Genomic DNA, 56,513 nt, shown 5'->3' on the forward strand with positions numbered 1-56,513 from the left:
CGGCGTTCGGCGTTCGGCGTTCGGCGTTCGGCGTTCGGCGTTCGGCGTTCGGCGTTCGGCGTTCGGCGTTCGGCGTTCGGCGTTCGGCGTTCGGCGTTCGGCGGAGGATGCACGGATCGAACGTGCGCGGGCTTTTCAGGCCCGACCACGGCTTGAGTCAAGCCGGTGCCTTACCACTCGGCCAATCCTCCGGGTGGGCGGCCCACGCGACAGAGATGCGCGTGCTCGAAGCGGCCGCCCCGGGCAGTTCCCGTACGGTGCGGGCTCGACGGAGCAGTAGGGATTACTCCGGAGTCCGCCGCGGGCTGCCCTGAAGGGAGCTGGACGTACTGCCGTGCATGGGCATCGCCCCGCTCCTCTCCCAGCACATGGACGCCGGGCGTTCCCGGCGATGCGGACACCCTCACTGTGCCCGTCGGGCGGACGGGACGCCACCGAATTAACCGGCGGGCGGCGCCGCTGTCGTTGTCAGCGGCGCCGCCATCCGCGTCGGCCGGGCTTGTTGAGGAGCCGGCCCCGCGAGCCCGCGTCCCCTGTGCCCGGGGTGCCCGGACGGTTGTGCACTCCCCGTCAGGAGCGGAGGGTGCTCACTCCTCGCCGGCGAGCGTCAGCGAGCGCAGCTTCTGGCCCGCGTACCAGGTGGCCAGCACGGTGACGGCGGCGAGCAGCACGGTCGCCGTCGTCAGGCCGACGTCCGAGGTGACCAGGTCACCGCCGGAGACCTTCTGCGCCACGGCCAGCGACCACTGCTGGACGCTCAACGTGCGCGCGCCGGGCACCAGGGAGCCGAACAGCGCCTCCCAGACCAGCGCGTACACCAGCCCGAACACCACCGCGTGCCGCGAGACCGTGCCCAGCAGCAGGAAGAGCGCCGCGTACGCGATGGAGGCGACCAGCGCGGCCACCGTGTAGGCGACGGCGACCTGCTGGCCGTTGCCGTTCAGGATGAAGCCGGCAAGGAGGGTCGGGACCGCCGAGAACACCATGGTGACGGCGATGGCGACGATCAGCTTCGTGTAGATGATGGTGGGCCGCCTGATCGGCTTGGACAGCAGGTACACCACCGAGCCGTCGTCGATCTCGGGCCCGATCGCGCCGGTGCCCGCGATGACGCCGATGATCGGCACCATGGTGGCCAGCGCCAGCCCACCCAGTACGTCGGCGGCGGTCTGGTCGTCGGCCCCGGCGAGGCCGCGCACCGCCAGCGAGATCGCGATCAGCAGCAGGGGCAGCGCGCCCAGGATGAGGGCCCGGCGTCGGCCGAGCAGGGCCCGGTAGGTGAGCCGGGCGACTGTGGGGTCGTACATCAGGGGCCTCCTACGCCGCGACGAGATACGAGAAGACGGACTCGAGGGACTCGTCGGACGGCGAGACCGTGAGCAGCCGGATGCCGTGCTCTCGCGCGACCTTCGGCAGCAGGGACGTGAAGCGGCCGAAGTCGACGGCCTGAATGCGCAGGGCACCCTCCGCCACGTCCACCTCGATGCCGGACGTCGACGGGTCGGCGATCAGCGCGGCCGCGAGGGCGCGGTCGTCGCTGGAACGCACCAGATAGCGGTGCGGACGGTCGGTCATCAGGCGGCGGATCTTGCGGAAGTCACCACTGGCCGCGTGCCGGCCGGCGACGACGACCTCGATGTGCCAGGCGAGCTGCTCGACCTCTTCGAGGATGTGGGACGAGAACAGCACGGTGCGGCCCTCGTCGCCCATGCGCCGCAGCAGGTCCATCAGCTGCATGCGCTGGCGCGGGTCCATGCCGTTGAAGGGCTCGTCCAGCAGGAGCAGCGACGGCTCGTGGACCAGTGCGGAGGCCATCTTCACGCGCTGCCGCATGCCCTTGGAGTACGTGGCGATCTTCCGGTCCTGCGCGTACTCCATCTCGACCGTGGCCAGCGCCCGCTGGGCGGCCTTGTCGCCCAGGCCGTGCAGCTCCGCGTTGGCGACGACGAACTCGCGGCCGGTCAGGAAGTCGTACATCGCCTCGCGCTCGGGGACGATGCCGATGTGCTTGTAGATGGCCTCGTTGCGCCACACCCGCTGTCCGTCGAGGGTGACGGAGCCGGTGGAGGGGGCGAGGAAGCCGCCCATCATGTTGATGAGGGTGGACTTCCCGGCGCCGTTGGGGCCGAGCAGGCCGGTGACGCCGGGGCCGATGGTCATGGTGATGTCGTTGACGGCGACCACGTTGCCGAACCAGCGGGAGACGTGGTCGATACTGAGCGTGGTCACATTCCCACCTTCTTGTAGCGGCGCACCAGCAGGCCGTAGCTGGCGGCGATCAGGCCGAGGGTGAACACGACGTAGACGACGCCCTCGACGTTGCCCGGTCCCACCCCGCCGGGGAAGGCGGAGGTGGCGCCCAGGAAGGCGGACTGCACACCGTCGATGAGGGTGATGGGCGAGAACAGGCCGATCCAGGCGATGGCGTCGCCGCCGCTCTGGACCTCCGCGATCGCCTGGAGGGTGGAGACCGCGCCGTAGGAGATGGTGAGTACGGCGATCACGGCCGCGATGCCGAAGCCGCGGCGCGGGGTGACCGACGCGATGACCAGGCCGATGCCGGCGAAGAGCAGTGAGAGCAGTGCCACGGAGACGAGTCCCTGTGCGAATCCCTTGGTCTGGTCGGTGAAGTCGAGCTTGGCGAGCAGCGCGCCGACGTACAGCACCAGCAGGGGGGCGCCGGTGAGGACGAACAGGGCCGAGGCGAGCGCGGCGAACTTGGCGCGCACGTAGTCGGCGGTCTCGATGGGCCGTGAGAAGTACAGGGGTACGGTCTTGAAGCGCAGGTCGCGCGAGACGGAGTGGGGCGCCTGCGAGGCGACGTACAGGCTGATGACGGCCTGCATGACGATCGCGTAGCGCGTGTAGTCCAGGGGGAGGTCGTTGGCCTTGGTGGCGACCGCGACGGCCACCATGATGGCGGCGGGCACGCACATCACGACGAACAGCAGCATCGGCAGGACCTTGGACTTCACCGAGCGGCCGAGGCCGTAGGAGCCGCGCAGGGACTGCGAGTACAGCGACAGGCGCGCGTAGCCGCGGCCCAGTCGGGGACCGTCGTAGGAGCGGTAGCCGATGTTGTGGATACGGGTGTCACCCGGTGCAGTGGCTGGTGTCTGCATGGACTGCTCAGTTGCCATGGCCGACCGCCTCCTTCCGCTGCTCGTCGCTGTTCTCTTCGCTGTTGGTGAAGACCTCGGAGATGTGGTGCCGGCGCTGTTCCATGCGCACCAGGCCGAGACCGAGGTCCGCGATGACGTCGCGGACCAGGTCGTACGTCTCCTCACCCTGCGCGGTGAGCAGCAGGACGTGTCCGGCGCCCGGCAGTCCGCTGCCGTCCTCGACGCTCACCCCGCGCGCGTGGAGCGCGTCGCGCGCCGCGCGGGTGCCGTCCGGGTGCTCGTCGGTGTCGGTGACCTCGATGGCGAGGGTCGTGGTGTTCTGGGTGAAGTCGGTGGTGGAGCTGGAGCGCAGCAGTTTGCCGCCGTCGATGACGACGACGTGGTCGCAGGTGCGCTCGAGTTCGCCCAGCAGGTGGGAGGTGACCAGGACGGAGATGCCGAAGTCGGTGTGGATCCGGCGGATCAGGCCGAGCATCTCGTCGCGGCCCACCGGGTCGAGGCCGTTGGTCGGCTCGTCCAGGAAGACCAGCTGGGGGTCGTGCACCAGGGCCTGCGCGAGTTTCACGCGCTGTTTCATACCGGTCGAGTAGCCGCCGATGGGGCGGTAGCGCTCCTCGTACAGGCCGACATGGCGCAGGGTGTCCGCGGTGCGCTCCCGCGCGGCGGTGGGCGGCAGGCCGGACATGCGCGCCATGTGGACGACGAACTCGGTGGCCGAGACGTCCGGTGGCAGGCAGTCGTGTTCCGGCATGTAGCCGACCCGCTCACGGATGGCGGGGCCGTTGGTGACGACGTCGAGTCCGAGCACTTCGGCTCGGCCCTCGGTGGCGGGGGACAGACCCAGAAGGATCTTGATCAGTGTGGACTTGCCGGCTCCATTGGATCCGACGAGTCCGGTCACACCGGGCCCGACATCCACGGAGAGCCGGTCAAGAGCGGTCACCCTGGGGAACCGCTTGCTCAGGCTTTCGGTCGCGATCACAGTCACGTCCATGACGGTAGTGACCCGTACCACTCGGGTCGTCAGCCCGGAGAGCCGTCTTGAGGTCCCCCTGGAGTCGTACGAGCCCGTAAGGGAAGCCCTGCCTGAGGGTTATGCACAGGGGTCGGGGCGCTGTTGACGAGTACTCTCACGACTGCCACATTCGCCGGTGTGACGCGAATGAGTGGTGCGCGGGAGCGCCGGGTGCGTACGGACGGGGTAGAGCTGTGTGTGGCCGAGCTGGGGGATCCCGGGCGGCCGACGGTCGTCCTGGTGCACGGCTATCCCGACAGCAAGGAGGTGTGGGCCGAGGTCGCGACCCGGCTCGCGGAACGTTTCCACGTCGTGGCGTACGACGTCCGGGGCCATGGCCGGTCCACGGCGCCGCGTCCGCTGCGCGGCGGGTTCACCCTGGAGAAGCTGACCGACGACTTCCTGGCCGTCGTGGACGCGGTGAGCCCGGACCGGCCGGTGCATCTGGTGGGGCACGACTGGGGCTCGGTGCAGTCCTGGGAGTTCGTGACGGTGGGGCGCGCCAAGGGACGGATCGCCTCCTTCACCTCGATCTCGGGGCCCTCGCTCGACCATTTCGGGCACTGGATCGACCGCCGGGTGAAGCGACCGACCCCGCGCCGGGTCGCCCAGCTGCTGGGGCAGGGCGCCAAGTCCTGGTACATCTACCTGCTGCACACGCCCGTACTGCCGGAACTGGCCTGGCGCGGGCCGCTCGGCAGGGCCTGGCCGCGCATGCTCGAACGCCTCGAGAAGGTGCCCGGCGACGGCTACCCGACCCCGTCCCTGCCATCGGACGCGGCACACGGCGCCTGGCTCTACCGGGACAACGTGCGCCGTCGGCTGCGCAACCCACGCGCCGACGCCTACGCACACGCGCCCGTGCAGCTCATCACTCCGCTGGAGGACGCGTTCCTCTCGGAGCGGCTCTACGAGGATCTGGAGCAGTGGGTGCCGCGACTGACCCGGCGGACACTGCCGGCGAAGCACTGGGTGCCGCGCAGCCGCCCGGACCAGCTGGTGACGTGGGTCGCCGACTTCGTGACGTCCGTGGAGGCGGGCCGGGCGGGGGTGTCGGCTCCGGGCAGGTACGCCCACCGGTTCGGCGGGCAGCTGGTCCTGGTCACGGGAGCGGGCAGCGGCATCGGCCGGGCCACCGCGCTCGCCTTCGCCGCATCCGGCGCGCGCGTGCTGGCGGTCGACCGGGACGCGGACGCCGCGGCCCGCACCGCCGGGGAGGCCCTTCGTCGCGGTGCGGTGGCGGCCTGGGCGGAGACGGTGGACGTGTCCGACGAGCAGGCCATGGAGAAGCTGGCGGAACGGGTCACCACCGAGCACGGAGTGGTGGACGTCCTGGTGAACAACGCGGGCATCGGCCTGGGCGGCTCCTTCTTCGACACCACCACGCAGGACTGGAAGAAGGTTCTCGACGTCAACCTGTGGGGTGTGATCCACGGCTGCCGGCTCTTCGGGGGACGGATGACCGCCCGCGGGCAGGGCGGCCACATCGTGAACGTCGCCTCGGCTGCCGCCTTCCAGCCGTCCAGGGCACTGCCCGCCTACGGCACCTCCAAGGCGGCGGTGCTGATGCTGAGCGAGTGTCTGCGCGCGGAGCTGGCAGGGCAGGGTATCGGCGTGACGGCGGTATGCCCCGGGTTCGTCAACACCGCCATCACGTCCACCGCACACTTCGCCGGCGTGGATGCCGCGGAGGAGCAGCGCCTGCGGAAGCGGACGGCACGCCTGTACGGAATGCGCAACTACCCGCCGGAGAAGGTCGCCGCCGCGATCCTGCGGGCGGTGGTGCGCGACGAGGCGGTGGTGCCGGTCACGCCGGAGGCGCGCACAGCGTATGCGCTGTCGCGGTGGATGCCGGGCGCGCTGCGCAGGATCGCTCGGGTGAAGCCGCCGGTGTGAGCGCGCCGGTGTGCCCGTCGCCAGCCGCGGGCGGTTGTCCACAGAGAGCTCCCTTCCCCTGTGGATAAGCGCACTTGTCTGTGGATCAAACCTGCGGAGCAAAATCGATCGCGTGATACGCGTCTCGCCCGGCAGTCTGAACGGATGGACGAAAGACGCACCGTCACGGTGTCCAAGTACCTCTCCAAGCACCTGCGTCATCAGCCCGGGAGGATCGGGCTCACGCTCGACGAGGGCGGCTGGGTCGAGATCGGGGCGCTGATCGCCGCGGCGTCCGCGCACGGTTTCCGCTTCACCCGGGACGAACTGGACCACGTCGTGGCCACCAACGACAAGCGTCGGTTCGCCGTGGAGGGCACTCGGATCCGCGCCAGCCAGGGCCACAGCGTCGACGTCGACCTCGGCCTGCCGGCGGCCACTCCGCCGCCGTACCTCTACCACGGCACGGTCGCCCGGAACCTGGAAGCGATCCGCGCCGAAGGGCTGCGGCCCATGAACCGGCACGCCGTGCACCTCTCCGCCGACCGTGAGACGGCGACCCGTGTCGGCGCCCGCCGGGGATGTCCGGTCGTGCTGTCCGTGGACACGGGTGCGATGCACCGCGACGGCCATGTCTTCCACGTCAGCGCGAACGGCGTGTGGCTGACACAGGCCGTACCGAGCCGGTATCTGCGTTTCCCCGGCAGCCGCTGAGGCCGCATGATCGGCGGTGTGGACCACCTCCCCAGCACCGAGGCCGCCGTCACCGCCCTCCGAGCACTCGCTGAGACCTACGAACGCGAGATCGAGGTCACCCATGACGTCGGCGCGGACCAGACCTCGCGGCGCACCGCGGCGGGTGTCGGCGTCACCACCGACCCCGACGGCTCCCTCCCTCATGAGGCCCACGTCGAGTTCGGCGGCCGGCCCCGGGTGAGCGTGCGGATCTACCCCGAGGACGACGCACTGATCGACGTCGAGGGCGTGGAATGCCCCGACATCCTCCGCGACGACGTACCGGCCTTCCTGCGCGCCCTGTTCGACGGACTGGCCTACGTCCGGGGACGGCGTTTCCCGCCGGGCTGCTTCCTCATCGTGCCGCTGCCGGGAGGCCGGACGCACAAGGAGTTCATTCCCATGATCGTGCTCACTCCCTGGCTGCGCTCACGGGTGCGGTGACGCGCGTGGGCCGGGGTTTCACGTGAAACCTGCGGCGACACATAGGCTCGGTGACATGAGCCTGCGCCTGAGCACCGTGATCCTCCCCTATCGCCGTTGGCACGAGGGCAGCCGTTCGGCCTGGGCACGCGCCGAGGAACTCGGCTTCCACACGGGATACACGTACGACCATCTGTCCTGGCGCAGCTTCCGGGACGGCCCGTGGTTCGGCGCCGTCCCCACCCTCACCGCCGCCGCGGCGGTCACCGAGCGGATGCGGCTGGGGACCCTCGTGACCTCGCCGAACTTCCGGCATCCGGTCACCCTCGCCAAGGAACTCGTCACCCTCGACGACATCTCCGGCGGGCGTGTCACCCTGGGAATCGGCGCGGGTGGCACCGGCTTCGACGCCACCGCGCTGGGTCAGGAGCCGTGGACCCCACGTGAGCGCGCCGAGCGCTTCGCCGAGTTCGTACCGCTGCTCGACCGGCTGCTCAGTGAGGACTCGGTGTCGTACGAGGGCGACTTCTACGCGGCGCACGAGGCGCGCAATATCCCGGGCTGTGTCCAGCGGCCCCGGCTGCCGTTCGCGGTGGCGGCGACCGGGCCGCGCGGGCTCCGGCTCGCGGCCCGTCACGGACAGGCGTGGGTGACCACGGGCGACCCCAGGCTGTACGAGAACGGCACGCCCGAACAGTCGGTTCAGGCCATTCGCGGCCAGGCGGAGAAGCTGGCCGACGCCTGCGCCGAGCTCGGCCGGGACGTGACCGAACTGGACAAGATCCTGCTGACCGGCTTCACCCCGGACCGGGGCCGTCCGCTGGAGTCCCTGGACGCCTTCGTCGACTTCGCGGGCCGCCATGCCGCGCTGGGGTTCAGCGAAATCGTGGTCCACTGGCCCATCCCGGGCTCGGACTTCGCCGCGGACCAGAAGGTCTTCGAACGGATCGCCATGGATGCCCCGGCGCAGCTGCGCTGACCCCTTGTGTCGTGAGGGTGCGGGACAAGCCGCTGGTGACGGCGCTTACCACTCAGATGTGCGGAGTCCCGCACGATCGTGCGGGCATATGCGGGACAATGACCCGGTGACCTCAGCGACCCGACAGCCCGAGACCCCGGCAGCCGCCACCCCACCGCGGCTCATCGCCACCGACCTCGACGGCACCCTGCTGCGTGACGACAAGTCGGTGTCCCCGCGCACCGTCGCCGCGCTGGCCGCCGCCGAGGCGGCGGGCATCGAGGTCTTCTTCGTCACCGGCCGCCCGGCCCGCTGGATGGACGTGGTCAGCGACCACGTCCACGGCCACGGCCTCGCCATCTGCGGCAACGGCGCGGCCGTCGTCGACCTGCACGGCGGCCCCGGCGCACACCGTTTCGTCAAGGTGCGCGAACTGCCCCGCAAGAACGCGCTGGACGCGGTACAGCTGCTGCGCGATGCCGCCCCCGGCACCGTGTACGCCCTCGAGCAGACCTACGGCTTCAACCAGGAGCCCGCCTACCCCAAGTTGCACATGGAGATCCCGGACACGCTCGCTCCTGCCGAGGACCTGCTCCACCCGGACTCCCACACCGCCGGCGAACCGGTGCTCAAGATCCTCGCCTTCCACCCCGAGCTCGACCCCGACGCCTTCCTCACCCTGGCCCGGCTCGCCATCGGCGACCGCGCCAAAGTCACCCGCTCCAGCCCCAGCGCCCTGCTGGAGATCAGCGGGCCCGAGGTGTCCAAGGCCAGCACGCTCGCCCTGTGCTGTGCCGAGCGCGGGATCTCGCACGAGGAGGTCGTCGCGTTCGGTGACATGCCGAACGACGTCGAGATGCTCACCTGGGCCGGCCGCTCCTACGCCATGGGCAACGCCCACCCGGACGTGCTCGCCGCAGCCCGGGGCCGCACGGTCGCCAACAACGACGACGGGGTGGCCGTGGTGATCGAGCGACTGCTGGACGGGCGGCAGTAGCCGCTCAGAGCGTCACCCCGTGCCGGGCCAGCCATGGCACGGGGCTCACCGCCGACCCCATCTCCGGCGTGACCCGCACCTCGAAGTGCAGATGGGGCCCCGTGGAGTTGCCGCTGGTGCCGGACTGACCGATCCACTGCCCGGGCGCGACCCGCTCGCCCTGGTCCACGGCGACGGCGGCGAGATGGGCGTACTGGGTGTAGTACCCGCCCGCGTGCTGGATCACGATCTCGATGCCGAAGGCCCCACCGCAGGACACCTTCGCCACCTTGCCGGCGCCCACGGCACGTACCGGCGTGCCGATCGGCACCGCGAAGTCCTGCCCGGTGTGCCGGTTCGCCCACCGCGCGCCACCGCTGCCGTAGGACGCGGACAATTCGTATGTCTCCACCGGCGCCACCCAGCCGGTGGTGAACCGCGTCTCCGGCTGGTCCAGCCGGACCGCGCCGCGGCAGGCGCCGGCCGCGACCGAGGCGTCCGCCTGCCCCTGAAGCTTCCACCGCGCCGATTCGAGCTTCGCCCCGATGCCCTCTTTCAGGGCGGCGAGTTCCGCGTTCCGCCTCTCCAGCTTCTTCCACGCCGCCGCGGCCCTGGCCTCGTCCCGGGCGAGCCGGGCCTCGGCCCGCTCACTCTTGTCGATCGCCTTGTCCAGCGACACCTCCGCCTGCCACACCGCCCGCCGGCCGCGCATCATCTCCTCGGGGTCGTCCGCGAGCAGCATGTGCGCGGTGAGCGGCAGCCCGCCGCCGTCCCGGTACTGGGAGCTGGCGATCCGACCCAGGTCCTCGTGCAGACCGGCCATCTGCCGCCGCTCCCGGTCGAGCCGCTTCTCCAGCCGGTGTGCCCTGGCCCGCTGCTTGTCCGCCTCACGGCGGCCGGCCTCGTACCGCTCGGTCGCGGTGGCCGCTTCTTCGTACAGTCGCGCCACCTCCGCACTGACCCCGGAGGCGGAGCCGTGGCCGGGGGCATGGGAACCGTCGCCGTCGGCGGGCCGGGCGGCAAGCACGGCGAGCGCGCACAGCGGCACGGCGACGAGCAGCGGATGGCGGCGGGTGAAGCGCATGACTGCGATCCTGGCCCCCACCCCGGCGCCCGGTCCTGTTCATGTCGTACACACGGGGGAGCACTCCCCCCGGACGGCCCATTGATACGGCTGAACAGAGGTCGCCGCGGTCAGGCTTGACGCCCTGTCACGCGCGGTGGGCCCCGCCGCCGTGGAACTAACGGGCCGCCACCAAGAGCTCCGTCTCCTCCTCCCGCCGGGCCATCGCGCGCAACGGACCGTTCACAGCGGTGAGTTCCGCGTACCGCCCACGCTGCACCACCCGTCCCGCGTCCAGCACGACGACCTCGTCCACCGCGTCCAGACCGGCCAGCCGATGGGTGATGAGCAGCGTCGTACGGCCTTCGGTGGCGGCCAGCAGATCGGCGGTGAGCGCGTCCGCGGTCGCCAGGTCGAGGTGTTCCGCCGGTTCGTCCAGCACCAGTACGGGGAAGTCCGCGAGCAGCGCCCGGGCGAGCGCCAGTCGCTGCCGCTGCCCGCCGGACAGCCGCGCACCGTGCTCACCGACGAGCGTGTCGAGCCCGTCGGGCAGGCTGTCGGCCCAGTCCAGCAACCGGGCCCGGCCGAGCGCGTCGTGCAGGTCGTCCTCGGTCGCGTCCTTCCTGGCGAGCAGCAGGTTCTCCCGTATCGAGCTGTTGAAGAGGTGCGCGTCCTGCGCGCACAGTCCGACCAGCCGCCGTACGTCGTCGCCGTCCAGGGCGCAGGCGTCCACACCGGCCAGCGTGTACGAGCCCGCGCCGGGGTCCAGGAACCGCAGCAGCACCTGGGCGAGGGTCGTCTTGCCCGATCCGGAGGGACCGATCACCGCGATGCGGCGGCCCCGTTCCAGGGTGAGGTCCAGCCCGGTGAGCGCGTCGCGGTCCTGTCCGGCGTGCCGGGCGGTCAGTCCCCTGGCCACGAGCGGGAACGGCGAGACGGGCGCCTGCCGGGGCGACTGCGGCTCCCGTACGGGCGCCGGGGCGTCCAGCACCTCGTACACGCGCTCGGCGCTGCGGCGCACCCTCTGCCGGTACTGCGCGGCGAGCGGCATCCCGAGGACGGCCTCGAACGCCGCCAGCGGGGTGAGGATCACAACGGCCAGCGCCACTCCGTCGAGCCGGCCGGTGGCCACGGCCTCGGCGCCGACCAGCGCGGCGGCCGCGACGGTCAGACCCGAGATCAGCGCGGTGAGCCCGTCGCCGAGTGCGGTGGCGGTTGCGGTACGCGAGGCGATCCGGGTGAGTGCGCCGTCGGCCCGGCGCGCCTCGGCGGTCCGTGCGGGCAGGGCACCGGCGACGGTGAGCTCGGCGGTGCCGGTGAGCAGATCGGCTACCCGGGTCGCGAGGACGCCCCGGGCCGGTGCCAGCCTGCGTTCCGCGCGGCGGCCCACGGCACCGGTCAGCAGGGGTACACCGGCGCCCGCCGCCAGCAGCCCGGCCACGAGCACGGCCCCGGCCTCGGGCAGCAGCCAGGCCGTGAAGCCGACGGACAGGGCGGAGACGGCGACCGCCGCGCCGGCCGGCAGCAGCCAGCGCAGCCAGTAGTCCTGAAGCGCGTCCACGTCCGAGACCAGCCGGGAGAGGAGGTCGCCCCGGCGGGCGCCGCGCAGTCCGGCGGGAGCCAGCCGTTCCAGCCGCCGGTACACCGCGACCCGGGTGTCGGCCAGCATGCGCAGCACGGCGTCGTGCGACACGAGCCGCTCGGCGTAGCGGAACACGGCCCGTCCGATACCGAAGGCCCGGGTCGCCGTCACGGCCACCATCAGGTACAGCACGGGAGGCTGCTGGGAGGCCCGGGAGATGAGCCACCCGGAGGTCGCCATGAGTCCGACGGCACTGCCCAGGGCGAGGGTGCCGAGCAGCAGTGCGAGGGTCATCCTTCCCCGCCGGGCGCCGGACAGGGCACGGACGCGGGCGAGTACCCCGCCCGGGAGAGGTCCCGTGTCGGCGGGCCCGTCGGGCCCGCTGTCCGGTACGGGGCGGGCGTCGACGGCCGACGCGGGACCTGCCGCCCGGGCCACGGAGTCCCGGTGGCCGTCGGCCGAGGCCGGTTCCGCGAGCCGTACCACCCGGTCCGCGACAGCCAGCAGCGCCGGCCGATGCACCACGAGCAGCACCGTGCGGCCGGCTGTCAGCCGCCGTACCGCCGCCACGATCCCGGCCTCGGTGGCACCGTCCAGCGCGGCCGTCGGCTCGTCGAGCAGGAGGACGGGCCGGTCCGCGAGGAACGCCCGGGCCAGGGCGAGCCGCTGCCGCTGCCCGGCCGACAGTCCCGCCCCGTCCTCGCCCAGCACGGTGCCGATGCCCGCCGGCAGCCCGTCCACGAACTCCAGCGCCCCGGCGTCCCGCAGGGCGCGCCGCACGGCCTCGTCGTCCGCGTCGGGGCGGGCCAGCCGTATGTTCTCCGCGATCGTCCCGGCGTACAGATGCGGCCGCTGGGGCACCCACGCGACGCGGCTGTGCCACTCGGTGAGGTCGAGTCCGGCGAGATCGGCTCCCCCGATCCGCACCCGCCCCCCGGTGGGCCGGACGAAGCCCAACAGCACGTTCAACAGGGTGGACTTGCCCGCCCCGCTCGGTCCGACGAGCGCGATCGTTTCGCCGGGTGCGACGGTGAAGGACACCTCCGTCACGGCGTCCGTGGACCGGCCGTCGAAGCGGACCGTCACGTCCTCGAAGGAGAGGGGGCCCGTCGGCACCGCGCCCGTTCCGCGGGCGGGCACGGGCGTCTCCAGCACGGAGAAGATCTCCTCGGCCGCCCCGAGGCCCTCCGCGGCCGCATGGTACTGGGCACCGGCCTGGCGCAGCGGCAGATAGGCCTCCGGCGCCAGGATCAGGATGAGCAGGCCGGTGTAGAGGTCCATCTCGCCGTACACGAGTCGCATACCGATCGTCACGGCGACCAGCGCCACCGAGAGCGTGGCGAGCAGTTCCAGCGCGAAGGAGGAAATGAAGGCGATCCGCAGTGTCCGCATGGTCGCCCGCCGGTACTCGGCGGTGATCTGCCGGATCGACTCCGCCTGGGCCTTGGCCCGTCCGAACACCTTCAGCGTCGGCAGCCCGGCGACGACATCCAGGAAGTGACCGGACAGCCGGGACAGCACGAGCCACTGACGGTCCATCCGGGACTGGGTGGCCCAGCCGATCAGCACCATGAAGACCGGGATGAGCGGCAGGGTGCCGACGATGATCGCCGCCGAGACCCACTCCTCGGTGACGATCCGCGCCAGCACCGCCACCGGTACGACCACCGCGAGCCCCAGCTGGGGGAGGTAGCGGGAGAAGTAGCCGTCGAGGGCGTCGACACCCCGGGTCGCCAGGGCGACCAGCGACCCGGTGCGCTGTCCGCCCAGCCATCCGGGGCCGAGTGCCGCCGCCCGTTCCAGCAGCCGGACCCGCAGTTCCGACTTCACCGCGGCACTCGCCCGGTGCGCGGCCAGTTCGGTGAGCCAGCCGACCAGCCCGCGGCCGGCCGCCACTACGGCGAGCAGCAGCAGGGGAGTGCCGAGGTCACCGGCGGACAGACCGTCCTCGAAAGCACCCACCACGATCTCCGCGATGAGCATGGCCTGGGCGATGACCAGCACCGCGCCGACGGCACCCAGGCCGACGACCGCCGCCAGGAAGCCGCGGGTGGCACGGGCGTACCGGAGTAGTCGCGGGTCGATCGGTTTCACGTGAAACACACCTCAGTGCACGGGATCGGCGATGTGCTGGGTACCGATCCGCTTGCGGAACACCCAGTACGTCCAGCCCTGGTAGAGCAGCACCACCGGCGTGGCGATGACCGCGAGCCAGGTCATGATCTTCAGGGTGTAAGGGCTGGAGGAGGCGTTGATGACGGTGAGGCTCCAGTCCGCGTCGAGCGTGGACGGCATGACGTTGGGGAACAGCGTCAGGAAGAGCATCGCCACGGCGGCCACGATGGTGACACCGGACAGGGCGAACGACCATCCTTCACGTCCCGCCTGGTTCGCCAGCAGGGCGGCGACCAGCGCGGCGACTGCCACGGCCATGGCGGCCAGGCTGGTGCCGTCACCGTTGTCGGCCTGCGTCCAGAGCAGGAAGGCCAGCGCCAGTACGGCGGTGACGAGACCCACGCGCAGGGCGAGCTTCCGCGCCCGCTCCCGGATCCCACCGACCGTTTTGAGGGCCGTGAACACCGCTCCGTGGAAGGTGAACAGCGTCAGAGTGACCAGACCGCCCAGCAGCGCGTACGGGTTCAGCAGGTCCCAGAAGTCACCCACGTACTCGAACTCGGCGTCGATCTTCACGCCGCGCACGATGTTGCCGAAGGCCACGCCCCACAGGAACGCCGGGATCAGCGAGGTCCAGAAGATCGCTGCCTCCCAGTTGCGCTGCCAGTTCTCCTCCGGTCGCTTGGCCCGGTACTCGAAGGCGACACCGCGGATGATCAGGCAGACCAGGATGAGCAACAGGGGCAGGTAGAAGCCGGAGAAGAGGGTGGCGTACCACTCGGGGAAGGCGGCGAAGGTCGCGCCGCCGGCCGTGAGCAGCCACACCTCGTTGCCGTCCCAGACGGGGCCGACGGTGTTGATCAGCACCCGCTTCTCGGCGCGGTCCCGGGCGAGCAGCCGGGTGAGGATGCCCACTCCGAAGTCGAAACCCTCCAGGAAGAAGTAGCCGATCCACAGGACGGCGATGAGGACGAACCAGACGTTGTGCAGTTCCATGACGATGCGGCTCCCTCGGCCTAGTACGAGAAGGCCATCGGCTTGTCGGCGTCACGGAGGTCGCCGCCGAGCTTCGTGGGCGGGTTGACGTCGGCCTCGCTGAGCTCGGGCGGGCCGGCCTTGACGTACTTGACGAGCAGCCTGACCTCGATGACGGCCAGGACGGCGTAGAGCAGGGTGAAGACGGACATCGAGGCGATGACCTCGGCCTGGGTCACGCCGGGGGAGACGGCATCCTCGGTGCGCATCACGCCGTAGACCACCCAGGGCTGCCGGCCCATCTCGGTGAAGATCCAGCCCCAGGCGTTGGCGATCAGCGGGAACGCCATGGTCCACACCGCCAGGAGCCAGTACAGCCGGGTGAGCCGGGAGCCGAGCGGCTTCTTCAGCAGGACCAGGTGCGGTACCTCGTCCTCCCCGGTGCGGTGGGCGGCCGGGAGCAGGAACTTGTTCCGGGTGAGCCAGAGCCCGAGGACACCGAGCGCGAAGGACACCATGCCGAAGCCGATCATCCAGCGGAAACCCCAGTAGGCGACCGGCACGATGGGCTTGTAGTCACCGGGACCGAACTTCTCCTGCAGGGCCGCGTTGGTGTCGTTGATGCCGGGCACGTACGACTCGAAGTCGCTGTGGGCGAGGAAGGACAGCAGACCGGGGATCTCCAGGGCGACCTTGTTGTGCCCCTCGTCGACGTCCCCGTAGGCGAACACCGAGAAGGGCGCTGGTTCCTCGCCGTCCCAGAGGGCCTCGGCGGCGGCCATCTTCATCGGCTGCTGCTCGTACATGACCTTGCCGAGAGTGTCGCCGCTGACCGCGGTGAACAGGCCGCCGACCGCCAGGGTGACCAGGCCGAGGCGGAGAGAGGTCCGCATCACCGGTAGGTGCTTCTTGCGCATCAGATGGAAGGCGGCGATGCCCACCATGAAGGCGCCACCGGTCAGGAAGGCCGCCGAGAAGCTGTGGAAGACCTGGTTGAGCGTGGTGTTCTGGGTGAGCACCAGCCAGAAGTCGGTGAGCTCGGCGCGCCCCTTCTCCTCATTGATCCGGTAGCCGACCGGGTGCTGCATCCAGGAGTTGGCGGCGAGGATGAAGTACGCCGACAGCAGGGTGCCGATCGAGACCATCCAGATGCAGGCCAGGTGGATCTTCTTGGGCAGCTTGTCCCAGCCGAAGATCCACAGACCGATGAAGGTGGACTCGAAGAAGAAGGCGATCAGGGCCTCGAACGCGAGCGGCGCCCCGAACACGTCACCGACGAACCGCGAGTAGTCGGACCAGTTCATGCCGAACTGGAACTCCTGCACGATGCCGGTGACCACGCCCATGGCGATATTGATCAGGAAGAGCTTGCCCCAGAACTTCGTCGCTTTGAGGTACTTCTCCTTGTCCGTCCGGACCCAGGCGGTCTGCAGCCCGGCAACGAGGGCGGCCAGCGAGATCGTCAGGGGAACGAAGAGGAAGTGGTAGACGGTGGTGATACCGAACTGCCATCGCGCCAGGGTCTCCGGCGCCAAAGCCAGATCCACGTCGTCGCTCCTTACTCAGCGGTGGTCACAGCGACCGCTTGATCCCGTTCGTCCCGTCACATCTCGGGGAAAACGGGAGCGCTTGTGAACGCGTTCACATTCACAAGCAATTATGACCTACCGCTTTTCGGACCAGGAAGGGGGGTCCTCTGTGACGTCGGCCCCACCGGTGGGCCCCCGGCACACACGGCGGCGGCCGGCGGATGACCGCCGGCCGCCTGGACGCGTGCACGGGCCGGAGCCCTCCTGTGCCGGTCAGAGCTCCCTGCTGAAGTCCTCCGTCACCTTCAGGAAGATGTCGTTCGCCTCGGTCTCCCCGATCGTGACCCGCACGCCCTCCCCGGCGAACGGCCGGACGACCACACCCGCCTGCTCGCACGCCTGAGCGAACGGCACCGTGCGCTCCCCCAGCCGCAGCCACACGAAGTTGGCCTGCGTCTCGGGCACCGTCCAGCCCTGGGCCCGCAACGCCTCCATCACCCGGTTGCGCTCACAGACCAGCGAGCCGACTCGCCCTATCAGCTCGTCCTCGGCCCGCAGCGAGGCGATCGCCGCGTCCTGCGCGATCTGGCTCACCCCGAACGGCAGCGCCGTCTTGCGCAGCGCCGCGGCCACCGGCTCGTGGGCGATGGCGAAACCCACCCGCAGCCCCGCCAGGCCGTACGCCTTGGAGAAGGTGCGCAGGACGCAGACGTTGGGCCGCTCCCGGTAGATCTCGACGCCGTCCGGCACCTCGGGGTCCCGGATGAACTCGCGGTAGGCCTCGTCGAGCACCACCAGGACATCGCCGGGCACCCGGTCGAGGAAACGCTCCAGCTCGGCCCGTCGCACCACCGTGCCGGTGGGGTTGTTCGGGTTGCAGACGAAGATGAGCCGGGTCCGGTCGGTGATCGCGTCGGCCATCGCGTCCAGATCGTGCACCTCACCCGGGGTCAGCGGCACCTGGACCGACGTGGCACCGCTGATCTGCGTGATGATCGGGTACGCCTCGAAGGACCGCCAGGCGTACATCACCTCGTCGCCGGGGCCGGAGGTGGCCTGCAGCAGCTGCTGGGCGACGCCGACCGAACCGGTGCCGGTGGTCAGATGGGACTTCGGGACGCCGAAGCGCTCGGACAGCTCGGCCATCAGGGCCGTACAGGCCATGTCCGGGTAGCGGTTGAAGGAGGCGGCCGATGCCGCCACGGCCTCCATCACACCCGGCAGCGGCGGATAGGGGTTCTCGTTGGAGGACAGCTTGTACGCCACAGGGCCGCCGACCGTCGCCGGTTTGCCCGGTTTGTACGCAGGGATCCCCTCCAGCTCGGCGCGCAGCTTGGGGCTCGTCTCGCTCACCGCAGTCCTCCTCGTGAAGACCGGCGGTGCATGACCGCCGCCGACATCCAATACTGCTCACCTTATGAGGAGGCGGGGCCGCTGCGTACAGGGGTGGCGCAGGCACCGGCGACCGGGATACGCGTCCACCTCATTGGTCACGGCAGCAACAGGGGCAACATCGCTCGAAGGGGTACGAAGGGCGCGCGGGCCGGGGCGCGCCGCACATATATCTACGCGCCGGTGGTTCGCGCCGTGGCGCGCATCCCCCGTGCAGGTGAGTTGAGACCTCTTCGCAACATCGCACCCTCGGCAGGCCGACATGCGCCGACACGTCAGTTCCTGCCATTGGAACGTTCAACACCCTTCATTTCCCAGTGACTTACGCATAAACGATCATGCAGAAACGTGCCTGTCAATGCGTGCATATGCGTCCGCCCTACCCCACCGCATGAGCCCTACTATCGGCTCGCCATGACAGCAGCAGGGAAGCACCAGGTGAGCCGCGCGGAAACCTCACGCCGAGGCAGCCGGCCGGGTCGAGCGGGCATCAGAGACGTGGCCGCCGCCGCCGGAGTCTCCATCACGACCGTCTCCGACGCCCTCAACGGCAAGGGCCGGCTCCCGGACGCCACCCGGCGCCACGTCCGCGAGGTGGCCGACAGACTGGGGTACCGCCCCTCGGCCGCCGCCCGTACGCTCCGCACCGGGAAGTCCGGACTCATCGGCCTGACCGTGACGACGTACGGGGATGAACCTTTCACCTTCACCGAGTTCGCGTACTTCGCCGAAATGGCGCGCGCCGCCACCTCCGCCGCGCTCGACCGCGGCTACGCCCTCGTCATCCTGCCCGCGACCTCCCGCCACGACGTGTGGTCCAACGTCGCCCTGGACGGCACGGTCGTCATCGACCCCTCCGACCAGGACCCGGTGGTCAGCGAGCTGGTCCGGCAGGGCTTACCGGTCGTCTCCGACGGCCGCCCGGCCGGCTCACTGCCGGTCACGGCCTGGGTCGACAACGACCACGAGGCCGCAGTCCTCGGCATCCTCGACCATCTCGCCGACGCGGGCGCCCGCCGGATCGGCCTGCTCACCGGCACGACCACCGACACCTACACCCATCTGTCGACCTCCGCCTATCTGCACTGGTGCGAGCGCGTGGGCCAGGACCCGGTGTACGAGGCCTACCCGGCGCACGATCCGTGCGCGGGCGCCGTCGCCGCCGACCGGCTGCTCGCCCGCCCCGACCGGCCCGACGCCGTGTACGGCCTGTTCGACCCGAACGGCACCGACCTGCTCGCCGCCGCCCGCCGCTACGGCCTGCGCGTACCGGACGACCTGTTGCTCGTCTGCTGCAGCGAGTCCACCGTCTACGCCAGCACCGAACCGCCCGTCACCACACTCTCCCTGAAACCGCGTCGCATCGGCACGGCGGTGGTCCAGTTGCTCATCGACGCCATCGAAGGGGCCGGCACGGACCGCCCGGTGGAACAGGTCATACCGACCGAGCTGATCGTGCGCACCTCCTCGCAGCGCCGGCCGCCCCGTACGACGGTCAGCCCGCCGCGGTCGCCGAAGGGGACGTGAGACCGGGTCGCCGGGCAGAGGTACGGCGAGCCCGGGTGTGGAGCCCCCGCTTCCGGAGGTGGAGCGAGGGCGGCTCACAGCGCCGGGGAAACGGGCCGGTCCCCGGAAGAAGGCGTGCGGGCCACGCCCGGCGAGCAGGGCCCGCACGTGCGGGGCACATGCGGGGGCACATGGCAGCAACAGTCACCGACGGAACGGCTCGCGACGAGGTGGACAGCGGCAGGGGAGGCGGGACCTTGCGGACGCGCCGCACGGATCGCGGCGATGACACTCACCGGGCGGCCGCAGATCGGCACAAACGGGACGAAAGCCGCAGCGAACCGGAGTCTTGCTCCGATTCACCACCCCTGGGTCATCACACAGCGCGATCCGCGTTCCTATGATGGGCCCACGACACCGCGGGCCGCTGCGACCAGGCAGTCCGACGCGGTACAGAAGCGGCGCGATGGTGGAGGGGTCGATGACTCAGGGGGCCGGTCAGGGACCCGAGGTGGAGCGAACGGCGACGTTGCGCGACTTCCGGGTACCCGCGTACGTCCACGAGACCGGTCCGTATGCCCAGAGCACGCACCCCGGCGACGTCGCCCCGCCCTCCGAGGAGACCTACCCGGAGGGATACACGCCCACCCAGCGGGACCTCCCGGTCATCAATCGGGGCGACACTGTTCAGGTGACCGTCGCCGCCGTGCCCGACCCCGCCCCGCAGCCCGCCACCGGCCAGGGACCGCTGTACGTGGTCGGCGACGTCCACGGCTACATCGACGAGCTGCTGGCCGCCCTCCGGGAGCAGGGTCTCGTCGACTCGGCGGGCCAGTGGTGCGCCGGCACCTCGCGGCTGTGGTTCCTCGGCGACTTCACCGACCGCGGCCCGGACGGCATCGGCGTCATCGACCTCGTGATGCGGCTCTCCGCCGAGGCCGCCGCGGCCGGCGGCTACTGCAAGGCCCTCATGGGCAACCACGAACTGCTGCTGCTCGGCGCCAAGCGGTTCGGCGACACCCCCGTCAACTCCAAGGCCGGCACCGCCACCTTCCAGGCAGCCTGGCTGCTCAACGGGGGCCAGAAGACCGACATGGACCGCCTCCAGGACCACCACCTGCAGTGGATGGCCCGCCTCGACGCCGTCGAGGAGGTCGACGGCCATCTGCTGCTGCACTCCGACACCACCGCCTACCTCGACTACGGCCGTTCCATCGAAGAGGTCAACGACACGGTCCGCGAGACGATCATCCGCAACGACGCCGACGAGGTCTGGGACCTGTTCCGCAAGTTCACCAAGCGGTTCTCCTTCCGTGACGAGGGCGGCGCCGACGCGGTGCGCTCGCTGCTGGATACGTACGGCGGCACCCGGGTCGTTCACGGCCACAGCCCCATTCCGTACCTGCTGGGCGAAGTCGGCTCCGAGGACGGCGAGGACGACAGGGGCCCCGTGGTCGCGGGACCTCATGTCTACGCCGACGGACTCGCCATCGCGATGGACGGTGGCGTCACCATGGCCGGAAAACTGCTGGTCCAGCAACTGCCGCTGGGCGAATGAGTGTTCCGCCGGCCGCGTTCCGGCGGCCCGCGACCGCACCGCGCGGACGGCAATTTCGGTAAACCCCCTGTCACGGCGCACCGTCACCGCTCTACCATCGGCTTATCCGTAGCAGGCTCCCCTCCGTTTCTGCCCGACGGCTCGTCAGCATGCCGAGCCCCAAGCCCTACGGAGCATCGGGGGATGCACATGAACAGCGTTCCGCAGCACCTGCTGAGCGAGGACCGCCAGGAATACGAGCGGGTTCTCGATGAGGCGCTGCGCTCCGCCCCACAGAACCCGGAACTGGCCGCTGTCGGACGGCGGCTCAACTCGGAACAGCTGCGCACGATGGCACTCAACGCCACCGCGCTCATCACCGCGGCCGCGGCCACCGAGTACCAGCACTATGTGAAGGTCCGCGAGGAACTGCGCCGCCCACCGGCGCCATCCTCCCCGGCCGTCCGCGACTCCGGCTCCGCCGAGCCGGGCAAGGGCGCGACAGGGCTCGCCGCCACCATGGGAGAGGTCGTGGAGACGGCCGGGGCGGGCGCCGTGGCGGTGGTCGCCGTCCTGGCCCCCGTTCTCGCCGGGACGGCCGCCGCGATCTTCCTGCTGGTCGGCGCCATCCTGCGGATGGTCGACCCCCATGCCGCGTTCGCCCGGACCATGCTCACCACAGGGTGGGTGTTCGGCGCGGTGACGGCGGTCGCCATCCTCGTCGCCGCCGTGGGCCTGCTGCTCACCGCACTGCGCAACAAGCCCTCGGAGCGCGGCGGCACATACCGCGAACTCGACGGGGAGGTGAGCCGGGCCAGGGACGTTTGGCGGGAAACCCTGCTGGAGCAGGGCATCCTGCCGTTCCTGCGGGAGGCCCTCACCAACCCGGCGGCGGCCGCCGCGCTGCAGCACACGGCACCGCCCGCGCCGGCCAGTCGCATGCCGCACCTCGGGTACGACCGGCCGGGCTTCTCCAGCCCCAGTGAGGGCGCGGCCCGCGGGACCCGGCCGAGCTATTCCAGTCCGGACTACTCGAGCCCGGACTTCGGCGGCCCGGAACACCAGCCCGAGTAGTCCGGAAAGCCGGTGGCCCGTCCGTCGGCTTGCGCTCCACGCGTCGGGGCGCGAGCCCGGTGGATGGGCCGAATGCCGGTGGGCCGGATCCAGGTGCTCCGGTTCCCGGCGGACGTGCCCCCGTCGGCTCGGTTCCCGGCGGGCCGACTCTCAGAGGATGCCCGCACGCCCCGCAGCCGTGATCCACATCGGGAACTCGGACAGGAGACGGTCGTACAGTTCGGGGTCCGGCACGGTGCTGATGTCGTCGACGGCAAAGAAGCCGACGTTGTCGACGCGGCGTCCCGGCAGCGTGTCGAACCGCTCCAGCACGCCGTAGTTGGACTTGCCCAGCCCCACGAACTGCCAGAAGACGGGCTCCTCCACAGCCTCACGCAGCTCGCGTTCGATCTCCTTGTTGCGGTAGACACCGCCGTCGGAGAAGAACAGGACGAGGGTCGGAGCGGACGCGGGATGCTCCCGCACGAACGCGCGCACCTCGGCGATGACCTTCTGCTCCTCGTTCTGGATGCCGACGTCCCGCATGTCGACCTGGCTGGCCTCCAGCCCTTTCTTCCGCCCGCGCCGGAAGAGGCCCACCTCCCCCACGCGCACATGCAGCCGCAGCCACTCGGGGAGCTCGCCGAGGCGCAGATCCGGCAACCGGGCCGGGTTCGAGGCGAACGTCCACGCCTGCATCTCCCCGTCGTCGTCCAGTTGCGCCGCCACCGCGGCCATCCGTTCGACAACATCGGACACGATGCCTTTGGAGTACAGGAAGGACATGGATCCGGAGGCGTCCAGTACGAGGATGACGCGCGCGGCGACCTCGGCCGCCCCGTGCTTGCGCAGACTGACCGCCACCTGCTCCTTGCGCAGGGACAACCGCTTGCGCATGTCGACGGGCAGCCGCTCCTCACCCTTGCTGAGCCGGGGGGCGGCTGCCGGTGCCGGAGCGGGCACCGGTGCCGGAGCGGTGGGCGGGGGCGGGGGCGGAGGAGCCGACAGGGCCGGGACCGCGCCCGCTGTCGTCGTCGGTGCGGGATCGTCCACGGTGATGCCGAAGTCCGTGGCCAGCCCGGCGAGCCCGGCGGCATACCCCTGCCCCACCGCCCGGAACTTCCACTTCCCCTGCCGCCGGTACAGCTCACCGCCGATGAACGCGGTCTCTGTCCCCGCGGCCATGTCGAACCGGGCGACCTCGGCTCCCGTACCGCCATCGAGCAACCGGAGCACCAGCCCCGGCACCTGTCCGAACGTCCCGCCGTCGGCCGACGCACACAGCGCGATCCGGTCGACGGCCGGTTCGACCGCGCCCAGATCCACCTCGACGGTGTCGGTCGCGGCACCGGCGGCGCTCTGCTTCCCGAGATGCCTCACGGCACCCGACGTGTGCCGTGGCTGGTTGTAGAAGACGAGGTCCCCGTCACCCCGCACCCGCCCGGCCTCCGTGAGCAGCAACGCCGAGGCGTCAATGTCCGGCACCCCGGCCCCGGCCACCCACGCGAGCTCCACACGCACCACACGTGCATCGACGGGAAGATTGGACCCCTTGCTCATCGGACTCGCTGTCATAGAGCCAGTTTGCCCACCCGCTCAGCCGAAGGGGAGGGGGACCCGCCCGTGGGAGCGGCGCCGTCACCGGCACCGCTCCCACGCCGGAGACTCAGTCCGCGATCGGCAGGTACACCCGGTTGCCCGCTGCCGCGAACTCCTTCGACTTCTGCGCCATGCCCTGCTCGATCTCGGCGGGGCTGCCGCCGTGTTCCCGTCGAATGTCCTGAGAGATCTTCATCGAGCAGAACTTCGGACCGCACATCGAGCAGAAGTGGGCCGTCTTGGCGGGTTCCGCCGGGAGGGTCTCGTCATGGAACCCGCGGGCCGTCTCCGGGTCGAGCGCGAGGTTGAACTGGTCCTCCCACCGGAACTCGAAGCGGGCGTCGGACAGCGCGTCGTCCCATTCCTGCGCGCCGGGGTGTCCCTTGGCAAGGTCGGCCGCATGGGCGGCGATCTTGTAGGTGATGACGCCGGTCTTGACGTCGTCACGGTTGGGCAGGCCCAGGTGCTCCTTGGGTGTGACATAGCAGAGCATGGCCGTGCCCCACCAGGCGATCATCGCGGCACCGATGCCGGAGGTGATGTGGTCGTACGCCGGCGCGACGTCGGTGGTCAGCGGGCCGAGCGTATAGAACGGGGCTTCCTCGCAGATCTCCTGCTGAAGGTCGATGTTCTCCTTGATCTTGTGCATCGGGACATGGCCCGGGCCCTCGATCATGGTCTGGACGTGGAAACGCTTCGCCACCGTGTTGAGTTCCCCGAGTGTGCGCAGCTCCGCGAACTGCGCCTGGTCGTTGGCGTCCGCGATGGAGCCGGGCCGCAGGCCGTCGCCGAGCGAGTAGGTGACGTCGTACGCGGCGAGGATCTCGCAGAGCTCCTCGAAGTTCTCGTACAGGAACGACTCCTTGTGGTGTGCCAGGCACCAGGCGGCCATGATCGAGCCGCCGCGCGAGACGATGCCGGTCTTGCGGTGGGCGGTGAGCGGTACGTACGCGAGACGCACACCCGCATGGACCGTCATGTAGTCCACGCCCTGCTCGGCCTGCTCGATGACCGTGTCCCTGTAGATCTCCCAGGTCAGCTCCTCGGCCCGGCCGTCGACCTTCTCCAGGGCCTGGTAGAGGGGCACGGTGCCGATGGGGACGGGGGAGTTGCGCAGCACCCATTCGCGGGTGGTGTGGATGTTGCGGCCGGTGGAGAGGTCCATGACCGTGTCGGCGCCCCAGCGGGTCGCCCAGGTCATCTTCTCCACTTCCTCCTCGATGGAGGACGTCACCGCCGAGTTGCCGATGTTGGCGTTGACCTTCACCAGGAACCGCTTGCCGATGATCATCGGCTCGATCTCCGGGTGGTTGACGTTGGCCGGCAGCACCGCACGGCCCGCCGCGATCTCCTCGCGGACCACCTCGGGAGAGACGTTCTCCCGGATCGCCACGAACTCCATCTCGGGCGTGATCTCACCGCGGCGCGCGTACGCCAGTTGCGTCACCGCCTGCTCCGGGCGGCCCCGGCGCGGCAGACGTGGCCGCCCGGGGAAGACGGCGTCCAGGTTGCGCAGACCTCCGCGCGGAGAGGTGTGCTTGATTCCGTCGTCCTCGGGACGGACGGGACGGCCGGCGTACTCCTCCGTGTCACCCCGGGAGACGATCCAGTTCTCCCGTAGTGGGGCCAGTCCCCGGCGGACGTCGGTATCGACGAGCGGATCGGTGTACGGGCCCGATGTGTCGTACAGCGTGACCGACTGCCCGTTGGTGAGGTGCACCTGACGGACCGGTACCTGCAGATCGGGGCGGGCACCCTCGACGTACGCCTTGTGCCAGCCGTTGGACTTCCCGGCCTCCCCGTTCGCCGACGTCTCCGTCGGGTTGTGCGTGGAGGCAGGCGTGCGTGCGTCCTTGTTGGTCATGAGACCTACTCCCTACGCCGGCATTACCCGGTAACAGGTTCGGCGGTCGACGCAGCGGTTTCCGTCTGCCGACGTTCCGTGTGAAACATCACTCGACTTCGGTGATGTTTCATGTGAAACATCGCTGGGACGGAGGTCAGCGCCCTCTCAGCCCGGTGCTCCGAGCTCCCGCGTGTACAAAAGGTGCCCCCACGCTAGCGTCATTCCTGGCGCGGTGAACAGAGGGCCCTCTCGCTTCTTGCGATGATCGGGCGGTGACCCCGACTCAACCTCCCCCGTATCCACCACCCGAACCACCGCACGGCGCCGGAAGCGGGCACGTGCCCGGACAGGGGCACGGGCACAGTCACAGCCACGGCCCTGCGGCACCCGTCTCCCAGCATCTGCGCAAGGTCATCGCGGCGGTCCTGATCCCGTTCGCCGCGGCGGTGCTGATCGGACTCGCCGTGCTGTGGCCGGGCGGCGCACCGGCGCACGAACGCACCGGTGTCGGCTTCGACCGGCAGACTCAGCACGCCACGGTCACGAAGGTGGTCGAGTTGAGCTGCCAGTCCGTGAACGCCTCCGGTGGCGTGCCGACCGGTGACACCTCCACCGCGGAGGGCTCCTCCGCCCAGCAGCAGGCGGACGGGACCTGCAAGAGGGCGACGATCCGGGTCGACACCGGTGACGACAAGGGCCGTACGTTCAACGAGATCGTGCAGCCGGACCAGTCCCGTCAGCTGAAGCAGGGTCAGGAGGTCGTGGTCGCCTACGAGCCCTCCGCGCCCGAGGACCTGCAGTACTCGGTCACCGACGTGAACCGGCGTTTCCCCATGGCGCTGCTCGCCGGCATCTTCGCGCTCGCCGTCGTGGCGGTGGGACGCCTGCGCGGTGTCATGGCGCTCGTCGCCTTGGCCGTCAGCTTCCTGGTGCTGAACCTCTTCATCCTGCCGGCCATCCTCCAGGGGTCGAACCCGCTGGTCGTGGCGGTGGTGGGAGCGAGCGCGATCATGCTGCTCGCCCTGTATCTCTGCCATGGGCTCTCGGCACGCACATCAGTGGCGGTGCTCGGCACACTCATCTCGTTGCTGCTGATCGGCGTCCTGGGGTCGGTGTTCATCGGCTGGGCCGCGCTCACCGGCAACACCGACGACAACACCGGTCTGATCCACGGGCTGTATCCCGGGATCGACATGAGCGGTCTGCTGCTGGCCGGGGTGATCATCGGTTCGCTCGGGGTCCTCGACGATGTGACGGTCACCCAGACGTCCGCGGTCTGGGAGCTGCACGAGGCCAATCCGTCGATGGGTCGGCGCGGGCTGTACCGCGCGGGCATCCGTATCGGCCGCGATCACATCGCGTCCGTGGTCAACACGCTGGTCCTCGCCTATGCGGGCGCCGCGTTGCCGCTGCTGCTGCTGTTCTCCATCGCGCAGAGCAGCGTGGGGACGGTCGCCAACAGCGAGCTGGTCGCGGAGGAGATCGTGCGCACCCTGATCGGCTCGATCGGTCTGGTCGCCTCGGTGCCGGTCACCACCGCGCTGGCCGCACTGGTGGTCTCGGCCGACCGTCCGGCAGCGCAGGCACAGGCACAGGCGACGTCACAGGCACAGGGGCACACGCAGGGGCATGGGCAGTTGCCCGATGCCCGGCCGGCCCCGGGGCGCGGTGGACGGGGCAGGCGCCGCAAGCGATGAGGCGCCCGTGGAGTGGGGCGGGACGCGCTGAAGCGTTCCGCCGCACCTGCGGGCCGGCCGACGCAACGCCTCAGCCGGCGCTCTGCTCCGCCAGAATCCGGTCCAGCGCGTCGTCGAGGTGGGCGTCGAAGTCGGCGAGAGCCCCCTCCTGGCCCAGCGGCACCAGCTTGTCGGTGCGGTCGAGGAAGGCCACGAGCGGTGCGGTCGACGAGCGGAAGAGCGCCTGGTCGCTGCCGACCTGAAGCTGGATCAGCACCTCGCCCAGCATGTCGGGGTCGACCGGTGAGACCCGCACATCGCCCTCACCACACGGTCGGCCGACGCCGTCGATCAGCAGTTCCCGGCCGAAAGCCCATGTCACGGGCGCGTCTCCGGGCAAGTGGAAGGTCAGGCGCACGGCGTAGGGATCACAGGTGTCATAGCGCAGCTCCACCGGGATGCGAAAGGACAGCTCCTCGGACACGAGAAAGCTCATCATGACCTCTGCCTGTACGGATTCGCGCATTGCCTACCCCGTCATTCGCCGCGGACTGGCCGGGCATGGACCCTGACACTAGAGGAAATCTTGCTGAACGTACACAGCAGATCACAAGGAGTGAGTTTTCAGATACTGATAGACAGCGCGAGCGACCCGAGCAGGCGCCCCAGTTCGCCCTGCAGACGCTGGGCCGCGGGAAGGAGCCGGTCGGCCTGATGGGCGGGCAGCGAGATGGCCATCGACGCCGCCGTGGTGCCGACGGTGATCGGGATGGCCGCACACACCGTTCCCAGGGCGTATTCCTGACGCTCCATCACCAGCTCCATGCGCCGGGTCCGGTCCAGACGCCGGAGCAGGCTGTGATCGTCGCGCACGGTGTACGGCGTGACGGGGCGCACGGGATAGCGGCTCAGATGGTCGCGGCGGGCCTCTCCCTCCAGTTGGGAGAGTAGGCACTGTCCGATGGCGTGGGCATGGCCCGTTTCCCTGAAGTCGGCCCATTCCTCGACCGCGGGATTGCCCGGGGTGTCCGAGACGCAGATGACGTCGATCTCGCCCTCGCGGTACACCGCGTAGTACACGGGGACGCCGATCGCGTCCCGCCAGCGGGCGAGGGTGTCGACGAGCTTGCTGCGACGTTTCTGCTGTGCTCCGCTGCCGCTCAGCCGTTCAGCCGCCTCTCCCAGGAAGAACAGTCCCTTGTCACGGCGCAGATAGCCCTCGTGCACCAGGGTGCGCAGCAGGTGGTACGCGGTGGGCAGCGCCAGCCCGGTCTCGCGGGCCAGCTGTTTGGCGGGAGCCCCGCACGCGTGCCCGGCGACGGTCTCCATCAGGCGCATGGCGCGCTGCACGGAGCCGATGAGGGTCGCGGTGGGAGCTGGGGGTGCGGGCGCCGAGGAGCGGGGCTGCGGGGGGACCGCGGCCAGATGGGCGGAGGCGGTGCCAGTCGTGGCCAAGGGTCACTCCCGAAACGCGAGGGGGCAGCCCGTGCGGGGAACACGGGTGTGGGGTCGCCGCTCGCGGGGATCGTCCCCGCGTCGAGTTCCGGACTCTAACGGGCTGTCACCGCACGCAGACGGCCCGCCGGGAAACTTCCCCCGCCCGAGGGAACCGGTGATTCCTGTTACCGCCTCACCGGTCCCCCTCGGCTCACCAGTCGCCGCGCGACGAGGAACTCGACGTGAACTTGCGCACGACGTAGATCAGACCGCCGACCAGCGCCACGAACACCAGCAGTTTGAAGAGCAGGCCGATGACGAATCCGACCACGCTCGCTATCAGCCCGCCGAACACCACCAGCGCGATGACCGGCACCGCGATCCACTTCATCCACCACGGCAGTCCGTCGAAGATCTCTCGCATCGCCCTTGTCCTTGTCTCTCCGCCCGTCGAGTGCCGGGGCGCGTCGATGATGTCCTGCACTTGATGCTAGGGCGGCGGGTGGTCCGGTGGGGGCCTCGGATCCCTTGTCCTCCCCTGACCGATCCCCTAGGGAACCCGGAGTGCCCGGCTCAGCTCTCGGGGGGAGAGAACACCACCAGGACCCGCAGATCCTCGCTGATGTGATGGAACTTGTGGGCCACGCCGGCCGGGACGTACACGACGCTGCCGCGTGCCACCTGTGTGGTCTCCATGCCGACGGTGATCGACGCGCGGCCGCTGACGACGAAGTACACCTCGTCCTGGTTGTGCGGCTGCTGCGGATCCTGGACGCCGGCGTCCAGGGCGTAGAGGCCGACCGACATGTTCCGCTCCCGCAGGAACTGCAGGTACGCCCCGTCGTTGGCGGCGCGTTCCGCCTCCAGTTCGTCCAGCCGGAATGCCTTCATCTCCAGGTCCCGCCCCCACCTCACTGCTCAAGCCCGATCGCGTCTGTCACGATCAGACACATGATGAATTTCCTAGTCAAGACGATCGCCAACGCGGGTGCCCTGGCAGTAGCGGTGTGGTTGCTCGACAAGATCACCCTGACCGGTGACAGCACGGGCAAGGAGATCGGTACCCTGCTCCTGGTCGCTCTGATCTTCGGCGTGGTGAACTTCCTGGTCAAGCCCGTTGTGAAGCTACTGAGCCTTCCTCTGCTCATTCTGACCCTCGGACTGTTCACCCTGGTGGTGAACGCTCTGATGCTGCTGCTCACCTCCTGGCTCGCCGACCAGCTCGACCTGAGTTTCCACGTGGAGGGCTTCTGGACGGCCGTACTGGGCGGGCTGATCATCTCCGTCGTGTCGTGGGCGCTCAACGTCGTGCTGCCCGATGGGGACTGAGTGCGATGACCTACCGCGTCTGCTTCGTCTGCACCGGCAACATCTGCCGCTCGCCGATGGCCGGATCCGTCTTCCGCGCGCGGGTGGCGGAGGCCGGTCTCGACGGCCTGGTCGAGGTGGACAGTGCCGGTACGGACGGCTGGCACGAGGGCGAGGGTGCCGACCCCCGTACGGAGACTGTGCTGCGCGAGAACGGCTATGACGCCGTTCATACGGCTCGGCGGTTCGCCACGTCCTGGTTCACCCGCCTCGATCTCGTCGTCGCGCTCGATTCCGGGCACCTCAGGGCACTGCGACGCCTTGCCCCCACGGAGCAGGACGCGGACAAGGTGCGTCTGTTGCGTTCGTATGACCCCGCCGCCGGCGACGACCTCGACGTACCGGATCCCTACTACGGGGATGCCGACGGATTCAGCACATGTCTTGAGATGGTGGAGGCGGCGATCGACGGGCTGCTCGCCACGGTACGTGCGCGCGTGGAAGGACAGGCTGCATGAACGATGTGACGACGGGCACGGGCCACGGCCCGGCCCTGCCCGACGGGGCGGGTGACGGCACCCGCGCGGTGCGGGCCGGGCTGCCCGAGCCGGTCAAGCACGAACCGACCCTGCCCGGTCCCGTGTTCGCGGCCCACTTCCATCTGCCGGGCGACCCCACCGGCCCGTACACCTACGGCCGGGACGAGAACCCGACCTGGACGCTGCTGGAACGGGCCATCTGCGAGCTGGAGGCGCCCGGGCGGGACGATGTCGAGGCACTGGTGTTCGCCTCGGGCATGGCGGCGGTCTCCTCGGTGCTCTTCTCCCAGCTGCGCGCCGGGGACGTGGCCGTCCTGCCGGACGACGGCTACCAGGCCCTTCCCCTGGTGCGCACCCAGCTGGAGGCGTTCGGGATCGAGGTGCGCACCGCTCCCACGGGCGGTGACGCCCAGCTCGAGGCCCTCGACGGTGCGAAGCTGCTGTGGATCGAGACGCCCTCGAATCCGGGGCTTGACGTGTGCGACGTACGACGGCTCGCCGATGCGGCACACGCGCAGGGCACCCTTGTCGCCGTCGACAACACCCTCGCGACGCCGCTCGGCCAGCGTCCGCTGGAGCTCGGCGCCGACTTCTCGGTAGCAAGCGGCACCAAGCAGTTCACCGGGCACGGCGATGTGCTCCTGGGATACGTCACCGGTCGCGACGCCGACGCCATGGCCGCCGTCCGGCGCTGGCGCAAGATCGCCGGAGCGATTCCCGGCCCCATGGAGGCCTGGCTGGCGCACCGCTCGGTCGCCACGCTCCAGCTGCGTGTCGACCGGCAGAACGCCACCGCGCTGACGCTCGCCCGGGCGCTGCGGGAACGCTCGGAGGTGACAGGGCTGCGCCACCCGGGACTGCCTGACGACCCCTCGCACACGATTGCCTCGCAGCAGATGCGACGCTACGGATGCGTGGTGTCGTTCACACTGCCCACGCGCGCGCGTGCGGACCGTTTCCTCGACGCGCTGCGGCTCGTGGACGACGCGACCAGCTTCGGCGGCGTACGGTCCACGGCGGAGCGGCGTGGACGCTGGGGCGGTGACGCGGTACCGGAGGGCTTCATCCGCTTCTCGGTGGGTGCCGAGGACCCGGCGGACCTGGTGGCGGACGTGCTGCGGGCCCTGGACGCATCAGCCACCTGACCAGCCGCTGCGGCCGGCGGCCCCGGCCGTCCGGCGCACTGCGGCGGACGGTCCGAGCCTCCCCCCTCGTGGCTCGGACCGTCCTCGGTTCTGCGCGCGAAGAACCGCGCGACCAAGGCTAGTTGACTCAGTGTCAGTGTCCAATCACAGTAACGACAGCGACCTATCGACTTATTTATAGTTGGCTGCCTCCGGCCTGCAGCGGGGGCCGACCAAGGAGGATGTGCCGTGGATCTGGCCTTGCTGCGGACCTTTGTGACCGTGCACCGGGCCGGCTCCTTCACCCGTGCCGCCGCCCTGCTCGGGCTGTCCCAGCCGGCCGTCACCTCGCAGATACGGACGCTGGAGCGGCAGCTGGGACGTCCCCTGTTCCTGCGCCAGGCACGCGGTGTGACACCGACGACCATCGGAGACGAGCTCGCCCACAAGGCCGCCCCGCATCTCGACGCCCTGGTGGAGATAGCCGAGTCCGGGCCGGAGGAGGACTCGTTCCTACGGACGCTGCATCTGGCCGGCCCTCCGGAGTTCACCGCCGAGCGGGCGTTACCCGCGCTCACGGAGCTGACCAGGGAGGACGGTCAGGGTTTCGCCCTGCGCGCTTCCTTCGGAACCGCGGAGGAAGCCCTGGAAGGGCTTGCCGCCGGACATCATGATCTGGCCATCAGCACGGTCCGCCCGCGCGGCGCCCTGCTCTCGGCGACTGCGCTCTGCGACGAGGAGCACGTCCTGGTCGCCGCCCCGCGCTGGGCCGAGCGGATCGGATCCGGCACGCTCCGCAGGACCGGTGCGTCCGTCCTGGAACAGGTCCCGGTGGTCGAGGTGCACGAGTCGCTGCCGTTCGTCGCCCGCTACTGGGCGTCCGTCTTCGACACCCGCCCGGTCGCCCCGGGCGCCGTCGTCGTCCCAGATCTACGCGCGGTGCTGGCCTGCGCCACTGCGGGCGCGGGACTGGCCGTGCTGCCACGCTACCTGTGCGCGGATGCGCTCGAGCAGGGAGATGTGATCGCTCTGCATGAACCGGCGGTGCCTCCGCTGCGCACCTACTTCCTGGTGGTCCGCACCGGCACGCTGGCAATGCCGCACATCGCCCGGGCCCACGAGTGGCTGGAGCAGGCGGCGACCGACTGGTGCTGACCCGGCCAGGCCGGTCTCATCGCTGACATGGGCCCGTGGGATCGCACGATGTTTCACGTGGAACCAGCCGGGCCACATTTCCCCCATGACCGTCCGACCCGTGGTCAAGCGCACCGCCCGAGCCGTTCTGCTGGACGGCGAGAACCTGATTCTGATCAAACGCACCAAACCCGGCATGGATCCCTACTGGCTCACGCCGGGCGGTGGTGTGGAGCCGGAGGACCCAACCGTCGTGGACGCCCTGCACCGGGAGGTGTACGAGGAACTCGGCGCGAAGATCACCGATGTGGTGCCTTGTTTCGTCGACACCGTGGAGCACATCGGCGAGGACGGCGGTGCCACCGGTGTGAAGGTGCAGCACTTCTTCGTATGCCGTCTGGGATCCATGGACCCGTCCCTGCGCCATGGTCCGGAGATCGACGAACCCATTGGTGAGTACGAGATCGTCCGCGTGCCGTTCACCCGTGTCGGCATCGCTTCCGTCCACCTCGTACCGCTGTCCCTACGGCACTATCTGGACGGCAACATCGAGGGCGTGCGCGCGATGCACGCCCCCGATCTCTGCTGACCCCGGCGCTCACGCGCATGGCCGAAAGCCCGCACGAGTCTGCCCAAACAGGTGGACGCCGGAGCCCCCTGTCGGACAGCCTGACCTGCGTGCCGACACCTTCCCTTGACTCATCACCCATCCGCCGTCTGACGCTCCGCGATCTCATCGCCTGCGCCGACTTGTCCGAGGACAGGGGGTGGCCACGCGAGGAGCACAAGTGGGGTCTCCTCCTCGCGGCCGGGAAGGGATACGGCATCGACGACTCCGGCGGTGGTCTGGTGACCGCCTGCGTGGTCACCGAGTACGGGCCGCAGCGGCAGCCAGCTTTCGCGGCCGTCGGCATGGTCCTGGTCGCCGAACGGCATGCGCGCCAGGGCGTGGGACGCCGGTTGATGCGTCACATCGTCGCGGCGATGGGAACCACCCCTCTCACCTTGCATGCGACTCCGTCCGGCCGCCCGCTCTACGAGGAGCTCGGCTTCAAGGTCATCGGCCGGGCCGAGATGCTGCGGGGCCACTTCGTATCCACAGGTGAGCGGCAAGAAGTCACCACCCGTGCCGCGACGGCGCAGGACCTTCCGGCGATTCTCCGGCTCGACGAGGAGGTGTTCGGGGCGGACCGGACGCACATCGTCACCCGGTTGCCCGCCTTCGCCGATCAGTTGCGCGTCGCCGAGGAGGGCGGGCGACTCATCGGTTACGCGGCCGCCTGGCCCAACATGGACAGCCACGTCGTGGGCCCACTGATCGCCCGTGACACCCAGACGGCCAAGGCACTGCTCGCGTCCCTCGCCGAGCGGACCGGGCGGCCTCTGCGCACCGACATCGATGTGCGGCACGAGGAGCTGGTGGACTGGGCGAAGGAACACGGGCTGGCGTCCGTCGCGTTCAACGCCGTCATGGCGTACGGGATCACGGAGCTGCCCGGCGACTGGAATCGGCGGTTCGCCCCGGTGACGGTCGCGGCGGGCTGACGCCCACGGACACGACGACGCCGGCCCCGAGAGCTCGGGCCGGCGTCGCTGTGTTCCCCGAGGTACCTCGTCAGGCGAGAGCCTCCACCGCGGCCGTGGCGACGGCGGGTCCTGCTCGGGAGTGGGTGCGGCCCTGGCCCGTGCTGCTTCACGGTGCTGTGGTCAGTGAGTGATCGCGGTCGGCGTCCGGTGGGTGCCGGACCGGCGCCCGAAGTGCCCACGCCTTCGCGGCGCTCGAGAGCGGCGGAGACGAAGGCCAGCGCCAGGGCGGCTACGGCAAGGACGGCCCCGACCCAGTTGGGTGCGGTGTAGCCGAGGTCGGCCGCGATCACCAGGCCGCCGAGCCATGCGGCCAGCGCGTTGCCGAGCTTGAACGCGCCGATATTGACGGCCGAGGCCAGGGTGGGGGCACCGTGGGCGTGGTCGAGAACCCGCTTCTGCAGGGGCGGCACCGTGGCGAATCCCAACGCGTCGATGAGGGCGATGGTGACGGCGGCGGCGACCACCGAGCCGATGCCGAAGAAGGCGCCGTGTGCCAGCGAGGCGACTACCCGTCCGGCCAGCATGAGACCGAAGGAGAGGACCATCGCCGAGAGGAGGTTCCCGGCGACGAACAGTCCCATCAGCAGCATCAGCATCCGCTTGCGGGAGACCTTGGTGCCGAGCACGGTTCCATATACGTGCGAACACACTATAGACGCTATCGCAATAATTGTGTACGTGCATTAGCCGCAAACGCCGACTATTGCGAGGGTGCTCTACCCTGGAGTCCAGGAGTGCCTGGACGGAGGAAACCCGTATGACAGCCACGGACCCCGCGCTCACCGCCCCGGCTCAGGGCTGGTGCGCACTCTCCCTGCTGCACGGGAGGATCGAGGCGCACATCGAGCGCGCCCTTCAGAGCCGGCACGATCTGAGCGTGCGGGAGTACTCCCTGCTCGACGTGCTGAGCCGACAGCACGACGACGAGGGTGGCCATCTGCAGATGAAGCAGGTCGCCGACGCGGTCGTGCTCAGCCAGAGCGCCACCACTCGCCTGGTCACCCGGCTCGAGGACCGCGGTCTGCTGGAGCGCTATCTGTGTCCCACCGACCGGCGCGGTATCTACACCAATGTCACCGAGGCCGGTCTCAAGCTTCTGGAAGAGGCGCGGCCGACCAATGACATTGCTCTGCGCGAGGCGCTCGACGAGGCGGCGAGGAACCCCGAGCTGGCCCCGCTGGTCCGGGCCGTGGAAACACTGAAGGCGCCGGTGCCCGCATAGGGTGCCGATATGGGAGATCTTGAGATACGAGCCGCAGTCGCCGACGATCTTCCGGCGATCGTCGGCATGCTCGCGGACGACCCCCTGGGCGCACGGCGCGAGTCACCGGACGACCTCGGTCCGTACCTGACCGCTCTGGAGCGCCTCACCTCTGATCCGAACCAGCACCTGGTGGTCGCGGTCCGCGACGGACGCGTCGTCGGCACGCTGCAGCTCACGATCGTTCCGGGACTGTCCCGCCGGGGCTCCACCAGGGCGATCATCGAAGGCGTTCGCATCCACGCGGACGAACGCGGCAGCGGCCTGGGCACCCGGTTGATCGAGTGGGCCATCGGCACATCCCGCCGCGAGGGGTGCCGATTGGTTCAGCTCACATCGGACAACACCCGTGCCGAGGCCCACCGCTTCTACGAACGGCTCGGATTCACCGCCTCCCACGTGGGCTTCAAGCTGCCGCTGTGACCTTGCGCCCGGGCCATGTTTCACGTGAAACATGGCGTCGTCGAGGCTCTCCGCGATAGGGAGCTAGCCGATACCCCGCCATCCCTCGGGGTCCACTCCGCCGGGCACCGGAGCTCCCTCCTCGTACGGCTGACGCGTAAACACGAACGACCCCAGGTCGAGATGACTCACCCCTCCATCCGGCCGCCGTACGGGCTTCAGGAGTTCTCCGGCGTAGTACCCCTCCAGTCCCAACCACGTCCCGTCCCCGTTCGGGCGGAAACGTGAGCGCCGGCCGTTGCCGGACAGTGGCTCCAGCGCAACGATCCCCTCGGCCGAAAGCCGCAGCGCAAAGGCGTACGTCCCCCAGTACCACTGGCCCACCAGTTCCAGTACCGACGGTTCGGCCTCCCGCAACGGCTCCCAGGGAGCGGGGATACGTGGTTCCGTCTGGGCGACGATCCGGACGAGGTCAGCGGCAACCGTGAACGGCGCCGGCCCGGACGTGCAGTTGGTCAGGACGACCGCGCTCACATCGTCCGCCACGCTGATCGTCAGACAGGCAAGGAAGCCCGGAAGCGATCCGGTGTGCCCGACCAGAGCGCGCCCGTGCTGATGGCGAAGCTCCAGGCCCAGGCAGTACGCGTAGCCGTCAGCCACATCCGCCGCCTCGACCGGTGTTGCCGGGGTCCTCATGTCCCGCAAGGACCCGACGCTCAGCACTCGCTCGTCACCCCGGGTCAGGAAGACCGCGAAGCGCGCCAAGTCACCTGATGTGGACCACAGTTGACCGGCGGGTGCCATCACTCCGAGATCTTCCAAGGGCTCGGGCATCATCACATCCGCCCACGGATGCACCGCCCAGCCACCCGCATGCGGAGCCTCCGGTCGCCCGCTCGTGCGGCGCAGGCCCAGCGGTTCGAGCACTTCCCGCCGGAGAACCTCTTCCCACGGGGCGCCGCGGAGCCTCTCGACCAGGGCGCCGAGCAACGCGTATCCAGGGTTCGAGTAGTGGAACCGCCGGCCCTCGGGCCGCATAAGCGGCCGTTCGCCCAGCACATCGGCAAGGCCGGGCCGCAAGGACCCGGGCGTCCGCTCCCACCAGGGGCCGGGTGTCTCGGCGGCCAGCCCACCACTGTGCGACAGCAGTTCGATGATCGTTGTGTCACCGGCACCCGTACCCGGCAGGTGCTTCTCCAGGGAATCGGAGAGATCCAGCACTCCCTCGTCGCGCAGCCGGAGCACCAAGACCGCGGTGAAGGTCTTGGTGATCGAACCGATCCGGTACTGCACGTCATCGTCCGGGGCGTGCCCCTCCACCGAGGTCCGCGCCCCGGTCCACACCACCTTCCCGCCCCGCACCACAGCCGCGACGAGCGAGGGCGTACGCCCCTCGCTCTGGGCGACGGCGATCCGGTGCAGCAGGGCGCGCCGCGTGCCGGGCAGCAGTTCTTCCTCGGGTGTCGTCATGTCCTCAGTCCAGCACGGTTGCCCGACGAGGAGTGGTGATGACCACCGGTCAGGTCTGCGCCATGTCGACGAAGCGCGAGTAGTGCCCCTGGAAGGCGACCGTGATCGTCGCCGTCGGGCCGTTTCGGTGCTTCGCCACGATCAGGTCGGCCTCACCAGCACGGGGGGACTCCTTCTCATAGGCGTCCTCGCGGTGCAGCAGGATGACCATGTCGGCGTCCTGCTCAATGGAGCCCGACTCACGCAGGTCGGAGACCATCGGCTTCTTGTCGGTGCGTTGCTCGGGGCCACGGTTGAGCTGGGAGAGCGCGATGACCGGGACCTCAAGCTCCTTGGCGAGCAGCTTGAGGTTACGGGACATGTCCGAGACCTCCTGCTGGCGGCTCTCGGCACGCTTGGAGCCGCCGGACTGCATCAGCTGCAGGTAGTCGATGACGACCAGCTTCAGATCGTTGCGTTGTTTCAGACGACGGCACTTGGCGCGGATCTCCATCATCGACAGGTTCGGGGAGTCGTCGATGTAGAGCGGCGCCGCGGAGACGTCCGGCATCCGGCGCGCCAGGCGCGTCCAGTCCTCGTCGGTCATCGTGCCGGAACGCATGTGGTGCAGGGCGACGCGAGCCTCGGCGGACAGCAGCCGCATCGCGATCTCGTTGCGCCCCATCTCGAGCGAGAAGATGACGCTGGGGAGGTTGTTCTTGATGGACGCGGCCCGGGCGAAGTCCAGGGCGAGCGTCGACTTGCCCATTGCGGGACGCGCCGCGATGACGATCATCTGACCCGGGTGCAGACCGTTGGTGAGCGAGTCGAAGTCGGTGAACCCGGTGGGTACCCCGGTCATCTCACCGCTACGCGATCCGATCGCCTCGATCTCGTCGAGGGCGCCCTCCATGATGTCGCCGAGCGGCAGATAGTCCTCGCTGGTGCGCTGTTCGGTGACGGCGTAGATCTCCGCCTGCGCGCGGTTGACGATCTCGTCCACGTCGTCGTCGGCCGCGTATCCCATCTGGGTGATGCGGGTACCTGCTTCGACCAGGCGACGCAGCACGGCGCGCTCGTGCACGATCTCCGCGTAGTACGCCGCGTTCGCCGCAGTGGGGACGGTCTGGACGAGGTGGTGCAGATAGGAGGCCCCGCCGACCTTGTTGATCTCGCCGCGCTTGGTCAGCTCCGCGGCGATCGTGATGGGGTCGGCCGGCTCTCCCTTGGCATAGACATCGAGGATGGCCGTGTAGACGGTCTCGTGGGCCGGCTTGTAAAAGTCGTGGCCCTTGAGGATCTCGACCACGTCGGCGATGGCGTCCTTGGACAGCAGCATGCCGCCCAGGACCGACTGCTCGGCATCGAGGTCCTGCGGTGGCACCCTTTCGAACGCGGAGCCGCCACCCTCCCACTCACTGCTGTCCTTGCCGCGGTCGTGCTGCTCGTCACGGCCCTTGCCGCGGTCGTCGCGACGGCGGGAGGCGGGCAGACGATCGCTGGGACCGCTGTCGGCCCACGGGTCGTCCAAGGGCTCGGAAATGCTCACCGAGCCACCTCCTCCCGTCCGCCGAGCGGACCTCGCCGCGCCCCTTTGTTCTACGGCACGGCACTGACAAATAAGAAGCCCAACTCCGGTTGTCGCGCGCCGGTTTTGTGGCGTTTGTGAAACCGGCGGACGGAGCGGGCGCCGGACCACCGTAGGCCCGTCGGCACCGTCAGCCAATCTGGTTATCCACAGGGCATGTGGACGACCGGCCCAATGCTGTGGAGAACTGCACGAAACCTGTGCATGAGCCGGTGGACAGCCCTGTGAACAAGCCCGGATCTTCCCGCCGCGAAAGCTCCTGACCTGTATGTTTGCCGTCCACTGGCTGTGCAGAAGAAAAACTTCCCCAGTCGGATCAAGATCGCTTCATGCGGTGTACCCAAGCCCACACCCTGAGCCACGACGTAAGGGCCAAGAAAGCATTGCATCACTTACCTGTGGACGATTAGATTGGTGCACATGACACAGGCCTCCGCGCGCCCCAGGGCCGCTCGACGGCAGCACGACCGGGAGATCGTCATGCTGGCCGTCCCGGCCTTCGGTGCCCTTGTCGCCGAGCCGCTCTTCGTCATGGCCGACAGCGCCATCGTCGGCCATCTGGGCACGGCACAGCTCGCCGGTCTCGGCGTCGCCTCGGCGCTCCTGATGACCGCCGTCAGCATCTTCGTCTTCCTGGCCTACGCCACCACGGCAGCCGTCGCCCGCCGCGTCGGAGCCGGTGATCTGCCCTCAGCCATCCGCCAGGGTATGGACGGCATCTGGCTGGCACTGCTTCTCGGCGCCGCCGTCGTGGCGGTTGTCCTACCCACAGCGCCCTCCATCGTGGACCTCTTCGGCGCCTCCGACACAGCGACCCCTTACGCGACCACGTATCTGCGGATCTCCACACTCGGCATACCGGCCATGCTCGTCGTACTCGCAGCGACCGGCGTTCTGCGCGGTCTTCAGGACACCAAAACACCTCTGTACGTCGCCATCGGCGGCTTCGTCGTCAACGGTGTCCTCAATGTCGTGCTGGTCTACGGTGCCGGCCTCGGTATAGCCGGCTCCGCCTGGGGCACCGTCATCGCCCAGTGCGGCATGGCCGCGGTCTACCTGGCCGTAGTCCTCCGCGGAGCACGCAGGCACGGGGCCTCACTGCGCCCGGACGCCGCCGGGATCAGGGCCTCGGCCCAGGCAGGTGTTCCCCTGCTGGTGCGTACCCTCTCCCTCCGGGCCATCCTGATGATCGCGACAGCCGTCGCCGCCCGCCTGGGTGACTCCGACATCGCGGCCCACCAGATCATCCTCTCCCTGTGGAGTCTGCTCGCATTCGCGCTGGACGCCATCGCCATCGCCGGGCAGGCCATCATCGGTCGCTATCTGGGGGCAGGTGACGCCGAGGGGGCCCGCCAGGCATGCCGCCGCATGGTCGAGTGGGGAATCGCGGTCGGTATGGTCCTCGGCGTGCTGGTGATACTCGCTCGGCCGGTGTTCCTGCCCCTGTTCACCAGTGACGCCACCGTCAAGGACGCGGCACTGCCCGCCCTGGCCCTCGTAGCACTGTCCCAGCCGATCTGCGGCATCGTCTTCGTCCTGGACGGGGTGCTGATGGGCGCGGGCGACGGACCGTATCTGGCCTGGGCGATGCTGCTGACCCTCGCGGTGTTCACTCCGGTCGCCCTGCTGGTCCCCTCGCTCGGGGGCGGGCTCACCGCACTGTGGGCAACGATGACCCTCATGATGACCGTGCGCATGCTGACCTTGTGGTTCCGTACCCGCTCGGGCCGCTGGATCGTCACGGGCGCGGCACGCTGACCGTTTCACGTGAAACAAAGCCCATGGGGCCACACCCCGAAGGATGTGGCCCCATGCGCTCAGTGTCCCAGCGAGCGCGGCAATCAGCCGGCGACGACCTCGAGGCTGACCTTGGCGGCAACCTCGGGGTGCAGACGCACGGACGTCTCGTGGGCGCCCAGCGTCTTGATCGGCGCGCCCAGCTCGATGCGGCGCTTGTCGACCTCGGGACCGCCGGCAGCCTTGATCGCGGAAGCGATGTCGGCCGGGGTGACGGAACCGAAGAGGCGACCGGCGTCGCCGGAGCGAACGGCCAGGCGGACCTTGACGCCCTCGAGCTGGGCCTTCACCTGGTTGGCCTGCTCGATGGTCTGGATCTCGTGGATCTTGCGAGCACGGCGGATCTGCTCGACGTCCTTCTCGCCGCCCTTGGTCCAGCGGATCGCGAGCTTCCGCGGCACCAGGTAGTTGCGAGCGTAACCGTCCTTGACGTCGACGACATCGCCCGCGGCACCGAGGCCGGAAACCTCGTGGGTGAGGATGATCTTCATGAGTCGGTCACCCTTCCCTTATCGCGCGGTGGAGGTGTAGGGCAGCAGCGCCATCTCACGGCTGTTCTTGACGGCCGTGGCGACGTCACGCTGGTGCTGCGTGCAGTTGCCGGTCACGCGGCGGGCACGAATCTTGCCGCGGTCGGAAATGAACTTCCGCAGCATGTTCGTGTCCTTGTAGTCCACGTACGTGACCTTGTCCTTGCAGAATGCGCAGACCTTCTTCTTAGGCTTGCGCACAGGCGGCTTCGCCATGATGTTTCTCCTGTGTGATCAAGAAGTGTGGGTACAGCCCACCTAGAAGGGGGGCTCGTCCGAGTAGCCACCGCCGCTGCCGCCGCCGCTGCTGCTGCCGGAGCCGCCGCCCCAGCCGCCGCCACCACCCTGCTGGCCACCGGCGGGAGCGCCGGTCGCCCACGGGTCGTCGGCGGGAGCGCCACCGCCCTGCTGGCCGCCGCCGGAGCCGCCGCCCCAGCCACCGCCACCCTGGCCGCCGCCACCGCCGCCCTGGCCACCGCCGTAGCCGCCCTGGCCACCGCGGCCGGTGGTCTTGGTGACCTTGGCCGTGGCGTTGCGCAGGCTGGCGCCGACTTCCTCGACGTCCAGCTCGTAGACCGTGCGCTTGACGCCCTCACGGTCCTCGTAGGACCGCTGCTTCAGCCGGCCCTGCACAATGACGCGCATGCCTCGCTGAAGCGACTCTGCGACGTTCTCCGCCGCCTGACGCCAGACCGAGCAGGTCAGGAACAGGCTCTCGCCGTCCTTCCACTCGTTCGTCTGACGGTCGAAGGTGCGGGGCGTCGACGCGACACGGAACTTCGCGACGGCCGCACCGGACGGGGTGAAGCGCAGCTCGGGGTCATCGACAAGATTGCCGACGACCGTGATGACGGTCTCGCCTGCCATGGGGGAACCTCTCGGCGGGTTTGCTGCTGGCTGCTTGTGCTGCTACTCGGATCCCGGAAACCAGCTGGGCGGAAGGGCTCAGTGGGTCTCGGGACGGAGGACCTTGGTCCGGAGGACCGACTCGTTCAGGTTCATCTGGCGGTCGAGCTCCTTGACGACCGCAGGCTCGGCCTGCAGGTCGATGACCGAGTAGATGCCCTCGGGCTTCTTCTTGATCTCGTACGAGAGACGACGACGGCCCCAGGTGTCGACCTTCTCGACCTTTCCGCCGCCGTCACGGACGACAGAAAGGAAGTTCTCGATCAGCGGGGAGACAGCACGCTCCTCGAGATCGGGGTCGAGGATGACCATCACCTCGTAGTGACGCATGTGGAACCCACCTCCTTTGGACTCAGCGGCCACGGTCGTTCCGTGGCAGGAGGGTCGTGATGCGTTGCGCAACGATGCCTGTCAGTAGAACAGCCGCCACTGACAATCGAGGCCGAGGCGGCTCCCGGACCGGCGAGGGCGGGCCGTGGCCCTGCCCTGCTCCTGTCCGACTCTGTCCGGACAGACACCGGTGCAGACGCTACAGAGTACCCGCACAGCGGCTTCCGGTTGAAATCCGGCCGTGGGGACCGTCAATCTGTACACATCGGGTGTGTACGGCGCTACGATCCGCCGCCTTTCGCAGGAGGTGCCCCATGGCACAGGCATTGCGACCCAACAACGCCGGAGGCCTTTTCGCCACGGACGGCAAGTCCCATCCGCTCCAGGACGCCCTGCTCGCGGTGACCCTGGTGCTGGGCATCACGTCCTTCATCACGGCGATGTTCCACCATCTGCACCTGCTCAGCTCCTGGACCGGTCTGGTGGGGATCCTCACCGGCGCGTACGGCCAGTGGGTCTCGGTGACGACGCGCGAGCGCTTCGGCCTGGTCCTGGGCCTCGGCGCCTCGGCGGTCGGGTTCTTCCTGGGCATGGCACACGGCGGCCTCTTCGGCGGACTCGTCGACTGACGCCGGGCACCAACCCTCCTGAACATCGTCGAACGTCCCGGCCTGCGACGGGCCGGGGCGAAGGTCCCGTGCGCCCAACCAGGGCGCCCCCGAGGCGCAGTAGGCTTCGCGCGAGAGCCGGAGCCCCTGAACCCATGGGGACACACCAGCCCGAGGAGCGCCCCGAATGAGCCTGACCCTGAGGACCATCAGCCGAGAGCAGCATCTGGCCTACATCCAGAGCCTGCCGTCGGCGAGTCACATGCAGGTCCCGGCCTGGGCTGATGTCAAGGCGGAATGGCGCTCGGAGAACCTCGGCTGGTTCGACGACCGGACCGGCGAGCTGGTCGGCGCGGGTCTTGTCCTCTACCGGCAGCTGCCCAAGATCAAGCGCTATCTCGCCTATCTGCCCGAGGGCCCGGTCATCAACTGGTTCGCGCCGAATCTTCAGGAGTGGATCGAGCCCATGCTCGCGCACCTGAAGCAACAGGGTGCCTTCTCCGTGAAGATGGGCCCGCCGGTGATCATCCGGCGCTGGGAGGCATCGACCATCAAGAGAGGCATCCAGGACCAGGACGTGAAGCGTCTGCGGGACCTGGAGGCCGACTTCATCGAGCCCCGCGCCTTCGAGGTCGCCGACAAACTGCGCCGCATGGGCTGGCAGCAGGGCGAGGACGGCGGCGCCGGCTTCGGTGACGTCCAGCCCCGCTACGTCTACCAGGTGCCGCTGGCCAACCGCTCCCTGGAAGAGGTCCACAAGAACTTCAACCAGCTGTGGCGCCGCAACATCAAGAAGGCCGAGAAGGCCGACGTCGAGGTCGTCCAGGGCGGCTACGACGACCTGCCCGAGTGGCAGCGGCTGTACGAGATCACGGCGGTCCGCGACCACTTCCGGCCCCGCCCGCTGTCGTACTTCCAGCGCATGTGGACGGCCCTCAACACCGAGGACCCCAACCGCATGCGGCTGTACTTCGCCCGGCACAACGGCGTGAACCTGTCCGCCGCCACGATGCTGATCGTCGGCGGGCACGTCTGGTACTCCTACGGTGCCTCCGACAACATCGGCCGTGAGGTCCGGCCCTCGAACGCGATGCAGTGGCGGATGCTGCGCGACGCCTACGCGCTCGGCGCCACCGTCTACGACCTGCGCGGCATCTCCGACTCGCTCGACGAAACCGATCACCTCTTCGGGCTGATCCAGTTCAAGGTGGGTACAGGTGGCCAGGCGGCCGAGTACCTCGGCGAGTGGGACTTCCCGCTGAACAAGCTGCTCCACAAGGCGCTCGACATCTATATGTCGCGCCGCTGACCGGCTCTTCGTCACGGACTTCGTCTGCGTAGCCCCGACGGCTTCGTTGGCTCCCATACCTTTGATACACCGCAGCCACGAGAAAGGTTCCAGGTCCGGCCATGGCGCTCACGCTCTACGTCGACACCGCGCGCTGGCGGGCGCATCACAAGCACGTGCAGGAGCAGTTCCCGGGGTTGGTCCCGGTCTGCAAGGGCAACGGCTACGGCTTCGGCCACGAGCGCCTGGCCGAGGAGGCCACCCGGCTGGGTTCGGACGTCCTCGCCGTCGGCACGACCTACGAGGCCGCCCGGATCAAGGACTGGTTCGGCGGGGACCTGCTGGTGCTGACGCCGTACCGGCGCGGTGAGGAGCCGGTGCCGCTGCCCGACCGGGTCATCCGCTCGGTGTCGTCGGTCGACGGCGTGTACGGCCTGGTCGGTGCCCGTGTGGTCATCGAGGTGATGTCCTCGATGAAGCGGCACGGCATCAGCGAGCAAGACCTGCCCCAGCTGCATTCCGCGATAGAGAACGTCCGGCTGGAGGGCTTCGCCATCCATCTGCCGCTGGACCGCACGGACGGCTCGGACGCCGTCGAGGAGGTCATCGGCTGGATGGACCGCCTGCGGGCATCCCGCCTCCCGCTGCACACGATGTTCGTGAGCCACCTCAAGGCCGACGAACTCGCCAGGTTGCAGCAGCAGTTCCCGCAGACCCGCTTCCGCGCCCGGATCGGCACCCGGCTGTGGCTGGGCGATCACGAGGCGACCGAGTACCGGGGCGCGGTCCTGGACGTCGCACGCGTCGCCAAGGGTGACCGGTTCGGCTACCGGCAGCAGAAAGCCGCCTCCGACGGCTACCTGGTGGTCGTGGCGGGCGGTACGTCGCACGGAGTGGGCCTGGAAGCCCCCAAGGCCCTGCACGGGGTCATGCCGCGCGCCAAGGGCGTCGCCCGGGCCGGCCTCGCCACGGTCAACCGGAACCTCTCGCCGTTCGTCTGGGGCGGCAAGCAGCGCTGGTTCGCCGAGCCGCCGCACATGCAGGTGTCGATCCTGTTCGTACCCTCGGACGCACCGGAGCCGAAGGTCGGCGAGGAGTTGGTGGCCCACCTCCGGCACACCACCACGCAGTTCGACCGGCTCGTCGACCGCTGACAGCGAGAAGGCCGGGCACAGAGATCCGTGCCCGGCCTTTTCCGTGCCCTGGGAGGGCGGCACCTGGCGAGCGGTTCGCTCAGAGCGAACCGTCGGTGGCTCCCGTCCGGCCCCATTCGACCCCGGGTCCTTCGAGATGGGCCGCGTGCCGTGCCGGACGGTTGGCGGGGCCGAGCACGAAGACGTCTGCGGCTCCGTCGAGGACGCCGCCTGAAGGGTCGTCGTCACCGGACCGGCGCACCGGATCCCGCTCGGGCATCAGGATGTCGCGCACGACCATGACACACAGGTACAGCGTCCCCAGCAGGTGCATGCCGATGACCCAGTGGTAGCCGTCGGTGGGCAGACCCTTGTGGGCGTCTCCGCTGGTCGTGTAGGCGAGGTACATCCAGATACCCACGAAGTACGCCACCTCACACGCCTGCCAGACGAGGAAGTCCCGCCACTTCGGCCGGGCGAGGGCTGCCAGCGGCACCAGCCACAGGACGTACTGCGGCGAGTAGACCTTGTTGGTGAGAATGAACGCCGCGACGATCAGGAAGGCCAGCTGGGCGAACCGCGGTCGGCGGGGTGCCATGAGCGCGAGGGCCGCGACGGCCCCGCAGCACAGCAGCATCAGCAGCGTGGCCAGCGTGTTGACCGTGTCGGTGCTCATCGGGTCATCCGAGTTCTGCGCCATGATCAGCCAGAAGGAACCGAAGTCGACGCCCCGTTCCTGACTGAACGTGTAGAACTTCGACCAGCCGTCGAAAGCGAACAGCATCACGGGCCCGTTCACCACCAGCCAGGCAACCGCCGCGCCGGCGAGGGCCGTGCCGTACTGCCGCCATGTGCCCGCGCGCCAGCACAGCACCAGCAGCGGCCCGAGCAGCAGCACGGGATAGAGCTTGGCGGCCGTGGCAAGCCCCAGGAGGACACCGAAGGCGAGGGAACGCCCTCGCGACCACATCAGCATCGCGGCGGACGTCAGGGCGACCGCCAGCAGGTCCCAGTTGATGGTGGCGGTCAACGCGAAGGCCGGTGCCAGCGCGACCAGCAGACCGTCCCAGGGGCGCCGGGCGTGCGTACGGGTCACACAGACGGCGATGACGGCCGCGCATGCCAGGAGCATCCCGGCATTGACCATCCAGTACCACTGCTCCTGGTCCTGGATGCTGCCGCTGCCGGGGGTGAGCCAGGCGGCGACCTCCATGAAGACGCCGGTCAGCACCGGGTACTCGAGGTACTGCATGTCCCCGGGGAGCTTGTCGAAGTACGGCACCAGCCCGTCGGCGAAGCCGCGTCCCTGGTAGAGGTGCGGAATGTCCGAGTAACAGGCATGCGTGTACTGGGAGCTGGCGCCGAAGAACCAGGCGCCGTTGTAACAGGGCGCCTTCTGCACGAGGCCGACGGCGAACATGCCGATCGCCACGAGCGCGATCACCCGCACCGGAGTCCACCAGGACCTCCCGGGCAGGGCACGCCGCCCGAGCGGACCGCCGATCAGCTCACTGCCGGCTGCGGCGACCCGGTCCTCCTCGGTCGGCCGCACCGGCTCCGGCTCGTGGACGCTCGTTTGCGTCGATTCTCCACTGGGCATGCCGCACATCCTGCCGTACGTACCCGGGGATATGCCGAGGGCCGCCGTACCCGGGGGTACGGCGGCCCATGTTTCACGTGAAACGCCTAAGTCAGGCGATAGGCCGACTAACCGGCCGGACCTCCGAAGAGACCGCCTCCGTTGCCGTTGCCTCTGCTGTCCCCGGGCTCACCGGTGTCTGTCGGGTCGGGCGAGGAGGTCACGCCTCCATCCGTGCCGCCACTGTCCGTGCCGCCCGGGCCGGTGCCCCCCGTCTCCTCTTCGTCGTCCTTGCAGCGGAAGTCGAACGGACCGCATGTTTCGGTCTGCGTGGGCTGCGGCGGAGCGCTGGTCTCGGGCTGCGTGGGCGACGGAGGTGCCGAAGGAGTCGCCTCCTCGGTCTGCGTGGCGGTCGGCGTCGGCGACGGTGCACCGATCCCGTCCGCGATCTCGCCGATCTTCTCGGCCTCGGGGAAGCCGGGATCCGACTCACCCTTCAGCGCGGCCTTCATGAACTCGGTCCACACCTCCGTGGGGATGTCACCACCATGGATCGAGTCCTTGCCCGCCGTGCCGTTCATGGAGAGCAGCTTGTGGCTCTTGGGATCCTCGCGGAACATCGTGACCGCGGTCGAGAGCTGTTTCGTGTAGCCGACGAACCAGGCGGACTTGTTCTCGTCGGTCGTACCCGTCTTACCGGCGGCCGTACGTCCCAGCTCGAGCGCGTGCTTGGCGGTGCCGTTCTCGATCACGTTCTCGAGCAAGTCGGTGACGTTGTTCGCCACGTTCTCGGGCATGGCCTGCTTGATCCGCGGCTTCTCGAAGCCGGGCAGCTCCGATCCCTTGTGCTTGACGGAGGTCACCGAGTACGGATCGGCCTGCTTGCCGGATGCCGCGAAGGTCGCGTAGGAGTCGGCCATGCGGATCGCGCTGGGGGTCGAGGTACCGAGCGCGAACGAGGCGTTCAGCCCGGCGAAGCTGTCCTTGAGGATGCCGGACCTCTCGGCGACGTCCGCCACGTTCTTCATCCCCACGTCCATGCCCAGCTGCACGAACGGGGTGTTGACGGACTGTTCCATCGCCTTGCGCAGGGTGATGTACCCCCACGGGTGGTCGCTCTCGTTCTCCTGGAAGAAGGGCGTGTTGTCCTTCTTGAGGACGAACGAGCCGTCGTTGTTCCTGATCTTCAGACGGTCGTCGCCGTTGTATTTGCTCAGCGGCGAGACACCCTCACCGTCGGTCTCGTAGGTACCGTGCTGCATCGCGGCCGCCATCACGAACGGCTTCCACGTCGAACCGACGGGGATACCCGAGGTGTCCGCGTTGTTGTTGAAGTGGCCGTTCTCGAAGCCGGCACCACCGTAGAGCGCGACGATCGCACCGTCGTTGGGTTTCACGGTCGCCGCACCGAACTGGACGTGCTTGTCCAGTTCGCGCTTCGGATCGATGTTCTTCTTCTCGACCTTCTTGACGGCCTTGGCGAGCGCGTCGACCTTGTCCTTCTCGAAGGTCGTGTAGATCTGGTAGCCGCCCTGGTCGAACTGCGCCTCCGTGATGTCGGAGTTCTTCAGGACGTACCGCTTGGCCGTGTCGACGAGATAGCTGATCTGGCCGGTCATGCCCTTGGTCGCCTTGCGGCCCTGAGGCACGGGGTACTTCTTGGTCGCCTTCTGGTACTCGGCGTCCGTGAGGTGTCCGTCGGTGTGCATCTGCTCGAGGATCCAGCCCCAGCGCTCTTCGGAACGCTCGCGGTTGGCCTTGGGGGTGGCTGAGGCGTCGAGATTCTGGTTACCCGCGGGGTCGAAGTACGTCGGGCCCTTGAGCAGGGCAGCGAGGAAGGCGCACTCGCTCGGCGTGAGCTTGACGGCGTCCTTGCCGTAGTACGTCTGGGCGGCCGCCTGGATGCCATAGGCGCCACGGCCGTAGTACGAGGTGTTCAGGTAGCCCTGGAGGATCTCGTCCTTGGTGAGCTTCGTGCCCACCTTGATCGAGATGAACATCTCCTTGAACTTCCGGGAGACCGTCTGTTCCTGGCTCAGGTAGGTGTTCTTCACGAACTGCTGGGTGATCGTCGAGCCACCCTGCGTGTCACCGCCCCGCGCCATGTTGCCCAGCGCGCGGGCGATACCCATGGGGTCGATGCCCGAGTCGTCGTAGAAGCTCTTGTTCTCGGCCGAGATCACCGCCCGCTGCATGGCCTCGGGGATGCGGTCGATCGTGACGTTCTGCCGGTTCTGGCCGCTACCCGTGGCGACCATCTGCTTCCCGTCGGCCCAGTAGTAGACGTTGTTCTCGGACCGCGCCGCGGCGTTCTCCTCGCTGGGCACGCTCACCATGGCGTACCCGATGCCCGCTACGGCGACCAGGCTGCCGAAGAAGGCGAGGAACAGGCCCGACACGAGTTTCCATGACGGCGTCCAGCGGCGCCAGCCATCCCTGTCGTAGCGCGGATAGTCGATAATCCGCTTCTTGCCGGGAGGGGCCGCACGTCCTCTGCCGCGCCCGGGCGCGGCGGAGCCGGCCCGGCGGGCCCCGCCTCGCTGCGTGGCGCGTCGCGCCTCCGCGCGGCTGCCGTATGCCTGGTCCTCACCCCCCGAGCCACGGGAACCCGACCCATAGGAATCGGACGGAGATCCGGTGGCGCCTCGCGGTGCCGCGCGGCGGCCGGAGGACGAGCCGGACTGGCCGCGTCGGGCCGCGGCACGTCCGCCTCCCTGCGGCTGCGGCGGTTTGCGACGGTGCTCGCTCATCGAACGACTACTCCTCGGGCAGGCGCACCCTTGCGCGCCTGGAAACGGCGGCTGGTTTCCGGTCCCCCCGAAGTACGGATGCGGCGCTTTCCGCATTCACCCGTACCGCACCGGGGACCAAGACGCCCCCCTGCGTCACTCGGTTCCCGGTGGACTGCATGGCGCACAGACTACGCACCGTCAAAACCCGCCGAGCACAGAAGTTCACCTCAAATCAGGCAACTTGCTCGCAATGATTCGGTGATGTGATCCCGTTCACCCTCCCCGCCCTTGTCGCATCCGGAAGGCCGTTCTATCGTCATGATGTATCGAGTCGATACATCAGCTCGACATAAGGACGGCGACGAGCCGTACACGAGGCCGTCACGGGATGACCGCGGCAGAGGGGAGGCGACATGAGCCGGCGTTCCGGAATCCTCGAGTTCGCCGTACTCGGCCTGCTCCGCGAATCTCCGATGCACGGCTATGAACTGCGCAAACGACTCAACACGTCACTGGGTGTGTTCCGTGCGTTCAGCTACGGGACGCTCTACCCCTGCCTCAAGACGCTGGTCGCCAACGGCTGGTTGATCGAGGAACCGGGGCACACCACCGAGGACGCCCTCGCCGCTCCACTCGCGGGGCGCCGCGCCAAGATCGTCTACCGGTTGACGGCGGAGGGTAAGGAGCACTTCGAGCAACTGCTCTCCCAGACGGGACCGGACGCGTACGAGGACGAGACCTTCGCCGCGCGGTTCGCCTTCTTCGGGCAGACATCGCGCGACGTACGGATGCGCGTACTCGAGGGCCGCCGCAGCCGGCTGGAGGAGCGCCTCGAGAAGATGCGCGCCTCCCTGTCGCGGACCCGGGAGCGCCTCGACGACTACACACTTGAGCTCCAGCGCCACGGGATGGAATCCGTGGAGCGCGAAGTGCGCTGGCTGAACGAGCTCATCGAGAGCGAGCGGGCAGGCCGGGACCTGAAGGGTTCCGCCGCCGGGAGACCCGCTCAGCAGGACACCACATCTGGAGCGCCGGGCGGTCTGCCCCGGCCGGGGGACGAACCCCGGCCGGATCCGCCCGACGACACCGCCACGTGAGACCCGCTCAGGGCCTCACTCGTACACACAGGGAGCAACCGGAATGGGTTCGGTTCGCGTAGCCATCGTCGGCGTGGGCAACTGCGCCGCGTCGCTGGTGCAGGGAGTCGAGTACTACAAGGACGCCGACGCGGCAGCCAAGGTGCCGGGCCTGATGCACGTCCAGTTCGGCGAGTACCACGTCAGCGACGTCGAGTTCGTCGCCGCCTTCGACGTGGACGCCAAGAAGGTCGGTCTCGACCTCGCGGACGCCATCGGCGCCTCCGAGAACAACACCATCAAGATCTGCGACGTCCCCCGCACCGGTGTGACGGTCCAGCGCGGCCACACCCTCGATGGTCTCGGCAAGTACTACCGCGAGACCATCGAGGAGTCCGCCGAGGAGCCGGCCGACGTCGTCCAGATCCTCAAGGACAAGCAGGTCGACGTCCTCGTCTGCTACCTGCCGGTCGGCTCCGAGGACGCGGCGAAGTTCTACGCCCAGTGCGCCATCGACGCCAAGGTCGCCTTCGTCAACGCCCTCCCGGTCTTCATCGCCGGCACCAAGGAGTGGGCGGACAAGTTCACCGAGGCGGGCGTCCCGATCGTCGGGGACGACATCAAGTCCCAGGTCGGTGCCACCATCACGCACCGCGTCATGGCGAAGCTGTTCGAGGACCGGGGCGTCATCCTGGACCGCACGATGCAGCTGAACGTCGGCGGCAACATGGACTTCAAGAACATGCTCGAGCGTGACCGTCTCGAGTCAAAGAAGATCTCCAAGACGCAGGCCGTCACCTCGCAGATCCCCGACCGGGACATGGGCGAGAAGAACGTCCACATCGGCCCGTCCGACTACGTGGCCTGGCTGGACGACCGCAAGTGGGCCTACGTCCGCCTCGAGGGCCGCGCCTTCGGTGATGTCCCGCTGAACCTGGAGTACAAGCTCGAGGTCTGGGACTCCCCGAACTCGGCCGGTGTCATCATCGACGCCCTGCGCGCCGCGAAGATCGCCAAGGACCGGGGCATCGGCGGCCCGATCCTCTCGGCGTCCTCGTACTTCATGAAGTCCCCGCCGGTGCAGTACTTCGACGACGAGGCCCGCGAGAACGTCGAGAAGTTCATCAAGGGCGAGTCCGAGCGCTAGGACCTCCCCGCTGTGGGCAGTTGAGGGTCTCCGGGTCGTACGTCCCGGAGACCCTCTTCGTATGTGAGGCTGTGCCCCATGGCCGTCGTCCGTGACCTGCGCGTCCTGCTGCGATTCCAGGGATTCAGGCGCCTGCTCACCGTCCGGCTGCTCTCCCAGGGGGCCGACGGCGTCTTCCAGGTCGCACTCGCCTCCTACGTGGTCTTCTCGCCGGAGCGGCAGACATCGGCTGCCGCGATCGCCGCCGCGATGGCGGTCCTGCTCCTCCCGTACTCCGTGGTGGGTCCCTTCGCCGGTGTTCTGCTGGACCGCTGGCGCCGCCGCCAGGTCTTTCTGTACGGCAATCTGCTGCGCGCCCTGATGGCCACGGCGACAGCACTTCTCATCCTCGGCCGGGTACCCGACTGGATGCTCTTCGTCTCCGCTCTCTGCGTCACCGGCGTCAACCGCTTCGTGCTCGCGGGGCTGTCCGCCGCGCTGCCGCGTGTGGTGGATACCGAGCGGCTGGTCATCGCCAACTCCCTGTCGCCGACCGCCGGAACGCTCGCCGCGACCGCTGGCGGCGGCCTGGCCTTCGTCGTCCGTCTGGTCGTCGCCGACTCCGACACGGCCGTGGTGCTCGTCGGCGCCGTGCTGTACCTGTGCGCGGCCCTGGCATCGCTGCGCATGGCGAAGGAACTGCTCGGACCCGACCGGGCCTTGGTACAACCCCGGCTCACCACGGCGCTCAGCGGCAGCGCCCGCGACCTCAGGGCGGGAGTACGCCACCTCGCGGCACCCCCGCGCAGAGAGGCGGCCTGGGCGCTTGCGGCAATGTCATTGATGCGGTTCTGCTACGGCGCCATGCTCGTCCTGCTGTTGATGCTGTGCCGGTACGCCCTGACCTCGACCACGGACGAGGGACTCGCCCTGCTGGGCCTCGCGTTGGGAGCTTCGGGCGCCGGCTTCTTCGTGGCGGCCGTCATGACGCCCTGGGCCGCCGGACGGCTCGGACCGGGCCGTTGGATCATGGTGTGCGCCGCGTCGGCAACGGTGCTGGTTCCCGCGCTGGGCCTGCCGTTCGCCACCGGTCCGCTTCTCGCGGGGGCCTTCGTCCTGGGGGTGACCACTCAAGGCGCCAAGATCGCCACGGACACCATCGTCCAGTCCGCCGTCGAGGACGGTTTCCGCGGCCGGGTCTTCTCCCTGTACGACGTCCTGTTCAACGTGGCCTTCGTCGGTGCCGCGGCTGTGGCCGCCCTGATGCTGCCACCGGACGGCCGATCGGTCCCGCTGGTGGTAACGGTCGCCGTTATCTACGGGACAGTAGCTGGGGCTATGGCCCGATTTGAGCGCCAGTAAGTGTCACATCAATGCCACATTGCCGTATCCGGCTACGGAGTTGTCAGTGCGGGCCGGTAGTTTACGTGCGTCTTATCAGCGCACCGTTAGCGCCACGCACCTATGTTCCAGGGGGACTCCCACATGACTACTCCGCCGCCCCAGGGCAACCCGTTCGCACAAGGCCAGCAGCAGCCCTACGGCCAACCTCAGGGCCAGGCGCCCCAGGGCGGCTTCCCGCAGCAGGCCGGCCAGCCGGGCTTCCCCCCGCCGGGCGCCCCGGTTCCGCCGCCTGCTCCCGCCAGGCGCTTCAACAAGAAGATGGTGCGCATCGTCGGCTTCATCGTGATCGCGGTACTCGTCGTGGTGGGCAAGTGGTTCTTCGGCCAGACCGATGCGGAAACCGCGTCGGTGGGCAGCTGTATGCACAACGAGGGCACGCAGATCAGCCCGGAGCTCAAGACGGTCGACTGCTCTTCGAGCGACGCCCAGTACAAGGTCGTCGAGAAGTTCGACGACACCAGCGACGACAGCAAGTGCGAGGCCGTCAAGGAGGCAACGATCTCCTACTACCAGACGGGCGACAGCAGCCACAACGTGGTTCTCTGCCTCAAGGAAGTGAAGTAGCGCCTGGCACGGGCCCGAAGGGAACGGTGTTTCACGTGAAACATCACCCTCGGCATGCCAGTGGGGTCATGTTTCACGTGAAACATGACCCCGTTTCACGCTCTCAGCCCTGCCGCGTGGCCCACCACTCCTTGAGTGCCGCCACCGCCGCATCGTGCTTCATCGGACCATTCTCCAGCCGGAGCTCCAGCATGTGCCCGTAGGCCTGGCCGACGGCCGGACCCGGCTTGACGCCGAGGATCTCCATGATCTGGTTGCCGTCGAGGTCCGGGCGGATGGCGTCCAGCTCCTCCTGCTCCTGCAACTGAGCGATCCGCTCCTCCAGGCCGTCGTACGCACGGGAGAGCGCGGCGGCCTTGCGCCGGTTGCGCGTGGTGCAGTCCGAGCGGGTCAGCTTGTGCAGCCGGCCGAGGAGAGGACCGGCGTCGCGGACGTAACGACGGACGGCGGAGTCCGTCCACTCTCCCGTTCCGTAGCCGTGGAAGCGCAGATGCAGCTCGACGAGACGCGAGACGTCCCTCACCAACTCGTTGGAGTACTTCAAAGCCGTCAGGCGCTTCTTCGTCATCTTCGCGCCCACCACTTCGTGGTGATGGAACGAGACACGGCCGTCGTCCTCGAACCTGCGCGTCCGGGGCTTGCCGATGTCGTGCAGCAGTGCCGCCAGCCGAAGGGTCAGGTCGGGGCCCTCTTCCTCCAGGGCCATCGCCTGCTCCAGGACGATCAGCGTGTGCTCGTAGACGTCCTTGTGCCGGTGGTGCTCGTCCCTCTCCAGGTGCAGGGCCGGCAGCTCGGGCAGCACGTACTCGGCGATCCCGGTGTCCACGAGCAGCGACAAACCCTTGCGGGGACGCGAGGACACGATCAACTTGTTCAGTTCGTCCCGCACACGCTCAGCGGAGACGATCTCGATCCGCCCCGCCATCCCCTTCATCGCCGCGACGACCTCGGGTGCCACCTCGAAGTCGAGCTGGGCGGCGAAGCGGGCGGCCCGCATCATCCGCAGCGGGTCGTCCGAGAAGGACTCCTCGGGGGTGCCCGGGGTGCGCAGCACACGCGCCGCAAGGTCACCACGACCGCCATGCGGGTCGATGAACCGCTTCTCCGGGAGCGCGACGGCCATCGCGTTCACGGTGAAATCGCGGCGGACGAGATCCTCCTCGATGGAGTCGCCGTACGACACCTCCGGCTTGCGTGAGGTGCGGTCGTACGCCTCCGACCGGTAGGTGGTCACCTCGATCTGGAAGCTCCGGTCGACACCTTCGACGCGGGCATCCTTCTGTACCCCCACCGTGCCGAAGGCGATCCCCACCTCCCAGACGGCGTCCGCCCAGGGACGCACGATCTTCAGTACGTCCTGTGGACGGGCGTCCGTAGTGAAGTCCAGGTCGTTCCCGAGGCGGCCGAGCAGTGCGTCACGCACCGAGCCGCCGACCAGGGCAAGTGAGAACCCCTCCTCCTGGAAGCGGCGGGCGAGGTCGTCGGCGACAGGGGCAACCCGCAGCAGTTCACTCACGGCGCGGTCCTGCACCTGGCTCAGGGCACGGGTTTCTTCGTTGGCGTTCGGCACAACAGAAGAGGGTACGTGGCCCGAACGACCGGAAGCTCCCCCATTACGTGGGCGCGGACACCCCCGGCGATACACGGACAAGGCCCGCGTCCGTTGATCTTGTGCACCGGTCCGCGGCACTTCCCCTCAGCGCACATCGTTACCATGCGTGGACGCACTTTTCGACGACCACTGACGACGACGAGGGACGGGCGAGCGCGTGGCCGAGGCGGCAGACTTCCAGGGGACACGTCCCTCACCTGCCCGCCGTGGGCTGCGGCGCACCGCAGCCCTGCTCGCCGGAGTGCCTCTGCTGGCCGGACTTCTCCAGCTGCCGGCCGCGTCCCCCGCGGACGCCGCCGCACCGGACGCCTCACAGGCCACCAAAGCGGGTTCCGTCGCCGTCTCGGTCGACACCCTCACGCCCGGAGCCCCCGCCGAGGGTGACACCGTGACCGTGACAGGGACGGTGACCAACAGGGGCAAGCAGACCGTCACCGACGCCCACCTCGGCCTGCGCGTGGGACCGCTGCTGAACACCCGCTCAGGCATCGACACCGTCGCCAAGAACAGCGACGACCTCCAGGGCGTCGTCGGCCCGGAGATCGACGACAAGTACTCGGAGGAGTTCTCCAAGCTCATCCCGGGCGTCTCGCGGCCCTTCACCCTCTCGGTACCGGTGGACGAGCTGAATCTCGGACAGGACGGTGTCTACCAGCTGGCTGTCTCACTCGCCGGGGAGACCTCCACACAGCCCTGGGAGCAGACCCTCGGCGTCCAGCGGACGTTTCTGCCCTGGAAGCCCGAGGAAGGCGACACAAAGACGAAGACGACCTTCATGTGGCCGTTGATCTCCACGGTCCACATGACCGCGCAGACAGGTTCGGACGAGCAGCAGACACCGGTCTTCCACGACGACGACCTGGCCAAGGAGATCTCCCCGGGCGGCAGGCTGGACCGGATAGTGGCGCTGGGCAAGGACCTCGACGTCACCTGGGTGATCGATCCCGACCTGCTGGCATCCGTCGAGGCGATGACCGATCGGTACGAGATCCCCGGCGAGGGTGACGACACCGTCGTCGGCG

General features: G+C 69.0%; 50 protein-coding genes, 1 tRNA gene and 1 pseudogene (1 of these 52 running past the window's edge). 26 read left to right on the forward strand and 26 right to left on the reverse strand.

Annotated features, from left to right (window positions below):
• Positions 1-101: 101 nt before the first annotated feature.
• The 5 genes from ACZ5C2_RS08750 to ACZ5C2_RS08770 all read right to left on the reverse strand — a co-directional run bounded on the left by ACZ5C2_RS08750 (position 102) and on the right by ACZ5C2_RS08770 (position 4,116).
• Positions 102-191: transfer RNA gene (locus ACZ5C2_RS08750), tRNA-OTHER, on the reverse strand.
• A 396-nt stretch (positions 192-587) separates the two neighbouring features.
• Positions 588-1,307, reverse strand: coding sequence for an ABC transporter permease subunit (locus ACZ5C2_RS08755; RefSeq protein WP_468788035.1), 720 nt, complete (start codon positions 1,305-1,307; stop codon positions 588-590).
• A gap of 10 nt (positions 1,308-1,317) precedes the next feature.
• Positions 1,318-2,229, reverse strand: coding sequence for an ABC transporter ATP-binding protein (locus ACZ5C2_RS08760; RefSeq protein WP_468788037.1), 912 nt, complete (start codon positions 2,227-2,229; stop codon positions 1,318-1,320).
• Positions 2,226-3,140 (reverse strand): ABC transporter permease, encoded by a 915-nt coding sequence (locus ACZ5C2_RS08765; protein WP_468788039.1) that lies wholly within the window; start codon positions 3,138-3,140, stop codon positions 2,226-2,228. Before ACZ5C2_RS08765 ends, ACZ5C2_RS08760 begins: the two co-directional genes overlap by 4 nt.
• Complete coding sequence (locus ACZ5C2_RS08770; RefSeq protein WP_468788041.1) at positions 3,130-4,116, reverse strand: ABC transporter ATP-binding protein; 987 nt, start codon at positions 4,114-4,116, stop codon at positions 3,130-3,132. The genes ACZ5C2_RS08765 and ACZ5C2_RS08770 overlap by 11 nt, the downstream gene beginning before the upstream one ends.
• A 168-nt stretch (positions 4,117-4,284) precedes the next feature.
• On the opposite strand from ACZ5C2_RS08770, the gene ACZ5C2_RS08775 reads away from it, so the two are divergent.
• From ACZ5C2_RS08775 to ACZ5C2_RS08795, 5 genes are all read left to right on the forward strand, one after another.
• Positions 4,285-6,033, forward strand: a complete 1,749-nt coding sequence (locus ACZ5C2_RS08775; protein WP_468788544.1) for an SDR family oxidoreductase — start codon at positions 4,285-4,287, stop codon at positions 6,031-6,033.
• A gap of 144 nt (positions 6,034-6,177) precedes the next feature.
• Positions 6,178-6,726, forward strand: a complete 549-nt coding sequence (locus ACZ5C2_RS08780) for an RNA 2'-phosphotransferase (RefSeq protein WP_468788043.1) — start codon at positions 6,178-6,180, stop codon at positions 6,724-6,726.
• A gap of 6 nt (positions 6,727-6,732) precedes the next feature.
• Positions 6,733-7,191, forward strand: a complete 459-nt coding sequence (locus ACZ5C2_RS08785) for a hypothetical protein (protein WP_468788045.1) — start codon at positions 6,733-6,735, stop codon at positions 7,189-7,191.
• A gap of 55 nt (positions 7,192-7,246) precedes the next feature.
• Positions 7,247-8,149 carry an LLM class flavin-dependent oxidoreductase gene (locus ACZ5C2_RS08790; RefSeq protein ID WP_468788047.1) on the forward strand — a complete coding sequence of 301 codons (903 nt, stop codon included), beginning with the start codon at positions 7,247-7,249 and terminating at the stop codon, positions 8,147-8,149.
• 88 nt (positions 8,150-8,237) lie between these two features.
• On the forward strand, positions 8,238-9,125 hold the full coding sequence (locus ACZ5C2_RS08795; protein ID WP_468788049.1) for an HAD family hydrolase: 888 nt from the start codon (positions 8,238-8,240) through the stop codon (positions 9,123-9,125).
• A 4-nt stretch (positions 9,126-9,129) separates the two neighbouring features.
• Here ACZ5C2_RS08795 and ACZ5C2_RS08800 read toward each other — a convergent pair whose 3' ends face one another.
• From ACZ5C2_RS08800 to hisC, 5 genes are all read right to left on the reverse strand, one after another.
• Positions 9,130-10,188, reverse strand: a complete 1,059-nt coding sequence (locus tag ACZ5C2_RS08800; protein ID WP_468788051.1) for a M23 family metallopeptidase — start codon at positions 10,186-10,188, stop codon at positions 9,130-9,132.
• A 157-nt stretch (positions 10,189-10,345) separates the two neighbouring features.
• On the reverse strand, positions 10,346-13,843 hold the full coding sequence (cydD, locus tag ACZ5C2_RS08805; RefSeq protein ID WP_468788102.1) for a thiol reductant ABC exporter subunit CydD: 3,498 nt from the start codon (positions 13,841-13,843) through the stop codon (positions 10,346-10,348).
• A gap of 12 nt (positions 13,844-13,855) precedes the next feature.
• On the reverse strand, positions 13,856-14,860 hold the full coding sequence (gene cydB, locus ACZ5C2_RS08810; protein ID WP_468788104.1) for a cytochrome d ubiquinol oxidase subunit II: 1,005 nt from the start codon (positions 14,858-14,860) through the stop codon (positions 13,856-13,858).
• Between the two features lie 20 nt (positions 14,861-14,880).
• Positions 14,881-16,386, reverse strand: coding sequence for a cytochrome ubiquinol oxidase subunit I (locus tag ACZ5C2_RS08815; RefSeq protein WP_468788106.1), 1,506 nt, complete (start codon positions 16,384-16,386; stop codon positions 14,881-14,883).
• A 255-nt stretch (positions 16,387-16,641) separates the two neighbouring features.
• On the reverse strand, positions 16,642-17,721 hold the full coding sequence (hisC, locus tag ACZ5C2_RS08820) for a histidinol-phosphate transaminase (RefSeq protein WP_468788108.1): 1,080 nt from the start codon (positions 17,719-17,721) through the stop codon (positions 16,642-16,644).
• A 453-nt stretch (positions 17,722-18,174) separates the two neighbouring features.
• Between hisC and ACZ5C2_RS08825 the strand changes: the two genes are divergently transcribed.
• From ACZ5C2_RS08825 to ACZ5C2_RS08835, 3 genes are all read left to right on the forward strand, one after another.
• A complete protein-coding gene (locus ACZ5C2_RS08825; protein ID WP_468788110.1) occupies positions 18,175-19,287 on the forward strand; it encodes a LacI family DNA-binding transcriptional regulator in 1,113 nt (370 codons plus the stop codon).
• A 445-nt stretch (positions 19,288-19,732) separates the two neighbouring features.
• Positions 19,733-20,824 carry a metallophosphoesterase gene (locus ACZ5C2_RS08830; protein ID WP_468788112.1) on the forward strand — a complete coding sequence of 364 codons (1,092 nt, stop codon included), beginning with the start codon at positions 19,733-19,735 and terminating at the stop codon, positions 20,822-20,824.
• 183 nt (positions 20,825-21,007) lie between these two features.
• Positions 21,008-21,877 carry a hypothetical protein gene (locus ACZ5C2_RS08835; RefSeq protein WP_468788114.1) on the forward strand — a complete coding sequence of 290 codons (870 nt, stop codon included), beginning with the start codon at positions 21,008-21,010 and terminating at the stop codon, positions 21,875-21,877.
• A gap of 150 nt (positions 21,878-22,027) precedes the next feature.
• Here ACZ5C2_RS08835 and ACZ5C2_RS08840 read toward each other — a convergent pair whose 3' ends face one another.
• Together ACZ5C2_RS08840 and thiC are read right to left on the reverse strand one after the other, a co-directional pair.
• On the reverse strand, positions 22,028-23,431 hold the full coding sequence (locus ACZ5C2_RS08840; RefSeq protein WP_468788116.1) for a VWA domain-containing protein: 1,404 nt from the start codon (positions 23,429-23,431) through the stop codon (positions 22,028-22,030).
• 91 nt (positions 23,432-23,522) lie between these two features.
• Positions 23,523-25,319: a phosphomethylpyrimidine synthase ThiC gene (gene thiC / locus ACZ5C2_RS08845; protein ID WP_468788118.1), complete on the reverse strand. Its 1,797-nt coding sequence runs from the start codon at positions 25,317-25,319 to the stop codon at positions 23,523-23,525.
• A 254-nt stretch (positions 25,320-25,573) separates the two neighbouring features.
• On the opposite strand from thiC, the gene ACZ5C2_RS08850 reads away from it, so the two are divergent.
• Positions 25,574-26,998, forward strand: a complete 1,425-nt coding sequence (locus tag ACZ5C2_RS08850) for a YibE/F family protein (protein WP_468788120.1) — start codon at positions 25,574-25,576, stop codon at positions 26,996-26,998.
• A gap of 70 nt (positions 26,999-27,068) precedes the next feature.
• Here ACZ5C2_RS08850 and ACZ5C2_RS08855 read toward each other — a convergent pair whose 3' ends face one another.
• From ACZ5C2_RS08855 to ACZ5C2_RS08870, 4 genes are all read right to left on the reverse strand, one after another.
• Positions 27,069-27,503 (reverse strand): SsgA family sporulation/cell division regulator, encoded by a 435-nt coding sequence (locus tag ACZ5C2_RS08855; RefSeq protein WP_468788122.1) that lies wholly within the window; start codon positions 27,501-27,503, stop codon positions 27,069-27,071.
• A gap of 98 nt (positions 27,504-27,601) precedes the next feature.
• Positions 27,602-28,327, reverse strand: a complete 726-nt coding sequence (locus ACZ5C2_RS08860) for an IclR family transcriptional regulator (protein WP_468788546.1) — start codon at positions 28,325-28,327, stop codon at positions 27,602-27,604.
• Between the two features lie 298 nt (positions 28,328-28,625).
• Positions 28,626-28,838 (reverse strand): DUF5326 family protein, encoded by a 213-nt coding sequence (locus ACZ5C2_RS08865; RefSeq protein WP_468788124.1) that lies wholly within the window; start codon positions 28,836-28,838, stop codon positions 28,626-28,628.
• Positions 28,839-28,987: 149 nt separating this feature from the next.
• Positions 28,988-29,305: a cupin domain-containing protein gene (locus tag ACZ5C2_RS08870; protein WP_468788126.1), complete on the reverse strand. Its 318-nt coding sequence runs from the start codon at positions 29,303-29,305 to the stop codon at positions 28,988-28,990.
• A gap of 60 nt (positions 29,306-29,365) precedes the next feature.
• Between ACZ5C2_RS08870 and ACZ5C2_RS08875 the strand changes: the two genes are divergently transcribed.
• From ACZ5C2_RS08875 to ACZ5C2_RS08900, 6 genes are all read left to right on the forward strand, one after another.
• Positions 29,366-29,743, forward strand: a complete 378-nt coding sequence (locus ACZ5C2_RS08875) for a phage holin family protein (RefSeq protein WP_468788128.1) — start codon at positions 29,366-29,368, stop codon at positions 29,741-29,743.
• Between the two features lie 5 nt (positions 29,744-29,748).
• Positions 29,749-30,240: a low molecular weight protein-tyrosine-phosphatase gene (locus ACZ5C2_RS08880; protein WP_468788130.1), complete on the forward strand. Its 492-nt coding sequence runs from the start codon at positions 29,749-29,751 to the stop codon at positions 30,238-30,240.
• On the forward strand, positions 30,237-31,406 hold the full coding sequence (locus tag ACZ5C2_RS08885; RefSeq protein ID WP_468788131.1) for a cystathionine gamma-lyase: 1,170 nt from the start codon (positions 30,237-30,239) through the stop codon (positions 31,404-31,406). The genes ACZ5C2_RS08880 and ACZ5C2_RS08885 overlap by 4 nt, the downstream gene beginning before the upstream one ends.
• Positions 31,407-31,634: 228 nt before the next feature.
• Complete coding sequence (locus ACZ5C2_RS08890) at positions 31,635-32,540, forward strand: LysR family transcriptional regulator (protein ID WP_468788133.1); 906 nt, start codon at positions 31,635-31,637, stop codon at positions 32,538-32,540.
• Positions 32,541-32,625: 85 nt separating this feature from the next.
• The gene (locus ACZ5C2_RS08895; RefSeq protein ID WP_468788135.1) at positions 32,626-33,108 is read left to right on the forward strand and encodes an NUDIX domain-containing protein; all 483 of its coding nucleotides are present in this window, start codon (positions 32,626-32,628) and stop codon (positions 33,106-33,108) included.
• A gap of 89 nt (positions 33,109-33,197) precedes the next feature.
• A complete protein-coding gene (locus ACZ5C2_RS08900; protein ID WP_468788137.1) occupies positions 33,198-34,064 on the forward strand; it encodes a GNAT family N-acetyltransferase in 867 nt (288 codons plus the stop codon).
• A 179-nt stretch (positions 34,065-34,243) separates the two neighbouring features.
• Here the strand turns inward: ACZ5C2_RS08900 and ACZ5C2_RS08905 are convergent.
• Positions 34,244-34,735: pseudogene (locus tag ACZ5C2_RS08905) on the reverse strand (MFS transporter); the annotation flags it as partial.
• 128 nt (positions 34,736-34,863) lie between these two features.
• Here ACZ5C2_RS08905 and ACZ5C2_RS08910 point away from each other — a divergent pair.
• Entirely contained in the window at positions 34,864-35,328 is a 465-nt protein-coding gene (locus ACZ5C2_RS08910; protein ID WP_468788139.1) for a MarR family winged helix-turn-helix transcriptional regulator, read from the forward strand.
• Positions 35,329-35,337: 9 nt separating this feature from the next.
• Positions 35,338-35,790: a GNAT family N-acetyltransferase gene (locus ACZ5C2_RS08915; protein ID WP_468788141.1), complete on the forward strand. Its 453-nt coding sequence runs from the start codon at positions 35,338-35,340 to the stop codon at positions 35,788-35,790.
• Positions 35,791-35,853: 63 nt separating this feature from the next.
• Here the strand turns inward: ACZ5C2_RS08915 and ACZ5C2_RS08920 are convergent, their stop codons facing one another.
• On the reverse strand, positions 35,854-37,239 hold the full coding sequence (locus ACZ5C2_RS08920) for a serine hydrolase domain-containing protein (protein ID WP_468788143.1): 1,386 nt from the start codon (positions 37,237-37,239) through the stop codon (positions 35,854-35,856).
• Positions 37,240-37,288: 49 nt separating this feature from the next.
• Positions 37,289-38,767 carry a replicative DNA helicase gene (gene dnaB / locus ACZ5C2_RS08925; RefSeq protein ID WP_468788145.1) on the reverse strand — a complete coding sequence of 493 codons (1,479 nt, stop codon included), beginning with the start codon at positions 38,765-38,767 and terminating at the stop codon, positions 37,289-37,291.
• 459 nt (positions 38,768-39,226) lie between these two features.
• Here dnaB and ACZ5C2_RS08930 point away from each other — a divergent pair, with 459 nt between their 5' ends.
• Positions 39,227-40,564 (forward strand): MATE family efflux transporter, encoded by a 1,338-nt coding sequence (locus tag ACZ5C2_RS08930; RefSeq protein WP_468788147.1) that lies wholly within the window; start codon positions 39,227-39,229, stop codon positions 40,562-40,564.
• Positions 40,565-40,647: 83 nt separating this feature from the next.
• Here ACZ5C2_RS08930 and rplI read toward each other — a convergent pair whose 3' ends face one another.
• From rplI to rpsF, 4 genes are all read right to left on the reverse strand, one after another.
• The gene (gene rplI / locus ACZ5C2_RS08935) at positions 40,648-41,094 is read right to left on the reverse strand and encodes a 50S ribosomal protein L9 (protein ID WP_468788149.1); all 447 of its coding nucleotides are present in this window, start codon (positions 41,092-41,094) and stop codon (positions 40,648-40,650) included.
• A gap of 18 nt (positions 41,095-41,112) precedes the next feature.
• Positions 41,113-41,349, reverse strand: a complete 237-nt coding sequence (gene rpsR / locus ACZ5C2_RS08940) for a 30S ribosomal protein S18 (RefSeq protein WP_003949403.1) — start codon at positions 41,347-41,349, stop codon at positions 41,113-41,115.
• Positions 41,350-41,391: 42 nt separating this feature from the next.
• Positions 41,392-42,000 carry a single-stranded DNA-binding protein gene (locus ACZ5C2_RS08945; protein ID WP_468788151.1) on the reverse strand — a complete coding sequence of 203 codons (609 nt, stop codon included), beginning with the start codon at positions 41,998-42,000 and terminating at the stop codon, positions 41,392-41,394.
• 78 nt (positions 42,001-42,078) lie between these two features.
• Positions 42,079-42,369: a 30S ribosomal protein S6 gene (gene rpsF, locus ACZ5C2_RS08950; protein WP_004985983.1), complete on the reverse strand. Its 291-nt coding sequence runs from the start codon at positions 42,367-42,369 to the stop codon at positions 42,079-42,081.
• A gap of 314 nt (positions 42,370-42,683) precedes the next feature.
• Between rpsF and ACZ5C2_RS08955 the strand changes: the two genes are divergently transcribed.
• The 3 genes from ACZ5C2_RS08955 (at position 42,684) to ACZ5C2_RS08965 (ending at position 45,419) form a co-directional block, all read left to right on the forward strand.
• The gene (locus tag ACZ5C2_RS08955; protein WP_468788153.1) at positions 42,684-42,998 is read left to right on the forward strand and encodes a hypothetical protein; all 315 of its coding nucleotides are present in this window, start codon (positions 42,684-42,686) and stop codon (positions 42,996-42,998) included.
• Between the two features lie 166 nt (positions 42,999-43,164).
• On the forward strand, positions 43,165-44,286 hold the full coding sequence (femX, locus tag ACZ5C2_RS08960; RefSeq protein ID WP_468788155.1) for a peptidoglycan bridge formation glycyltransferase FemX: 1,122 nt from the start codon (positions 43,165-43,167) through the stop codon (positions 44,284-44,286).
• A gap of 101 nt (positions 44,287-44,387) precedes the next feature.
• Positions 44,388-45,419 carry an alanine racemase gene (locus tag ACZ5C2_RS08965; RefSeq protein WP_468788157.1) on the forward strand — a complete coding sequence of 344 codons (1,032 nt, stop codon included), beginning with the start codon at positions 44,388-44,390 and terminating at the stop codon, positions 45,417-45,419.
• A gap of 79 nt (positions 45,420-45,498) precedes the next feature.
• Here the strand turns inward: ACZ5C2_RS08965 and ACZ5C2_RS08970 are convergent, their stop codons facing one another.
• On the reverse strand, positions 45,499-47,007 hold the full coding sequence (locus ACZ5C2_RS08970; RefSeq protein WP_468788159.1) for a glycosyltransferase family 87 protein: 1,509 nt from the start codon (positions 47,005-47,007) through the stop codon (positions 45,499-45,501).
• Positions 47,008-47,105: 98 nt separating this feature from the next.
• Positions 47,106-49,727, reverse strand: a complete 2,622-nt coding sequence (locus ACZ5C2_RS08975; protein WP_468788161.1) for a transglycosylase domain-containing protein — start codon at positions 49,725-49,727, stop codon at positions 47,106-47,108.
• A 395-nt stretch (positions 49,728-50,122) separates the two neighbouring features.
• Here ACZ5C2_RS08975 and ACZ5C2_RS08980 point away from each other — a divergent pair, with 395 nt between their 5' ends.
• From ACZ5C2_RS08980 to ACZ5C2_RS08995, 4 genes are all read left to right on the forward strand, one after another.
• On the forward strand, positions 50,123-50,806 hold the full coding sequence (locus ACZ5C2_RS08980) for a PadR family transcriptional regulator (protein ID WP_468788163.1): 684 nt from the start codon (positions 50,123-50,125) through the stop codon (positions 50,804-50,806).
• A 43-nt stretch (positions 50,807-50,849) separates the two neighbouring features.
• The gene (locus tag ACZ5C2_RS08985) at positions 50,850-51,932 is read left to right on the forward strand and encodes an inositol-3-phosphate synthase (protein WP_468788165.1); all 1,083 of its coding nucleotides are present in this window, start codon (positions 50,850-50,852) and stop codon (positions 51,930-51,932) included.
• 78 nt (positions 51,933-52,010) lie between these two features.
• A complete protein-coding gene (locus ACZ5C2_RS08990; RefSeq protein WP_468788167.1) occupies positions 52,011-53,273 on the forward strand; it encodes an MFS transporter in 1,263 nt (420 codons plus the stop codon).
• A 123-nt stretch (positions 53,274-53,396) separates the two neighbouring features.
• A complete protein-coding gene (locus ACZ5C2_RS08995) occupies positions 53,397-53,879 on the forward strand; it encodes an LppU/SCO3897 family protein (protein WP_468788169.1) in 483 nt (160 codons plus the stop codon).
• Positions 53,880-53,982: 103 nt separating this feature from the next.
• Here ACZ5C2_RS08995 and ACZ5C2_RS09000 read toward each other — a convergent pair whose 3' ends face one another.
• Positions 53,983-55,449, reverse strand: coding sequence for a CCA tRNA nucleotidyltransferase (locus tag ACZ5C2_RS09000; protein WP_468788171.1), 1,467 nt, complete (start codon positions 55,447-55,449; stop codon positions 53,983-53,985).
• A 199-nt stretch (positions 55,450-55,648) separates the two neighbouring features.
• Here ACZ5C2_RS09000 and ACZ5C2_RS09005 point away from each other — a divergent pair, with 199 nt between their 5' ends.
• Positions 55,649-56,513 carry the 5' portion of a DUF6049 family protein gene (locus ACZ5C2_RS09005; RefSeq protein ID WP_468788173.1) on the forward strand. The gene runs 1,523 nt beyond the window's last position, so 865 of the gene's 2,388 nt are visible here — the first part of the coding sequence; the start codon lies at positions 55,649-55,651; its stop codon lies beyond the right edge, outside the window.

It is taken from the genome of Streptomyces sp. NPDC031365 (genome assembly GCF_055569765.1).

What these genes read in the sequence shown, in the direction of transcription:
- ACZ5C2_RS08755 (WP_468788035.1), bottom strand. Translation starts at nt 1,307, where the DNA reads ATGTACGACCCCACAGTCGCCCGGCTCACCTACCGGGCCCTGCTCGGC.
- ACZ5C2_RS08830 (WP_468788112.1), top strand. Translation starts at nt 19,733, where the DNA reads ATGGTGGAGGGGTCGATGACTCAGGGGGCCGGTCAGGGACCCGAGGTG.
- thiC (WP_468788118.1), bottom strand. Translation starts at nt 25,319, where the DNA reads ATGACCAACAAGGACGCACGCACGCCTGCCTCCACGCACAACCCGACG.
- ACZ5C2_RS08970 (WP_468788159.1), bottom strand. Translation starts at nt 47,007, where the DNA reads ATGTGCGGCATGCCCAGTGGAGAATCGACGCAAACGAGCGTCCACGAG.
- ACZ5C2_RS08995 (WP_468788169.1), top strand. Translation starts at nt 53,397, where the DNA reads ATGACTACTCCGCCGCCCCAGGGCAACCCGTTCGCACAAGGCCAGCAG.
- ACZ5C2_RS08930 (WP_468788147.1), top strand. Translation starts at nt 39,227, where the DNA reads ATGACACAGGCCTCCGCGCGCCCCAGGGCCGCTCGACGGCAGCACGAC.
- ACZ5C2_RS08775 (WP_468788544.1), top strand. Translation starts at nt 4,285, where the DNA reads ATGAGTGGTGCGCGGGAGCGCCGGGTGCGTACGGACGGGGTAGAGCTG.
- ACZ5C2_RS08770 (WP_468788041.1), bottom strand. Translation starts at nt 4,116, where the DNA reads ATGGACGTGACTGTGATCGCGACCGAAAGCCTGAGCAAGCGGTTCCCC.
- femX (WP_468788155.1), top strand. Translation starts at nt 43,165, where the DNA reads ATGAGCCTGACCCTGAGGACCATCAGCCGAGAGCAGCATCTGGCCTAC.
- rpsR (WP_003949403.1), bottom strand. Translation starts at nt 41,349, where the DNA reads ATGGCGAAGCCGCCTGTGCGCAAGCCTAAGAAGAAGGTCTGCGCATTC.
- ACZ5C2_RS08895 (WP_468788135.1), top strand. Translation starts at nt 32,626, where the DNA reads ATGACCGTCCGACCCGTGGTCAAGCGCACCGCCCGAGCCGTTCTGCTG.
- ACZ5C2_RS08955 (WP_468788153.1), top strand. Translation starts at nt 42,684, where the DNA reads ATGGCACAGGCATTGCGACCCAACAACGCCGGAGGCCTTTTCGCCACG.
- ACZ5C2_RS08915 (WP_468788141.1), top strand. Translation starts at nt 35,338, where the DNA reads ATGGGAGATCTTGAGATACGAGCCGCAGTCGCCGACGATCTTCCGGCG.
- ACZ5C2_RS08990 (WP_468788167.1), top strand. Translation starts at nt 52,011, where the DNA reads ATGGCCGTCGTCCGTGACCTGCGCGTCCTGCTGCGATTCCAGGGATTC.
- ACZ5C2_RS08855 (WP_468788122.1), bottom strand. Translation starts at nt 27,503, where the DNA reads ATGCGCGAATCCGTACAGGCAGAGGTCATGATGAGCTTTCTCGTGTCC.
- ACZ5C2_RS08885 (WP_468788131.1), top strand. Translation starts at nt 30,237, where the DNA reads ATGAACGATGTGACGACGGGCACGGGCCACGGCCCGGCCCTGCCCGAC.
- ACZ5C2_RS08800 (WP_468788051.1), bottom strand. Translation starts at nt 10,188, where the DNA reads ATGCGCTTCACCCGCCGCCATCCGCTGCTCGTCGCCGTGCCGCTGTGC.
- ACZ5C2_RS08875 (WP_468788128.1), top strand. Translation starts at nt 29,366, where the DNA reads ATGATGAATTTCCTAGTCAAGACGATCGCCAACGCGGGTGCCCTGGCA.
- ACZ5C2_RS08975 (WP_468788161.1), bottom strand. Translation starts at nt 49,727, where the DNA reads ATGAGCGAGCACCGTCGCAAACCGCCGCAGCCGCAGGGAGGCGGACGT.
- ACZ5C2_RS08835 (WP_468788114.1), top strand. Translation starts at nt 21,008, where the DNA reads ATGCACATGAACAGCGTTCCGCAGCACCTGCTGAGCGAGGACCGCCAG.
- ACZ5C2_RS08980 (WP_468788163.1), top strand. Translation starts at nt 50,123, where the DNA reads ATGAGCCGGCGTTCCGGAATCCTCGAGTTCGCCGTACTCGGCCTGCTC.
- ACZ5C2_RS08865 (WP_468788124.1), bottom strand. Translation starts at nt 28,838, where the DNA reads ATGCGAGAGATCTTCGACGGACTGCCGTGGTGGATGAAGTGGATCGCG.
- ACZ5C2_RS08880 (WP_468788130.1), top strand. Translation starts at nt 29,749, where the DNA reads ATGACCTACCGCGTCTGCTTCGTCTGCACCGGCAACATCTGCCGCTCG.
- ACZ5C2_RS08795 (WP_468788049.1), top strand. Translation starts at nt 8,238, where the DNA reads ATGCGGGACAATGACCCGGTGACCTCAGCGACCCGACAGCCCGAGACC.
- ACZ5C2_RS08920 (WP_468788143.1), bottom strand. Translation starts at nt 37,239, where the DNA reads ATGACGACACCCGAGGAAGAACTGCTGCCCGGCACGCGGCGCGCCCTG.
- cydB (WP_468788104.1), bottom strand. Translation starts at nt 14,860, where the DNA reads ATGGAACTGCACAACGTCTGGTTCGTCCTCATCGCCGTCCTGTGGATC.
- ACZ5C2_RS08765 (WP_468788039.1), bottom strand. Translation starts at nt 3,140, where the DNA reads ATGGCAACTGAGCAGTCCATGCAGACACCAGCCACTGCACCGGGTGAC.
- rplI (WP_468788149.1), bottom strand. Translation starts at nt 41,094, where the DNA reads ATGAAGATCATCCTCACCCACGAGGTTTCCGGCCTCGGTGCCGCGGGC.
- ACZ5C2_RS08965 (WP_468788157.1), top strand. Translation starts at nt 44,388, where the DNA reads ATGGCGCTCACGCTCTACGTCGACACCGCGCGCTGGCGGGCGCATCAC.
- ACZ5C2_RS08790 (WP_468788047.1), top strand. Translation starts at nt 7,247, where the DNA reads ATGAGCCTGCGCCTGAGCACCGTGATCCTCCCCTATCGCCGTTGGCAC.
- rpsF (WP_004985983.1), bottom strand. Translation starts at nt 42,369, where the DNA reads ATGCGTCACTACGAGGTGATGGTCATCCTCGACCCCGATCTCGAGGAG.
- ACZ5C2_RS08910 (WP_468788139.1), top strand. Translation starts at nt 34,864, where the DNA reads ATGACAGCCACGGACCCCGCGCTCACCGCCCCGGCTCAGGGCTGGTGC.
- ACZ5C2_RS08985 (WP_468788165.1), top strand. Translation starts at nt 50,850, where the DNA reads ATGGGTTCGGTTCGCGTAGCCATCGTCGGCGTGGGCAACTGCGCCGCG.
- ACZ5C2_RS08840 (WP_468788116.1), bottom strand. Translation starts at nt 23,431, where the DNA reads ATGACAGCGAGTCCGATGAGCAAGGGGTCCAATCTTCCCGTCGATGCA.
- ACZ5C2_RS08870 (WP_468788126.1), bottom strand. Translation starts at nt 29,305, where the DNA reads ATGAAGGCATTCCGGCTGGACGAACTGGAGGCGGAACGCGCCGCCAAC.
- ACZ5C2_RS08785 (WP_468788045.1), top strand. Translation starts at nt 6,733, where the DNA reads ATGATCGGCGGTGTGGACCACCTCCCCAGCACCGAGGCCGCCGTCACC.
- ACZ5C2_RS08780 (WP_468788043.1), top strand. Translation starts at nt 6,178, where the DNA reads ATGGACGAAAGACGCACCGTCACGGTGTCCAAGTACCTCTCCAAGCAC.
- ACZ5C2_RS08945 (WP_468788151.1), bottom strand. Translation starts at nt 42,000, where the DNA reads ATGGCAGGCGAGACCGTCATCACGGTCGTCGGCAATCTTGTCGATGAC.
- ACZ5C2_RS08825 (WP_468788110.1), top strand. Translation starts at nt 18,175, where the DNA reads ATGACAGCAGCAGGGAAGCACCAGGTGAGCCGCGCGGAAACCTCACGC.